Source organism: Bdellovibrio sp. (genome assembly GCF_036384735.1).
In the GTDB taxonomy this organism is placed as follows: domain Bacteria; phylum Bdellovibrionota; class Bdellovibrionia; order Bdellovibrionales; family Bdellovibrionaceae; genus Bdellovibrio.
The window spans coordinates 56,411-114,081 of sequence record NZ_DASVLT010000035.1 but is presented as its reverse complement, the minus strand read 5'-3'; the positions used below and the strand labels follow the sequence as shown (position 1 = coordinate 114,081).

At 44.3% G+C, this 57,671-nt stretch carries 51 protein-coding genes (2 of these 51 running past the window's edge); 18 read left to right on the top strand and 33 right to left on the bottom strand.

Annotation, left to right across the window (positions count from 1 at the left end):
* The 7 genes from hemW to lon form a co-directional block, all read left to right on the top strand.
* Positions 1 to 613: the 3' portion of a radical SAM family heme chaperone HemW gene (hemW, locus tag VF412_RS10010; RefSeq protein WP_331339099.1), read on the top strand. It extends 569 nt beyond the left edge of the window; 613 of the gene's 1,182 nt are visible here — the last part of the coding sequence; the start codon falls outside the window, past its left edge; the stop codon is at positions 611 to 613.
* Between the two features lie 87 nt (positions 614 to 700).
* On the top strand, positions 701 to 1,216 hold the full coding sequence (locus VF412_RS10005) for a nucleotide exchange factor GrpE (protein ID WP_331339098.1): 516 nt from the start codon (positions 701 to 703) through the stop codon (positions 1,214 to 1,216).
* 11 nt (positions 1,217 to 1,227) lie between these two features.
* Positions 1,228 to 2,241 (top strand): DnaJ C-terminal domain-containing protein, encoded by a 1,014-nt coding sequence (locus tag VF412_RS10000; RefSeq protein ID WP_331339097.1) that lies wholly within the window; start codon positions 1,228 to 1,230, stop codon positions 2,239 to 2,241.
* A complete protein-coding gene (locus VF412_RS09995) occupies positions 2,238 to 3,923 on the top strand; it encodes a penicillin-binding protein activator (RefSeq protein ID WP_331339096.1) in 1,686 nt (561 codons plus the stop codon). Before VF412_RS10000 ends, VF412_RS09995 begins: the two co-directional genes overlap by 4 nt.
* A gap of 138 nt (positions 3,924 to 4,061) precedes the next feature.
* Positions 4,062 to 4,433 (top strand): TraR/DksA family transcriptional regulator, encoded by a 372-nt coding sequence (locus tag VF412_RS09990; RefSeq protein ID WP_331339095.1) that lies wholly within the window; start codon positions 4,062 to 4,064, stop codon positions 4,431 to 4,433.
* A 142-nt stretch (positions 4,434 to 4,575) separates the two neighbouring features.
* Positions 4,576 to 4,947 (top strand): TraR/DksA family transcriptional regulator, encoded by a 372-nt coding sequence (locus VF412_RS09985; RefSeq protein ID WP_331339094.1) that lies wholly within the window; start codon positions 4,576 to 4,578, stop codon positions 4,945 to 4,947.
* Between the two features lie 141 nt (positions 4,948 to 5,088).
* The gene (gene lon, locus VF412_RS09980; protein ID WP_331339093.1) at positions 5,089 to 7,494 is read left to right on the top strand and encodes an endopeptidase La; all 2,406 of its coding nucleotides are present in this window, start codon (positions 5,089 to 5,091) and stop codon (positions 7,492 to 7,494) included.
* Between the two features lie 96 nt (positions 7,495 to 7,590).
* Here the strand turns inward: lon and VF412_RS09975 are convergent, their stop codons facing one another.
* The 4 genes from VF412_RS09975 to VF412_RS09960 all read right to left on the bottom strand — a co-directional run bounded on the left by VF412_RS09975 (position 7,591) and on the right by VF412_RS09960 (position 9,920).
* The gene (locus tag VF412_RS09975) at positions 7,591 to 8,025 is read right to left on the bottom strand and encodes a hypothetical protein (protein WP_331339092.1); all 435 of its coding nucleotides are present in this window, start codon (positions 8,023 to 8,025) and stop codon (positions 7,591 to 7,593) included.
* On the bottom strand, positions 8,015 to 8,782 hold the full coding sequence (locus tag VF412_RS09970) for an FAD:protein FMN transferase (RefSeq protein ID WP_331339091.1): 768 nt from the start codon (positions 8,780 to 8,782) through the stop codon (positions 8,015 to 8,017). The genes VF412_RS09975 and VF412_RS09970 overlap by 11 nt, the downstream gene beginning before the upstream one ends.
* Positions 8,757 to 9,290 (bottom strand): FMN-binding protein, encoded by a 534-nt coding sequence (locus VF412_RS09965; protein WP_331339090.1) that lies wholly within the window; start codon positions 9,288 to 9,290, stop codon positions 8,757 to 8,759. Before VF412_RS09965 ends, VF412_RS09970 begins: the two co-directional genes overlap by 26 nt.
* A 138-nt stretch (positions 9,291 to 9,428) precedes the next feature.
* A complete protein-coding gene (locus VF412_RS09960; RefSeq protein ID WP_331339089.1) occupies positions 9,429 to 9,920 on the bottom strand; it encodes a hypothetical protein in 492 nt (163 codons plus the stop codon).
* A gap of 288 nt (positions 9,921 to 10,208) precedes the next feature.
* Between VF412_RS09960 and VF412_RS09955 the strand changes: the two genes are divergently transcribed.
* The gene (locus tag VF412_RS09955) at positions 10,209 to 11,408 is read left to right on the top strand and encodes a patatin-like phospholipase family protein (protein ID WP_331339088.1); all 1,200 of its coding nucleotides are present in this window, start codon (positions 10,209 to 10,211) and stop codon (positions 11,406 to 11,408) included.
* 202 nt (positions 11,409 to 11,610) lie between these two features.
* Here the strand turns inward: VF412_RS09955 and VF412_RS09950 are convergent, their stop codons facing one another.
* The 7 genes from VF412_RS09950 to VF412_RS09920 are packed head-to-tail and all read right to left on the bottom strand — an operon-like array spanning position 11,611 to position 18,966.
* Positions 11,611 to 13,071, bottom strand: a complete 1,461-nt coding sequence (locus tag VF412_RS09950; RefSeq protein ID WP_331339087.1) for an NADH-quinone oxidoreductase subunit N — start codon at positions 13,069 to 13,071, stop codon at positions 11,611 to 11,613.
* Positions 13,071 to 14,630: an NADH-quinone oxidoreductase subunit M gene (locus VF412_RS09945; RefSeq protein ID WP_331339086.1), complete on the bottom strand. Its 1,560-nt coding sequence runs from the start codon at positions 14,628 to 14,630 to the stop codon at positions 13,071 to 13,073. Before VF412_RS09945 ends, VF412_RS09950 begins: the two co-directional genes overlap by 1 nt.
* Before the next feature lie 4 nt (positions 14,631 to 14,634).
* Entirely contained in the window at positions 14,635 to 16,566 is a 1,932-nt protein-coding gene (gene nuoL / locus VF412_RS09940; RefSeq protein ID WP_331339085.1) for an NADH-quinone oxidoreductase subunit L, read from the bottom strand.
* Positions 16,567 to 16,572: 6 nt separating this feature from the next.
* Positions 16,573 to 16,899, bottom strand: a complete 327-nt coding sequence (nuoK, locus tag VF412_RS09935) for an NADH-quinone oxidoreductase subunit NuoK (RefSeq protein ID WP_331339084.1) — start codon at positions 16,897 to 16,899, stop codon at positions 16,573 to 16,575.
* Positions 16,886 to 17,425, bottom strand: coding sequence for an NADH-quinone oxidoreductase subunit J (locus VF412_RS09930; RefSeq protein ID WP_331339083.1), 540 nt, complete (start codon positions 17,423 to 17,425; stop codon positions 16,886 to 16,888). Before VF412_RS09930 ends, nuoK begins: the two co-directional genes overlap by 14 nt.
* Before the next feature lie 11 nt (positions 17,426 to 17,436).
* Complete coding sequence (locus VF412_RS09925) at positions 17,437 to 18,594, bottom strand: complex I subunit 1 family protein (protein WP_331339082.1); 1,158 nt, start codon at positions 18,592 to 18,594, stop codon at positions 17,437 to 17,439.
* Between the two features lie 3 nt (positions 18,595 to 18,597).
* The gene (locus VF412_RS09920) at positions 18,598 to 18,966 is read right to left on the bottom strand and encodes an NADH-quinone oxidoreductase subunit A (RefSeq protein WP_331339081.1); all 369 of its coding nucleotides are present in this window, start codon (positions 18,964 to 18,966) and stop codon (positions 18,598 to 18,600) included.
* 120 nt (positions 18,967 to 19,086) lie between these two features.
* Here VF412_RS09920 and mfd point away from each other — a divergent pair, with 120 nt between their 5' ends.
* Positions 19,087 to 22,608: a transcription-repair coupling factor gene (mfd, locus tag VF412_RS09915; protein ID WP_331339080.1), complete on the top strand. Its 3,522-nt coding sequence runs from the start codon at positions 19,087 to 19,089 to the stop codon at positions 22,606 to 22,608.
* Between the two features lie 25 nt (positions 22,609 to 22,633).
* Here the strand turns inward: mfd and VF412_RS09910 are convergent, their stop codons facing one another.
* Complete coding sequence (locus VF412_RS09910; RefSeq protein ID WP_331339079.1) at positions 22,634 to 23,362, bottom strand: hypothetical protein; 729 nt, start codon at positions 23,360 to 23,362, stop codon at positions 22,634 to 22,636.
* 87 nt (positions 23,363 to 23,449) lie between these two features.
* Between VF412_RS09910 and VF412_RS09905 the strand changes: the two genes are divergently transcribed.
* Together VF412_RS09905 and VF412_RS09900 are read left to right on the top strand one after the other, a co-directional pair.
* Entirely contained in the window at positions 23,450 to 25,084 is a 1,635-nt protein-coding gene (locus VF412_RS09905) for a glycoside hydrolase family 3 protein (RefSeq protein WP_331339078.1), read from the top strand.
* Between the two features lie 3 nt (positions 25,085 to 25,087).
* Complete coding sequence (locus tag VF412_RS09900; RefSeq protein WP_331339077.1) at positions 25,088 to 26,938, top strand: protein O-mannosyl-transferase family; 1,851 nt, start codon at positions 25,088 to 25,090, stop codon at positions 26,936 to 26,938.
* Positions 26,939 to 26,944: 6 nt separating this feature from the next.
* Here VF412_RS09900 and VF412_RS09895 read toward each other — a convergent pair whose 3' ends face one another.
* The 3 genes from VF412_RS09895 to VF412_RS09885 are packed head-to-tail and all read right to left on the bottom strand — an operon-like array spanning position 26,945 to position 32,072.
* On the bottom strand, positions 26,945 to 28,537 hold the full coding sequence (locus VF412_RS09895) for a GIY-YIG nuclease family protein (RefSeq protein ID WP_331339076.1): 1,593 nt from the start codon (positions 28,535 to 28,537) through the stop codon (positions 26,945 to 26,947).
* Positions 28,534 to 30,987 (bottom strand): ATP-dependent DNA helicase, encoded by a 2,454-nt coding sequence (locus VF412_RS09890; RefSeq protein ID WP_331339075.1) that lies wholly within the window; start codon positions 30,985 to 30,987, stop codon positions 28,534 to 28,536. The genes VF412_RS09895 and VF412_RS09890 overlap by 4 nt, the downstream gene beginning before the upstream one ends.
* Before the next feature lie 2 nt (positions 30,988 to 30,989).
* Positions 30,990 to 32,072, bottom strand: coding sequence for a PA0069 family radical SAM protein (locus tag VF412_RS09885; RefSeq protein WP_331339074.1), 1,083 nt, complete (start codon positions 32,070 to 32,072; stop codon positions 30,990 to 30,992).
* Between the two features lie 168 nt (positions 32,073 to 32,240).
* Here VF412_RS09885 and VF412_RS09880 point away from each other — a divergent pair, with 168 nt between their 5' ends.
* Positions 32,241 to 32,693 (top strand): AgmX/PglI C-terminal domain-containing protein, encoded by a 453-nt coding sequence (locus VF412_RS09880; RefSeq protein WP_331339073.1) that lies wholly within the window; start codon positions 32,241 to 32,243, stop codon positions 32,691 to 32,693.
* 10 nt (positions 32,694 to 32,703) lie between these two features.
* Here the strand turns inward: VF412_RS09880 and atpC are convergent, their stop codons facing one another.
* The 10 genes from atpC to VF412_RS09830 form a co-directional block, all read right to left on the bottom strand.
* Positions 32,704 to 33,120 (bottom strand): ATP synthase F1 subunit epsilon, encoded by a 417-nt coding sequence (gene atpC, locus VF412_RS09875; RefSeq protein WP_331339072.1) that lies wholly within the window; start codon positions 33,118 to 33,120, stop codon positions 32,704 to 32,706.
* 78 nt (positions 33,121 to 33,198) lie between these two features.
* Positions 33,199 to 34,605 (bottom strand): F0F1 ATP synthase subunit beta, encoded by a 1,407-nt coding sequence (atpD, locus tag VF412_RS09870; RefSeq protein WP_331339071.1) that lies wholly within the window; start codon positions 34,603 to 34,605, stop codon positions 33,199 to 33,201.
* 11 nt (positions 34,606 to 34,616) lie between these two features.
* Positions 34,617 to 35,501 (bottom strand): ATP synthase F1 subunit gamma, encoded by an 885-nt coding sequence (gene atpG, locus VF412_RS09865; protein WP_331339070.1) that lies wholly within the window; start codon positions 35,499 to 35,501, stop codon positions 34,617 to 34,619.
* Between the two features lie 12 nt (positions 35,502 to 35,513).
* Positions 35,514 to 37,037: a F0F1 ATP synthase subunit alpha gene (atpA, locus tag VF412_RS09860; protein WP_331339069.1), complete on the bottom strand. Its 1,524-nt coding sequence runs from the start codon at positions 37,035 to 37,037 to the stop codon at positions 35,514 to 35,516.
* Between the two features lie 2 nt (positions 37,038 to 37,039).
* Positions 37,040 to 37,588, bottom strand: a complete 549-nt coding sequence (gene atpH / locus VF412_RS09855) for an ATP synthase F1 subunit delta (protein ID WP_331339068.1) — start codon at positions 37,586 to 37,588, stop codon at positions 37,040 to 37,042.
* The gene (locus VF412_RS09850) at positions 37,585 to 38,151 is read right to left on the bottom strand and encodes an ATP synthase F0 subunit B (RefSeq protein ID WP_331339067.1); all 567 of its coding nucleotides are present in this window, start codon (positions 38,149 to 38,151) and stop codon (positions 37,585 to 37,587) included. Before VF412_RS09850 ends, atpH begins: the two co-directional genes overlap by 4 nt.
* Positions 38,152 to 38,163: 12 nt before the next feature.
* Positions 38,164 to 38,598, bottom strand: a complete 435-nt coding sequence (locus tag VF412_RS09845; protein ID WP_331339066.1) for an ATP synthase F0 subunit B — start codon at positions 38,596 to 38,598, stop codon at positions 38,164 to 38,166.
* A 115-nt stretch (positions 38,599 to 38,713) separates the two neighbouring features.
* Positions 38,714 to 39,079, bottom strand: coding sequence for a polymer-forming cytoskeletal protein (locus VF412_RS09840; protein ID WP_331339065.1), 366 nt, complete (start codon positions 39,077 to 39,079; stop codon positions 38,714 to 38,716).
* Positions 39,070 to 40,074: a ParB/RepB/Spo0J family partition protein gene (locus VF412_RS09835; RefSeq protein ID WP_331339064.1), complete on the bottom strand. Its 1,005-nt coding sequence runs from the start codon at positions 40,072 to 40,074 to the stop codon at positions 39,070 to 39,072. The genes VF412_RS09840 and VF412_RS09835 overlap by 10 nt, the downstream gene beginning before the upstream one ends.
* A complete protein-coding gene (locus tag VF412_RS09830) occupies positions 40,067 to 40,900 on the bottom strand; it encodes an AAA family ATPase (RefSeq protein ID WP_331339063.1) in 834 nt (277 codons plus the stop codon). Before VF412_RS09830 ends, VF412_RS09835 begins: the two co-directional genes overlap by 8 nt.
* 127 nt (positions 40,901 to 41,027) lie before the next feature.
* On the opposite strand from VF412_RS09830, the gene VF412_RS09825 reads away from it, so the two are divergent.
* The gene (locus VF412_RS09825; RefSeq protein WP_331339062.1) at positions 41,028 to 41,552 is read left to right on the top strand and encodes a hypothetical protein; all 525 of its coding nucleotides are present in this window, start codon (positions 41,028 to 41,030) and stop codon (positions 41,550 to 41,552) included.
* A 40-nt stretch (positions 41,553 to 41,592) separates the two neighbouring features.
* Here VF412_RS09825 and rsmG read toward each other — a convergent pair whose 3' ends face one another.
* The 8 genes from rsmG to rpmH all read right to left on the bottom strand — a co-directional run bounded on the left by rsmG (position 41,593) and on the right by rpmH (position 48,582).
* Positions 41,593 to 42,258 carry a 16S rRNA (guanine(527)-N(7))-methyltransferase RsmG gene (gene rsmG / locus VF412_RS09820; protein ID WP_331339061.1) on the bottom strand — a complete coding sequence of 222 codons (666 nt, stop codon included), beginning with the start codon at positions 42,256 to 42,258 and terminating at the stop codon, positions 41,593 to 41,595.
* A complete protein-coding gene (gene mnmG / locus VF412_RS09815; protein WP_331339060.1) occupies positions 42,245 to 44,140 on the bottom strand; it encodes a tRNA uridine-5-carboxymethylaminomethyl(34) synthesis enzyme MnmG in 1,896 nt (631 codons plus the stop codon). Before mnmG ends, rsmG begins: the two co-directional genes overlap by 14 nt.
* 3 nt (positions 44,141 to 44,143) lie before the next feature.
* Entirely contained in the window at positions 44,144 to 45,574 is a 1,431-nt protein-coding gene (gene mnmE / locus VF412_RS09810; RefSeq protein ID WP_331339059.1) for a tRNA uridine-5-carboxymethylaminomethyl(34) synthesis GTPase MnmE, read from the bottom strand.
* Between the two features lie 17 nt (positions 45,575 to 45,591).
* Positions 45,592 to 46,152 (bottom strand): protein jag, encoded by a 561-nt coding sequence (locus VF412_RS09805; protein WP_331339058.1) that lies wholly within the window; start codon positions 46,150 to 46,152, stop codon positions 45,592 to 45,594.
* 78 nt (positions 46,153 to 46,230) lie between these two features.
* A complete protein-coding gene (gene yidC / locus VF412_RS09800; RefSeq protein WP_331339057.1) occupies positions 46,231 to 47,862 on the bottom strand; it encodes a membrane protein insertase YidC in 1,632 nt (543 codons plus the stop codon).
* Positions 47,840 to 48,115 carry a membrane protein insertion efficiency factor YidD gene (gene yidD, locus VF412_RS20085; RefSeq protein WP_414640835.1) on the bottom strand — a complete coding sequence of 92 codons (276 nt, stop codon included), beginning with the start codon at positions 48,113 to 48,115 and terminating at the stop codon, positions 47,840 to 47,842. The genes yidC and yidD overlap by 23 nt, the downstream gene beginning before the upstream one ends.
* Entirely contained in the window at positions 48,084 to 48,443 is a 360-nt protein-coding gene (rnpA, locus tag VF412_RS09795; protein WP_331339056.1) for a ribonuclease P protein component, read from the bottom strand. Before rnpA ends, yidD begins: the two co-directional genes overlap by 32 nt.
* Positions 48,433 to 48,582, bottom strand: a complete 150-nt coding sequence (gene rpmH / locus VF412_RS09790; RefSeq protein ID WP_331339055.1) for a 50S ribosomal protein L34 — start codon at positions 48,580 to 48,582, stop codon at positions 48,433 to 48,435. Before rpmH ends, rnpA begins: the two co-directional genes overlap by 11 nt.
* Before the next feature lie 198 nt (positions 48,583 to 48,780).
* On the opposite strand from rpmH, the gene dnaA reads away from it, so the two are divergent.
* The 5 genes from dnaA to gyrA form a co-directional block, all read left to right on the top strand.
* On the top strand, positions 48,781 to 50,199 hold the full coding sequence (gene dnaA, locus VF412_RS09785) for a chromosomal replication initiator protein DnaA (RefSeq protein WP_331339054.1): 1,419 nt from the start codon (positions 48,781 to 48,783) through the stop codon (positions 50,197 to 50,199).
* A 235-nt stretch (positions 50,200 to 50,434) separates the two neighbouring features.
* Positions 50,435 to 51,541, top strand: coding sequence for a DNA polymerase III subunit beta (dnaN, locus tag VF412_RS09780; RefSeq protein WP_331339053.1), 1,107 nt, complete (start codon positions 50,435 to 50,437; stop codon positions 51,539 to 51,541).
* Positions 51,541 to 52,665: a DNA replication/repair protein RecF gene (gene recF, locus VF412_RS09775; RefSeq protein ID WP_331339052.1), complete on the top strand. Its 1,125-nt coding sequence runs from the start codon at positions 51,541 to 51,543 to the stop codon at positions 52,663 to 52,665. The genes dnaN and recF overlap by 1 nt, the downstream gene beginning before the upstream one ends.
* 87 nt (positions 52,666 to 52,752) lie before the next feature.
* A complete protein-coding gene (gene gyrB, locus VF412_RS09770) occupies positions 52,753 to 55,173 on the top strand; it encodes a DNA topoisomerase (ATP-hydrolyzing) subunit B (protein ID WP_331339051.1) in 2,421 nt (806 codons plus the stop codon).
* Between the two features lie 26 nt (positions 55,174 to 55,199).
* Positions 55,200 to 57,671 carry the 5' portion of a DNA gyrase subunit A gene (gene gyrA, locus VF412_RS09765; protein WP_331339050.1) on the top strand. Its footprint extends 30 nt past the window's final position, so the window shows 2,472 of its 2,502 coding nt (coding positions 1-2,472); its start codon is at positions 55,200 to 55,202; the stop codon falls past the right edge of the window.

Here is a 57,671-nt window from a genome sequence, read left to right as displayed (position 1 = left end):
TTGCCTGACCGTGCCCGATGGACATCCATTATCAAAGGGTCGCGCCATTGATGACGAACAAGTGGATATGTTTGATTTCATTGCGGATCAACTGACGACCCACGGCTTTAAGCAGTACGAAATTTCTAACTTCGCAGTCCCTGGTTATGAATCACGACACAATATGCTTTATTGGATCGATGAACCTTATTGGAGTTTGGGCTTAAGCTCCCATTCGTATTCAAAAGAATCGAAATGGGGAACGCGTTACTGGAATATCAACTCGATCGGTGAATACAAAAAGCAAATTTTGGATCATCAAGGACGCGAATACACCTCGCCGACACTTCACTTGCCATCTGAACAAGTTGAAGAACTTGAAATGCATCAAGCGCTTACAGACTTTTGTCATACCTCGATGCGTCTTATGCAGGGCCTTAACGAAAAGGCTTTGCAGGAAAAGTTTCCAGCCGCTGTGTTTCATCAAGTCTCGAGCATCATGAACAACCTTATAGCACGTGGTTGGGTTCAACATGATGGGTCCAATTGGTCGCTAACAAAGGACGGCGTTGTTATCAGCAATAAGGTCTTCCAAGAACTCACTTTTCTGAAGGAAGATCTTAGCGAAGTCTAGTTCGCACATGCATCACACAGAGAGATCCCACTGACATTGACATTCTCTAATGAATACACAATGTTAATTATTGCGAAAGGATCTCTCATGGCAGACGAAAACAACTCTCAAAATTCCAATCCAGAAGCAGCAGGTGCTGCAAGTTCATCTGACATTCAGAAACTTCAAGAACAGGCAGAAAAGTATAAGAATGATTTTCTTTATCTGCGTGCGGAGTTTGAAAACTATAAACGTAACGCGATCAAAGAACGTTCTGAATTGTTAAAATATGGCGGCGAACGTTTTATCCGCGATCTATTAGAAGTGGTTGATAATTTTGAGCGCGCTCTTCAGGTGAATGTGACTCCGGAAAATATCGGCACCTTCAAACAAGGTATCGAATTGACTGCACAAGAATTAAAAGCGCTTCTGACCCGTCACGCGGTGACAGAGATTCCTTCTGAAGGCGCTCCATTCGATCCAGCTATTCACGAAGCACTTAGCAGTGAAGCCACTGACACGGTTGCCGCAGGACATGTGGCTCGTGTTTTCAAAAAGCCTTATAAGCTTCACGACAAAGTGATTCGTCCTGGACAAGTGGTTGTAGCAAAAAAACCAGAATAACGAGGCATTGATTGTCTAAAAAAGACTTCTATTCAGTTTTAGGAGTTTCTCGTTCCGCAACGGGAGATGAAATCAAGAAGGCATATCGCAAACTTGCGATGCAGTACCATCCTGACAAAAATCCCGGCGACAAAAAAGCGGAAGAGAAATTCAAAGAGCTCAGCGAAGCATACGAAGTACTCAGCGATGAGAAAAAGCGCCAGATGTATGATCAATTTGGTCACGCTGGCGCGCAAGCGGGTTACGGAGGGGCCGGAGCTGGAGGCTTTGGCGGCGGCGCCGGAGGCTTCGGTGGATTTGGCGGTTTTGGTAACGGCCAATCCGGAGGTCAGGGCGGCGATCCATTCCAAGATATTTTCGGCGATGTCTTTAGTGACATCTTCGGCGCTCGCGGCGGCGCAGGCGCAGGAGCGGGTCCACGTGCTCGTCGTCAAACAAAAGGAACAGACCTTCGTTATACGTTGAATATTTCATTCGAAGAATCTGCTCTGGGCACAGAAAAAGTAATCAGCTTCATGCGCCAACGTGGTGGTAAAGAAGAATCTGCGAAACTTTCTGTCAACGTCCCTGCTGGCGTTAAAGAAGGTCAGCGCTTAAAATTAGCCGGCGAGGGCGACTCTGGATCTACCGGTCCTGCCGGAGATTTATTCGTGATTATCAACGTGCAAGAGCATCCATTGTTCAAGCGCGCTGAAAATGATGTGAATTTAGATCTTCCTGTGACTTACACAGATGCGATTCTTGGCACCAACATCGAAGTTCCAACTTTGACAGGAAAAGCGATGATCCGCATTCCTCCCGGAACTCACTCGGGCCAGATCTTCCGCTTAAAGGGAAAAGGATTCCCTAAGCTTGGTGGATTTGGTTCAGGCGATATGCTTGTGCGTATTTTGGTGGACACTCCACCGACATTATCGGCGAGACAAAAGGAACTTGTAGAAGAGCTTGCAAAGTCTGGTGAGGCGACTCCTCTGGTGAAGGCTTTCCAAGATAAGGTCTCTCAGCTCATGAGGAATAGAAAATGATTTTCAGAAATAACTTTGCTCTGCTGACAACGGTTTCGTTGCTAGCTTCTTGTACGACAGTTGCGACGAAAAGACCTGAGTTGAAGCAGACCTCTGCTGCGGCAGCTCCCACAGCATCAACAAAGAAGTCTAAAAGAATGGCGGGTATGGGTACGAAGCCTCAAGCGACGACTCCAGCGGCGCAAGCCCCTGCGATTCCGGTGGCTCCTACGACTGTAGACCCCTTGGTGACTTTGAAAACCTTGGTGAATCAGTCTGTGTCTGCTCCGACGAAGCAAGAGCAAGATGCTTATCGCCAACGGGCTGTTGAAATCGTTGATAACAAGCTAAACGAAAAGCAACTTGAAGAAGTCGCTAATAACTCTGACTTCGGCTACGTACGTGGAAATGCCATGTATCAATTAGGTCAGAAGGCCATGGAAGCAAGAAATTCGGATCAGGCTAAAAAATATTTTTCTGGCGTAATTGATTATTTGCCCGGAAGTGACCTGGCTGCCCGTTCACAAGATATTCTTTCGCAATTAGAAGCCGTTCGTAACGTTGAATCTAAGACCATTGGTGTTGTGTTGCCGTTAAGCGGAAAAAACGCGCCAGTGGGTCAACGTGCGCTTCGTGGACTTGAAATGGGCTTGGGTCTTCATATTCCTGGCTCTTCATTTAAACTTGCAGTGATGGACAGTGAAGGCAATCCAGACTCGGCCCGTCGCGGTGTCGAGCGTTTGGTTAAAGAAGATAATGTCATCGCCGTGGTAGGAAGCTTGCTTTCTAAAACAGCTCCGGCTGTCGCCGCTAAATCCGATGAGTTAGGAGTTCCTTCCATCGCACTTTCGCAAAAAGGTGGTTTAACAGAGATCGGTCCTAATGTTTTCAGAAACTCGTTAACAAGTGAAATGCAAATTCGCTACTTGGTTCGCACAGCCATGGAAGATTATGGCATGAAAAAGTTTGCGATCCTCTACCCGAACGATCAGTATGGCGTGGAGTTTTCAAATATCTTCTGGGACGAAGTTCTAGCGCGCGGTGGACAAGTTACGGCCGTACAAACTTATTCTACAAAAGAAACAGATTTCCGCCTGGTCATTCAACGTCTTGTGGGAACATATTACGGTGAAGCTCGCCAGGATGAATTCAACGTTCGTTTAAAAGAGAAGCAAAAGACGGAAAAACGTTCTGCACGTAAAGACAATGTTGAAACAATTCTTCCTCCGATCACAGACTTTGATGGCATCTTTGTTCCCGACAGCGCGAAGGCCTTGGGCCAGATCGCAGCAATGTTGGCATTCAATGATGTGCGCGGTGTGAAATTGCTTGGAACAAACTTATGGAATACACCTGCGATTACCAAACGCGCTGGTAACTTCGTGAACAACTTGATGTTCGTCGACAGCATCGTTCCGAATGTTCAGGAGCAATCACGTTTTGCGACAGAATATAAGGCCTTGTATAACGAGAGCCCTTCTCTGATTGAAATTCAGGCCTATGACGCGGGCTTGATTTTGCGTCAGTTGATCGCCTCCGGCGCAGACAGTCGTCAGAGTCTTACAAAAAAGCTGACAGAATTGAATAAGTTCCCAGGAGCATTAGGGCCTCTAACAATGAGCCCAGACAGGGAAATTGAACGCCCTGTGACAGCTTTGACTGTAGAGAAAGGCGAGATCATTCCCCTTAAGATCCGCAAATAGTATCCATAAAATTAATTAATGACGATTTTTTAACCCCGCCATGGGGCGCCCTCGTCAAAGGAACACCAGCGAGCAGGTACTGGACTCTGGCAAGAAGCCGGAGCCAAAGCTCGCCAAATTCTAAAGAAGGGGGCCGTTATGAACAGTCATATTAACGAAACAATTTTGATGGAGTGTCGCAAGAAACTTCTTCTTCAAAAACAAGAAATCCTAAATCGTTTTAGAACGGCCCAACGCGAATACGTGCAAACAGAAAAATCCGGAGATGAAGCCGATCAGTCTGTTGCACACATCGCAGAACACTCTTTTTTGGTTTCACAAGAACGCATGAGAAATCAACTGCTCGAAGTCGAGATGGCCCTTGCGAGAATTGAACAAGGCACTTTCGGAATCTGTGAAGAAACTGAAGAAATGATTGAAACAGAACGTCTTCTTGCAATCCCTTGGACTCGCCTCAGCATCGAAGGTGCAGAACTTCGTGAAGCTGTAAGTCGCAAGTACGCACGCTAAAATCGGCCACCACGGCCGTTGCTAGCGTGCAGCATATGTCTGCTTAGTAATTCGTCACGCAGTGCTTTTTTGGTGACACAAAACTCATCCCCCGCAATAAGAAGCTTAATTTTTCGGGAAGATCATCATATCGGGGGGTGAGATGAACGCAACCGAACTGACTGCTACAGAATTGGAAACATTGAAAGAGTCTTTGCTATTTCAAAAGTCTTCCATCCTAAATAAATCCCATGAGTTCAAAGCGGAGCAATCCAATGTGTCTACTCATGGCGATGAAGCTGAAATCGCATCTCAAGATGTTAGCAATAATATCTCTATTCATTTACACGAAAGAGACCGTGTAGCGCTTTATTCTATCGAACGCGCACTAGGAAAGATTGCGGACGGTACTTATGGCCAGTGCGAAGCCTGCGGTGAAGTTATTGGGGCAAGACGTCTTCAAGCTCGACCTTTCACAGCCCTTTGTATTGAATGCATGGAAGAACAAGAGAGCCATTCTAATCTTTTCCAATAATCCAATGATAACACTCATTGGATGAGGTCTGCTGACATGGATGTCAGTCCAATTTTTTAGTTTTTATTCAAGCATTCGCTGTCTCACACCGAGAAGTCTCATACCAGAAACACAATTCCCGCATCAGAGCGGAGGAGCGGTATGAGTTTTGACGATAAAGTTCTAGAAATCCCACAGACACTTCCAATGTTACCTGTGAGAGACATCGTTGTTTTCCCTTATATGATCATCCCTTTGTTTGTAGGACGTGATTCATCGATCCGCTCGGTTGAAGAGGCTCTTTCAAAAAACCGCCTTATCTTCCTAGCATCGCAAAAAGATATCGCTGAGGAAAATCCAACTCCAGATTCTGTTTATACAGTGGGCACGATCGCTATGATCATGCGCATGAGAAAATTGTCTGATGGCCGTGTAAAAATCCTTATTCAAGGTGTGGCTAAAGGACGCGTAAAAAATTATTCTAAAACATCACCTTCATTTGAAGTGGCTGTTGAGAAGATCGAAGAGATCCCAACTCAAAAAACAGTTGTAGAAAATGAAGCACTGATCAGAACAGCGAAAGAGCACATCGAACGTATTATTGCTCTAGGTCGCCCTCTTTCACCAGACATCTTGTTGGTGTTGGATGATGTTTCTGATCCAGGTCGTATTGCTGATTTGATCGCATCAAATCTTGGCATCAAAGTTCAAGACGCTCAGAAAGTTCTTGAGACTCATGATGCTACTGAAAGACTAAAAATCGTGAACGAGATCTTGGCTGCAGAATTGGAAGTGATGCAAGCTCAGAACAAAACTCGTGGCGGCGCTAAAGAAGACATGTCGAAGTCTCAACGTGAATACTTCTTACGCGAACAAATGAAAGCTATAAAGAACGAGCTTGGTGAACAAGATTCGAAATCAGAAGAGATGGACGAATTGCGTGACAAACTAGTTAACGCAGGTATGCCTCCTCATGTTGAAACGGAAGCGTTGAAACAATTGGGTCGTTTGGAGCGTATGCATCCAGATGCTTCTGAAGCTACAATGGTTAGAACTTACCTCGACTGGATGGCTGACCTTCCGTGGAGTAAAAAATCTGAAGACCATATTGATCTTAAACGTGCCAAAGAAATTTTGGACGAAGATCACTATGAGTTGGAAAAAGCAAAAGATCGTATCATGGAGTTCTTGGCTGTACGTAAACTTAAGCCAAATCTTAAAGGTCCAATCTTGTGCTTCGGTGGTCCTCCAGGCGTTGGTAAAACTTCTTTGGGTAAATCTATCGCTCGTGCGATGGGCCGTGAATACTTCCGTATCGCTTTGGGCGGCGTGAAAGATGAAGCGGAAATCCGTGGTCACCGCCGTACGTATGTAGGTGCGATGCCAGGTAAAATTATCCAAGCTCTTCGCCAAGCGAAAACAAACAATCCAGTTATCGTACTCGATGAAGTAGATAAATTGGGTTCTGATTTCCGCGGCGACCCTTCAGCAGCAATGCTTGAGGTTTTGGATCCAGAACAAAATTCAACGTTCCGTGATAACTATTTGAACGTGGATTTCGATCTTTCAAACGTGTTGTTCATCGCAACTGCGAACGTGTTGGAGAATATCCCACCAGCATTGCGTGACCGTATGGAAATCTTGAACATCCCTGGTTACACAGAGAACGATAAACTTTTGATCACTAAAAAACATTTGATCAGAAGACAAATCGAAGCAAACGGTATCACTGAAGAGAACATCTCTTTCACTGATGAAGGTATCAAATACTTGATCGCAGGTTACACTCGCGAGGCAGGTCTTCGTAACCTAGAGCGTGAAGTAGGTTCTGTCTGCCGTAAAGTTGCTAAGATGGTGGTCATGGGTGAAAAGAATTTCGTAGAAGTAAATCCTACGACAGTTCCAGAGCTTCTTGGTCCTCCACGCTTCCAACGTGACGACAAAATCGCTGACTCTCAGGTTGGTGTTGTGCAAGGTCTTGCATGGACACAAGCTGGTGGCGAAGTGTTGACTGTTGAAGCTTTGAAAATGAAAGGTAAAGGACATCTTGCACTCACTGGCCAACTTGGCGACGTGATGAAAGAGTCTGCTCACGCAGCAATGTCATATGCGAAAGCCCACATGGAAGAACTCAATATTCCAGAGGATTTCTTCGAGAAGTATGACATCCATATCCACTTGCCAGCAGGCGCGATCCCTAAAGATGGTCCTTCTGCAGGTATCACTCTTACAACTGCGCTTGTAAGTTTGATGACTGGAACCCCTGTTCGTCACGATATCGCGATGACAGGTGAAGTGACTCTTCAAGGTCGCGTCCTTCCAGTCGGCGGTATCCGTGAGAAATGTTTGGCAGCTTTGAACCTTGGAATTACGAACATCATTATTCCAATGGCTTGTAAAAAGGACTTAGCGGATATTCCGAAAGTTTTCAGAGATAACATTAACTTCATCTTCGCGGAAAACTTGGATGAAGTGTTCGCAGTGGCGTTCGATAAAGATGCTGCAGGTCAGTCTAAAAAGACCGGTGCGAAGAAAACAGAAAAGAAAACAAAAAGTCTTGCAGCCTAGGCTGTAAGCAACATCGCCCCTCCCAAAGTGATGAATGAAAAGGACTGAGCAATCAGTCCTTTTCTGTTTTTCAGGGACGAAAAATTTTCAGAGAACTTAATGGCGTTTCTTATCACGTTTTTTCTTAGCTAGAAGATGCAATAGGAACGGAACGATCAAGCACAATCCAAGATATGCATGGATTTGTTCAACGGTGAATTTCATTTTCTCGTCCGTGAGATACATCAAGAACGGCACGGTGATCACAATCAAAAATATATAAATCGTTAGCGGCAGTCCACTTTTCTTTCCACGGCCCGCTTTCCATGACGGCACAACGTGCGCACGCAAAACATAACCAATCAACATCAAGACTGCTAAACTTAAAGTACCGTGGAAACGCAAAATCCAGATTTCAGAAGGACGCGGTTCTGGGCCCATGCCATTATCGACTTGGAAGAATGTTTTAAGAAGCCATTCTGTCGTGCCTGACAAATACAGAAAACCAATCAGAAAATAAATCGCACGTTTTAGATCTTTACTAAGCTTCATGGTTTTCAAATACCTCGAGGGGATCTCCGTCCGCCCCGAATATAATCACCTGTGCTTTGAAAGTGGAAGCACACTTTTGCACAATTTCTCTTTTTGCAAAAAGTCCCACCTTCGTCATTGCATCGGCAATCATGCACGTATCAGCAATAACTGAAACAGCATGCTGTACACTGAGGCCCTCTCGCAAAGGCTTCAGATAGATCGTAGATGATTTTTCATCCGTCATCGCCACTGTTGGTGATGAAGTCGCGATGGCATCTTTTAAAAGCATGAGGCTGCGCTCTAAAGGATGACTTGCCGAACCCAAACGAAGGCTGATTTTCTTTTCGGGACAATTGAAGAAGCGCAAGTCTCCACCCGCGTTCACCATACCCATCAATGCGGGCTGTTCCGCCAAAATAGTTTCCACCATTTGATCCACGATGTAACCCTTGGCGATACCACTTAAATCCCAAAATGCGGAGTCTTCGCGGTAAGGGCTGAACGCCCCTTCCGAAAGCAGCATAATTTCGTCTGCGGCCTCAAGAACCTCTGCCAAAGCTGGATGAAGTTCGAAAGTGTCGTCGTCAGATGTGTTGTTTAAAATTGAAATATCAGACTTCGGGTCATGAACGTTAAAGACTTTTTCCAGCTCGCTGGCTTTTTCGAAAGCCTTTGTGATAAGCGAGTCGAAGTTCCCTTCGGAAAAAAGAGTAACTTCAACAAAAGTCCCCATCAGGGGGCGAACTCTTTTAGAGGCGACCTTTAACTTGTTCATAAGTTTGTAAGATCCTTCTGACTCCGCCCGTGATGTGGGCTGAGGAAAGTGTGGCTCCGCTAAGGTTCTTGATATCTTTATCAAGCTTCAACGGAGCAGTTTTGTCTTTACCAACAAATTGTTTACGCCATTCTTCTCTGCGAACTTGATGGCCATATGATTCACGATACTCGAGAATCTCGATACCTTGAACCTTGCCCTCTTTGTTTATACCAATCGCGTAGGTGATGAATTCGTGTTTGCCCAAAGCTTGATCGATAAAAACGATGTTGCCGTCTTTTGACTTGAAGATAGTCATCGTTTTATTGCGAACATTTTCGCCACTGGCTGATTCGATTTTCTTGGCGTCTTCATCCGTCAAAGTCAGAGTTTCTTTTTTAAAAACGTCTGTCGGGAAAAAGATCTTCGTCGCCTGCTCATCAGACATATAAATTTCAGCGTGGGCTGTGATCGCAACGACCGGGCTCATTAAGGCCAAAACGGCTGCGATATTATTCTTTGAACTCATCAGTACACCTACTCGGCACGCAAGTGCCTTTGCCATTTGTTAACGGCAAAGTAGCCCTAAGTCATCGAGATGACAATGACTCTCAAATATACTGAGGCTTATAGAAAGTCAGTTGAAAATGGGTTTTATGCAGAAAAACTACTGTTTGAAACCCTTAAGACGGTCGTTTTCAGATTCTAGGACACGAACCAGGGTTTTTAGGTCAGCGACTTCGTCTTTGAGTTGAAGAATTTGCTCTTCCTTTTCCTGTAGGATCAGGGTGTAGGCTTTCTTCAACTCATTGAGAAGTTTGTTAGCGGCAGTGAGGATAGGCTCATCCTTGTTCACCTTCACGGTTTTATCAACCAGGTCCTGAGCCTTCGTTTCGTCTTTTGAAGAAGCCATGTCACTACCTTCTTTCATCATTCCTTGATGAGCACCCACCAAAGCGAGGTCGCTTTCTTGGGAGGGGCGATGTACTCTTTGATGGGTACCCATCGGTTCATCCATGATGAAGTACTTGCCGTCTTCAAATCGGAATTTGATGTCGTCGGCTTTGATTCGTCGGCGGAGTGTACTCACACTAATTTTGTATTTAGTGGAGTAGTCCGTTAGCGGTAACCAAGAACCATAAGATTCGACGTTCATCATAATCCCTTCACTTAAATTCGGTGGCGCCGAAGTCTAAGCAGCTCGCTTTTGGGTAAGGTGGTTACCTACTCAGCTTGCGTAATCAACGTTATCACAGGACTTCGGTCTGTCAAATTTAGTGTGAATAGTTATTCAAATTCAACTAAATTCAGGACCTTTAGCTGGGTATTCAACGCGTATCCACTAGACCAAGGCCTGATTAACCACGGCTTTCTGTGTTGTTTTGCCTGGTCAGGCGAAGAATTCTTTGCTCACGCCCTAGAGAAATCAGATACTTAAGTTACTGATATGCGTATTAAAGATAAAAAGAAAGTGGCCCTGGTTCTAAGTGGAGGAGGCATCAAAGCCGCCGCCTTTCACATCGGAGTCTGCCTGGCCCTCCAAGAAAAAGGATTCAAGTTTGCTGGCGGAACCAAAGAGATGGTGCGTCAGAATGCCGATCTTGATGATCCAAAGACCATCCGCTGTTACGTCGGTTCCAGCGCGGGGGCTTTCGTTGCCTCTATCTTGGGCGCTGGTTATCCAATCGAGTCGTTGATTAATGCCTTTCAAATTGGCTCGGGAACAACACCCTCTTTTGATAAGTCAGATCTACGATATCTAAAACCAATTTCTTACCGCGATATTTTCAACTTGAACTCAAGCGGTTTACTGAAGTTCTTGCCTCGCACTCTATTGGACAAAACTTTGGTCAGCGGCGGCATTGAATCTCTATTAAAGAACGGTTTGAAGCTAAATGGTCTGTTCTCTACCCGCGGAATCGAGGGCTACCTTCGTAAAGAGGTTCTTCTTGATAATGACTTCGCCCGTTTAGGTGTGGATTTGTTCATCGTGGGCACACAATTAAACCATACAAGGAAAGCTATCTTCGGGAATTTCCCTGAGTCTTTCAAAACTAGCAGCACGAAATATATCAATTACGCGACGATCAGCGATGCCGTCGCGGCATCGACCTCATTACCGCCGGTATTTGCTCCATACGGTATTACTAGGCCGGATGGCAAAGAGATCTTCTACTATGATGGCGAGATCCGCGACACCCTTTCAACCCATGTGGCCGTTGATAATGGAGCAGATTTAGTTATTTCGTCTTATTCAATTCAGCCCTATCACTATACTGAAGAAATGGGCTCGCTTCATAAGTACGGCATTCCTTTGATCTTGAACCAAGCTTTATATCAAGTGGTTCAGCAAAAGATTGCGAAGCACATTCAAAATCAAAACGATATTAAGAGCATCTACAACGCCGTCGATGGTTACTTAAAACAGGCCAACGCCCCGGATGAACAACGCGAAAAGCTTTTGCAGATCATCCGCGAAAAAGTAAACCACCGCCCTGAAGTGGACTACATCTACATCGCGCCTCGCCCACAAAACTACGAAATGTTCTTCGTCGACCATTTCAGCTTAAATCCCGAAATCCTAGCCCGCATCGTACGCATCGGCTTCAAATCCGGCATCAACGTCCTCCGCCAACACGACCTCTAGGGGTGCCTGCCGTTTTTTTGGGTCTACGTTGCGTCACTTGATAGAAGGGATGAAGCTCGTGAATTGAACTCTATGTCTGCCCGACATTCGGCCGACCTTCATAATTGACGCATGATGGACCCAAAAAAACGGCAGGCACCCTAAAAAATAAACCCCGGTTTTTACCGGGGTTTATTTTGTTGCTTCGATTTTTAGAGTTTAATTATAGAAGGCTTTTTTCTACTGCTGCGAACAATGGGCCTGACATGAAGCCCATGACTACGATCAGGAAGGCCATCACAACTACCGTTACAGTTGTTGCGTTCAAAGATCTTGGAGCAATCTCTGCATCACCATCGCGCATGTACATAACTACGATTGGACGTAGATAGTAGTAAACTGCGATCACAGAGTTCAACATACCCCAAATAGCCAACCACAAAAGTCCTTCACCGATAGCGGCGTTGAACATATAGAACTTACCGAAGAAGCCCAAAGTTGGTGGGATACCAGCCAAAGACAACAAGAACACCGTCAAGCAAAGAGCAAGAAGTGGTCTGCGTTTCGCCAAGCCAGCCAAGTCATCGATATTAACCATGTGGCTTTCAGATTTTTCAAGCATGCTTGCAATTGCAAACGCACCCAAAGTCATCAACGAGTAGCTTAGAAGATAGAAGATAACCCCTGAAGCACCGAAAGCTCCGTTATCACTTACACCCGCCGTGATCACACCTACTAGCACGTAACCAGAGTGAGCCACCGAAGAGTAAGCAATCATACGCTTGAAGTTGTTTTGCATGATCGCTGCTGTATTACCAACGATCATAGTGATCACTGCCAACCATTGAAGGATATCAAACAAATGGTCTGAACCTACCAACGATTTCGTTGCAATCACACGCAAGAAAGCTGCGAAAGAAACCGCTTTCACCGCCGTTGCCATGAACGCAGAATGCGGAGTCGGCGCACCTTGGTAAACATCCGGAGTCCAAGCATGGAACGGAGCAATTGAAACCTTGAAGCAGAAGCCCAAGATCACAAAAGAAATACCGAACAAGAACAAACGGCTGTTTTGAACTAGGTCCGCAGCGTTGTCCATGAATGCAAGAATGTTTGTTCCACCCGTTGAACCGAAGATGAAAGCAACGCCGTACAAGAACACTGCTGAAGCAAACGAACCAAGTACGAAATATTTCAATGCCGCTTCTTTAGAGATTTTCTCTTCGTGGCTCATCGCGATCATTAGATACAATGCCAAAGACATCATCTCTAGACCGATGAACACCATCAAAAGATCTACCGCTGCAACCAGGATCAACATACCAACTGCAGAAGACATTGCTAAGAAAATCAATTCAGAGAATTGCTTTCCCGTCGTCGCTGGATTTTCGTACATCATGATCATCGCCACACCAGCTGCGATCAAAGCAATCACGCTGATCCACTGAGTAACACCGTCGAAGATCAAACCGTTATTGAATGCAGTTTTACCTGCTCCACCGAATACCGCTAGAAGAGCGATCGAGATCACGATACCAAGCAAACCTTGAGTCAAAGTTGCGATTGGGTTTTGTTCACGATTCCCGCGCAATACCTTCACCGTTAGAGGGATCAAACTTGCAAGAAAAAGAGCGATCATCGGAGATACAAGAAGGATATCGCTAAGGCCAATAGTCATATTCATTAGTTACCCCCTTGTGCTTGCTGAGCTGTCGTAGCTGTCGCACCAGGTTCTGCAATCGTCAGGTTGTAGTTGTTCTTGTTGTTAACCAAGAAATCAATACTAGCCTTAGAGTAGTCCAAGAAGTTGTTCGGGAAGAGACCCATCCAGAACACCATAATTACCATCGGAACAAGAACAACGATCTCACGCACGTTCAAGTCATGAAGTGGATGATGCTCGTCTTTAACAAGCTCCCCTTGAGGGCCGAAGAAGACTCGTTTGAACATCCAAAGCATATAAACCGCACCAAGAACAACGCCAGAGACTGCGAAGTAAGCGAAGGCCGGTTGCGCTTTGAAAGTACCGAGAAGAATCATGAACTCGCCCACGAAACCATTTGTCATCGGCACCGCAATCGAAGAAAGCGTGATGATGAAGAAGAAAATCGTGAAGATTGGAAGAACTCCAGCCAAGCCGCCGTATTTAGAAATTTCACGGGAATGCGTTCTTTCGTAGATCATACCGATCAAGATGAACAAGGCACCCGTCGAGATACCGTGATTCAACATTTGGTACAAACCACCAGACATACCGTAAGCATTGAATGCAAACAGACCCAGCAAGATGTAACCCATGTGCGATACGGAAGAGTACGCTACCAGTTTCTTAACATCCGGTTGAACCATCGCTACAAGCGCGCCGTAAATGATGCCCACTGTACCGATAAGCATGAACAACCAGCCCCAGTATTCAGAAGCCTCTGGGAACAAAGGAATCACCCAGCGCATGAAACCGTAAGTACCCATTTTCAACATCACACCGGCTAGAATGACTGAGCCAGGAGTTGGTGCTTCAACGTGGGCGTCAGGCAACCAAGTGTGAACCGGGAATGCCGGAACTTTGATCGCGAATGCCAACGCAAATGCAAAGAACAACAAAGTTTGAAGGCTGAAGAAAGTTCCGCCTACGAACGGAATTTTCAATTTGTAGAAATCAAGAAGACTTGCGCTCATGTGGCCAGTCGCCTCTTGTGTCAGATACATCATATAGATGATTGCAACAAGCATCAGAACCGAACCCGCCATTGTGAAGATAAAGAACTTAACAGTAGCGTAGATTCTGCGAGCTCCACCCCAGATACCAACCATGAAATACATTGGTACTAGAGACAATTCCCAGAATGTATAGAAGAACACAGCGTCCATCGCCAAGAAAGTTCCAAGCATCGCGGTTTGTAGGATGAACATACAAACGTGGAAGCCTTTTACTCGCTCGCTGATAGATGTCCAGCTTGCTAGGATGATGATCGGAGTTAAGAACGTCGTCAAAAGAACCAACCACAACGAGATGCCGTCGATTCCTAGGAAGTACTGAATTCCGAAACGATCAATCCACATATACTTTTCAACAAGTTGCAGTTGTGCAGAACTTGGATCGAAGTGCTGGAAGATCACAAGGCTAAGAAGGAACTCGATCACTGAAAAACCGAGAGCCAATGGACGAATCGTTTTAGCGTTCGGCCATACAGCCACGATCAAAGCGAACAAAAGAGGTAGAAAAACAATTGTACTCAGGATCATACCGTTACCTCATGATCACAAAGGAAAGAACAACAACTACACCGATACCGATGTACATTGCGTATTGCTGCAAGTTACCTGTTTGAAGAGAGCGAGCCAAAGAACCCATGCCCTTCATCAAATCACCAATCCAATAAGTGCACTTATCGATGAAATTAACATCAATGTAGTACCAAAGATTCTTACTGCCGTTCACCAAAGGATTAATGATTCCGCCGAAGTAAGCCTCATCAACGAAGTATTTGTTGTATACCAAGTTGTAAACAGGCTTGATGCTTTCTGCGAACTTCTTCGGAGCTTCCGGCTTCTTCACATAGAATGTGTAAGCAACAAAAGCAGAGATCAAAGCCAAACCAACAGAAGTACCCATCAGTGCCCACTCTGTTGAAGCTTCCATGTGACCCATATTTGGAACTTCATGGATCAGTGGATGCAACCAGTGCTCCCAAATATTTGGAATTTCACCCAGGTTTTCACCGATCACGTGAGGAATGCCGATCCAACCACCAATCACTGACAACACTGCCAAAACGATCAATGGGATGGTCATGATCGCAGGAGATTCATGCGGATGAACATCAGAAGGAACTCTTGATTTGCCCCAGAAAGTGAGAGCCATCAAACGAGTCATATAGAATGCCGTTAAAGCCGCACCCAAAGCACCTGCCGCCCACAACCAAGGAGAGCCCAATGGTGAGTGGAAAGCTTGGGCCAAGATTTCATCTTTAGAGAAGAAACCGGCAAATGGAGGCATACCGATAATCGCAAGCCATCCCATCAAGAACGTAAAGTGAGTGATCGGAAGATATTTCTTCAAGCCACCCATCTTACGGATATCTTGTTCTTCGTGCATTGCATGGATCACTGAACCAGAACCCAAGAACATCAAAGCTTTAAAGAATGCGTGAGTCATCAAGTGGAACATCGCTGCTCCGAAAGCACCCACGCCGCAAGCTAGGAACATGTAACCAAGTTGAGATACCGTCGAGTACGCTAGAACCTTTTTGATATCCCATTGAGTCATACCGATAGTTGCTGCAAGAACCGCCGTCGCCGCACCGATGATAGCAATAACCATCATTGTATTAGGAGCAACGATAAACAAAGGATTCAAACGAACGATCATGTAAACACCGGCAGTAACCATCGTCGCCGCATGGATCAACGCTGATACTGGAGTTGGACCGGCCATCGCGTCTGGAAGCCAAACATACAATGGAATTTGCGCTGATTTACCAGTCGCACCGATGAACAACATCAAAGTTCCCAAAGTCACAGCACCCATCCAAGACGCTTCCGCAGTCGTCGGAGCAAGAGCATTGAGATCATGGAAATTCAAAGTTCCGAAAGTTGTGAACAGGATGAACATGCCAAGAAGGAAAGCTGCATCCCCGATACGATTCGTAACGAAGGCTTTCATACCCGCTGCCGCTTTTTCTGAATCCGTGAACCAGAAACCGATTAGCAAGTACGAGCAAAGACCCACACCTTCCCAACCAACGAACATCACAAGCAAGCTGTCACCAAGAACTAGCAACAACATATTGAAGATGAACAGATTCAAGTAAGAGAAGTATTTCGCTACACCCTTATCGTGGTGCATGTATCCGACAGAGAACAAGTGGATCAAAGTACCAACGCCTGTGATGATAAGAATCATAATAGCGCTGATTTGATCGACGACGAAACCTGCGTTGATTTTGAATTTATCAACCGCCATCCATTCAAAGAAGCTCACCGCGATACGACGAGTTTCTTCAGGCATAGAAATTAAATCTACAACCAAAAGAACAGAGCAGATGAAAGAGATCGCTACAGCCAAAGTCGCGATCGTTCCGGCTACGTTGCCAGAATGTTTTTTGTATCTTGCGCCGTTGATCAGGAAACCAACCAGCGGGCTAAGAATAACAATGGCCATCAAAACTGCATGATTCATTGCTGCTTACCCTTTCAAGTGTTCGAAGAAGCGAATGTTCACTTCGTTGAAACGTTTAAAGATTGATACCGCAAGGGCAAGACCCACGGCTGCTTCCGCTGCTGCGATAGTCATTACAAAAAACACCATGATGTGACCTTCAAGGTGGCCAAGATATTTACTGAAAGCCACGAAAGTCAGATTCACAGAGTTCAACATCAACTCGATCGACATCAAAAGAACGATAACGTTACGGCGAAGAAGAACCCCTGCCATACCCATTACGAACAAAATCGCTGCCAAAACCAAGTAGTGCGTAAGGCCGATATTATTGATGAAATCAGTGCTGTTCATGTGTACCGCCTTTACTGCGAGAAAGAGCCACTGCGCCCACTGCGATTACAAGAAGCAAAACGCCAAGAGCTTCGAAGCCAAAAATGTATTTCGTGAACAAGATGTGACCCAACGCTTTCGTTGTCTCCATGCCGGTTCCTACAGTCACAGGGTTGTCAGTTGTTTTTTCGCTCAACAAACCAACAGACATTGCGATGGCGCCAACGACAAGTCCCGCAAGCAAACCAACAGAGGCAATTTTAATAAGCCCCGTGAATCTGCCGCGTGTGAATGCTTGAAGGTCGTGTTTCAAGTCGAAAAGCATGATCACCATCGTGAAGAGAACCATCACGGCGCCCGCGTAAACGATCAACTGAACACCCGCAATGAAGTAGGCATTTAAAGTTACGAACAAAGCCGAGATACCAACCATCGTCATCGCAAGGCTCAACGCGGAATATATCGGATTGCTCAAAAGGATCACGCCCAGGCCTGAAACCAGGGTCACGATCGCTAAAAACCAAAATAGAAAAGAATCTGCTGTCACAGTCGGTCTCCTTACAATGACGCCAAATAAATCACGAACGCTGTTAGGATCGTGTTGAACAACGCCCATGGGAGCATTGTTTTCCAGCCCAAATCCATCAATTGGTCATAACGGAAACGAGGAAGAGTCCAACGTACCCAGATGAACAACCACAAGAAGCCAAAGAACTTAATGTTAAATACGATGAAGTGGATCAACGCTACTAGAACGCTTGCCCAATTTGCATTCGCAGTGACTGAAGAAGCCCATTGGTGAACTTGATCAACAGTCACCCAAGGAATTCCGTAGCCGCCGAAGAAGAAGATCGCCATCAAACCAGATGCAACCATCATGTGACCGTACTCGCCGATGAAGAACATGTTGAATTTGAAACCACCGTACTCAGTATGGAAGCCGGCAACTAGTTCCGCTTCGCCCTCTGCCAAGTCGAACGGCAAACGGTTTGATTCCGCGAAAGTAGAAGTGAAGAACAATAGTGCTCCAAGAGGTTGATAGAAGATACCCCAGTTTGGAAGCCAGCTCGCTGCGATCGTGTAACCCATGAATTGGAAGTGCAAAGAACCTTGTTGAGCTGCTGTCATCTCGCTCAAGTTGAAAGTTCCGTAAAGCATGATCACACCGACGATTGAAAGGCCCAAAGCCAATTCGTAAGAAATCGTTTGTGCAGAAGCACGAAGAGCACCCATGAGTGAATATTTATTTCCTGATCCCCAACCCGCCATCAACAATGTGTAGGCAGCTAGAGAAGAAACACCCAAGATGAATACGATACCAATACCGATATCATAACCTTGAACTAGGAAAGTGTAGGGACCCCAAGTTTGACCGAACAACTCGAACGTTCCAACTGTGAACGGAGTCGACATCGGAACCGCCATGAAAGCAATCGCACCAGGGATTAATGCGAATACTGGAGCTGCAAAATACAACAACGGTTTTGCTGTATCAGGAACGAAAGATTCTTTCGTCAAGAATTTCACCGCATCGGCCAACAACTGCATTAAACCCAAAGGTCCAACACGGTTCGGTCCAAGACGGTTTTGAATGAAAGCCGAACCACGACGCTCAACCCACACTAGGATTGGCACGAGTTGTACGATCATCAAAAAGATCAAAACGAGCTTAATCCCGTTTACTAAAATTTCGAATGCATCTTTACCCATGTTCATTGATTAATCCCATTCCAATGCTTTTGATTTTACTTCCCAGAACAAGCCGAAGATGAATACGGCCAAGAAGAAGATCATAGATCCAAAAACCACAGCACCTTGACCGGAAGCAATAAACTCGCGGAAAGAAGTGGCCCATGGATACATGAAAATGATCTCAATATCGAAGAGGATGAAAAGGATCGCAGTTAGGTAGAACTTAACTGAAACTTTCGTATCCTTTTTATCAAGAGAGGGAAGACCGCACTCGTACGGTTCATACTTGATCGGATGATAGTGAACTTTTCCGCCGGTTTTGATCGATAACCAAACAAGAAAGCTTCCAAAAAGCGCAATAAAAATGACGATGAAAATGACTCCACCGAGTGGCACGTAACCCTCCAAAGTTGTCGTTATTATTTGGATTTCAATTAGTTATATATGTGTCGTCTGTGAAAACCAAGAAATTAGAATAGAAACGAGGCGATAAGCATGGCAAGATAAGCCCACAAAATGAAAGCAGAAATGACTCATACAAGGCTCGAGTCGATTCTCGAAAGAGCCTTGGAAACATCACGCGGAAAAATTCAAGTCACGGGAGCGTCTTCACCGCTCGCGCTCGCTTACTTTTTGTCTCAAACTTACTCTAAAAAAATCAACAGCTTGCCGCATCTAGTTGTTGTTGGTAGTCACGCAGAGGCCCTCGAACTCAAGCAGTTGATTGAGTTCTTTGACCCACTTCGTCACGGCGTCATTCTGCCCGCTTTTGATGTTACGGCTTACTCAGGTCTTTATCCGAACACTCAAAGTGTCGCCGACAGAATCAATTTTCTAAGCAAAGCTCAAAGCGCCAAAGCCGGAGAAATCTTCATATCTTCTTCTGACGCGTTGATGCAAAAAACATTTCCTCCAAAAATTCTGAAAGAGTTTTCTCGCACTTTGAAATCCGGCGACGAACTTCCAGATGATATCGCCGAATATTTGAACTCTTTGGGGTATGTCCCGGCGCCGATGGTTGAAGACAAGGGGCAATACGCCTTGCGCGGCGGTATCGTTGATATTTTCCCTCCGACAGAACCGATGCCAGTGCGTTTGGATTTATTCGGCGATCAAGTTGAAACTCTTCGCCATTTCGACGTTTCTGATCAGCGCAGTGCGGATGAGATTCAGTCTTTTATGCTAACTCCTGCCCGTGAGGTTCTATTCCGTGATGAAGTTCACGAAAAACTTTTGCAGCGAGTGCGTGCTAGCATTGATGACCGCCCTGTTGAAAAAGCAGAAGCCGACGAAATGCTTCGTTCGCTTGTTTTGAAGAACTCTTTTCCTGGAATTGAATTCCTTCTTCCTTATTTCTACGGAGACCTTGCTTCGCCACTAGATCACTTTGCGGGACCCGTGAATGTTTTCTTCTTAGATCCAGTTGAAATCTCAAGATGTGCTGATGATTTATGGGCAGAGCTGAAAGCCGATTTTGTTTCAGGCGAACATCATGTGATTCGTCCGCAATTGGATGAACTATACACTTCATTTGATAAACTTTCGTTCCCGGAAAAATCTCGCACGCTTTATTTTTCATCTTTAGAATACTTCGATGAGGAAAACTCGGAAGACGCTCGTGTCGAGTATCGTACGGCTTTAACTCAAGATTTTACGAACTTAAGTTTGGCAAACACCGTTGGCAGCGAGGCCTGGCTTCAGGCGGCCACAAACAAACTTCACAAATGGCGCGAAGATGGTTATCGCATTTTTGTAGGGACAAAAAATCAATCTCACATTGATCGTCTTTCCGTTATTTTCGAAAAGTTAGATCTGAAAGCCCGTCGCTGTGAAGCCGACGAATACAAATGGGATTCATGGCTTCAAGAGCAAGACGCCAACAGGCACTTGATCCACATCATTCCTCGATATCTAGCGGACAGTCTTCGTTTAGATGAAGAGCAAGTGATCTTCTTACGCGATGAAGATTTTTACGGCAAAAAGCAACGCTCAAGCAGCTCTTCGGGCGCACAAGACTTCCAAAAGCAGGCCAAGCGTTTAGCTTTCGGCGATTTGAAACCGGGCGACCTTGTTGTTCATGTGAAGCACGGTATTGGCGTTTATGAAGGCCTTAAGATCATGAACATCGGCGGAGTCGAATCCGAGTTCATACAAGTCGGTTACAAAGATAAAGACAAATTGTATCTGCCTGTTTATCGCGTCGGTCAGTTACAGAAATTCTCGGGCTCCGGCGCCACTTCAGTTTTAGATAAATTAGGCGGAACTGCGTGGGAAAAAACCAAAGCGAAAGTTAAATCTCACGTTCGTGATATCGCGGCCGATCTTTTGACTTTGTATGCAAAGCGCGCAGAGATGCATCGTCCCCCGTTTGTTTTTAAGGAAGAGGAAATCACTCTGTTTGAAAATGGTTTCCCGTATGAAGAAACCGACGATCAAATTCGCGCGATCACCGATATCGAAAAAGATCTTCGTTCTACCAAACCTATGGACCGCCTTGTATGCGGCGATGTTGGTTTCGGTAAAACGGAGGTGGCTATGCGCGCGGCTTTCTTTGCGATTCAAGCAAGAAAGCAAGTGGCTGTCCTCGCACCAACAACTGTCTTAACTTTCCAGCACTTTGAAACATTTAAAAAGCGTTTTGAGGGATGGCCTGTTGATATTAGAGTGTTGAATCGCTTTGTGACTCCGGCAGAAACTAAGAAAACCATTCAAGATCTAAAGGACGGCAAAGTCGATTTGGTTGTGGGAACTCACAAGCTGTTGGGTTCAAGCATTGGCTATAAAGATTTGGGTCTTTTAATTATCGATGAAGAACAGAAATTCGGCGTCACTCACAAAGAGAAAATCAAAAAAATTCGCACAAGCGTCGACACTTTAACTTTATCAGCGACTCCGATTCCAAGGACGTTGAATATGGCCTTGGTGGGTATTCGCGATTTAAGTTTGATTAACACGGCACCAGTCGACCGCTTACCAACACGTACTTTTGTGACGAAGTTTGATCCTGAAACAATTCGCAAGGCAATTACCGCGGAAATTTCTCGTGGTGGTCAGGTTTACTTTATTCACAACCGCATCGAATCTATTTACGGCTTAGTGGATGAAATTCGTCAGATTGTTCCTGAAGCACGCATTCGCGTGGCTCACGGACAAATGGAAGAACACGAGCTTGAAAAAGCGATGCTTGCTTTCTTCCATCATGAAATCGATGTTCTAGTTTGTACTGCAATCGTCGAGTCAGGCATGGATGTGCCTCGCGCAAACACAATGTTCATCGATTCTGCTCACATGTTTGGTTTGTCGCAACTTTATCAATTGCGTGGCCGCGTAGGTCGATCGAAAACTCGTGCTTATTGTTATTTGATGATGCCGCGTGATCGCAAACTTGATAAAGAACAGCAAGAGCGTTTGAAGATTATTCAAGAAAACACGGCTCTTGGAAGTGGCATTAAGATCGCTCAATACGATCTTGAATTGCGTGGCTCGGGAAATATTTTAGGCGAAGAACAATCAGGTCACATCAACACCGTTGGTTACGAGCTTTACATGGATCTTTTAAACGAAGCTCTGGCCGAAGCAAAGGGCGAGGCCGTTGAAGACATGGAGCTTGATCCTGAAATCAATTTGAAGATCCCGGCCCTGATTCCAGACAACTATATCAAAGACATCCGTATTCGTCTTGGCTATTACAAGGCCTTGGCGGATATCACTTCAAACGAAGATTTGGATCGTATCGAAGAGGAATTGCGCGATCAATTCGGACCAATCCCGGAACAAACTGTGAACTTGATGGGCTTGATGTTGATTCGTCGTCAATGCAAGGAACTGGGCGTACGAGATATCAGTGCCGGCGTAAAATCAGTTTCATTGATCTTTACAGAGAAGACAAAATTGAAACCCGAAGCGGTGATTCAACTGGCTGTACGAGAGTCAAAAAAATATTCTGTGACTCCGGACAATCGCTTGAATATTAAGCTTGGTACAATCTCTTGGTCCGCAGTTCACGAGGAATTAAATCACCTGCTAACTCTCATCTAAACTTTTGCGATTTCTACGAGCGTTTTTAGAATTCGAATTTAAGTCCTGCTCCCCATAAGAAGTCCGTCGATGAATCAAATGCACTGCTGACCGTCGTGTACTGAGTACCATACACATTTAGATAGGTGTTTTCGATACCCCAATTGAACGTGGATTCTTTACTATTCCCATCCTCAAGCCAATTTAACTGAATCAAAAGACCTATTGTATAGTTGTATCCTATACCGACGGTCTTGTTGACAGATGCAGTCCCAGCATTATCCCTAAACATTAGCTGCCAGGCATTTACTCCGACGTAAGGGGCTACATAAGGCTCTGGCCATATAGTATCAATCACATATTTCAAGCCAAGACCATATTTAGTGATATCTAACGAGTGACTGGAGGCCCCACTTTGGCTACCGCCACCGGCATCGAGACCGATTGCGATTCCGCCGCCAGAGAAATTGTATTTCCAATCAAGACTGGCGTGAATAAAGGGAATAGAGCTGCTGCCGAAAATGGAATTCCACGACATACTGTCGTTAGCAGAAACAAAGTTTTTGAAGATCATGTTTTCGTAATCGATACCAAAATACCAAGTGTGACCCGCGCGACGCTCACGATATGGCGCTAATGTATTCTGCGGAATATCAACTTCAACCAATCCGTTTTGGCCATTGTCGCCCTGGCCTTCTGTCGCAGCAAAAGTTGGGTCTGCAAATAGCAGCATGAATATCGAAAAAAACACGATAAGACTTTGGTGCAATTTCATGACGTAACTCAAATCTCGTCTACTCCCACATCTCTCGAGTGGTACTCTAGTCCTATGTGGAAGTATATCAGGGAAATTTCTCGGATTTTGAGCATTACTGCGCTGGTTTGTATTTTTCCCGCCCTTGTTCCAGCTCAAGCCAAAACCCTTGATCAGATCATTGATGCAAAGATTGCTCAAATGACTCTTGATGAAAAGGTCGGTCAGCTTTTTATCATCGGCTTCCCGCAAACCAAAATGGATGTCGAACTCAATCAATTCATTTCCCAATACAAGCCTGGATCTTTGCTGCTCTTTAAAAGAAATGTTTTATCCGTTGAACAAATTCGGAAATTGAATTCAGAACTTTATCAGGCGGTCTATAAATCAACAAAGCTTCCGCCTCTTATTGCCATAGATCAAGAGGGCGGTGCTGTTTCAAGATTGCCTATCGATCCTGCTCCGCCGAATGCGTTGGCTATTGGCCAAACTCAGTCACCACTTCTTGCCGAAGAGATGGGGTATCAAACAGGCCTCTTCCTTCGCGAAGTGGGTTTTAATATGAATCTTGCGCCAGTACTAGATGTAGCAGACCCCTTTTCGGCAAGTTTTATCGGCGTACGTTCTTTCGGTGCCGATCCTGAAATGGTAAAAGAAATCGGCGTCGCATATTCAAAAGGCTTGATGAGATCCCGCGTGATTCCTACGGCAAAGCATTTTCCAGGCACTGGAAACTTGAAAGCAGATCCACACGCAATGATCGTCAAAAACTCTGCAAGCATTTCAGATTTAAAAAAGAAGGATCTTGTTCCCTTTGAAGGATATTCTTCTTTGGGTTCAAACATAGCCCTGATGTTATCGCATTCGATTTATCCGTCACTAGATCCTTCAAAAGAGCCCGCAAGTTTTTCCTCAAAGATATCCACAGAGCTTTTGCGCAAAGACTTAAAATATAAGGGCTTAGTGGTCACCGATGATTTGCAAATGAAGGGTTCTCGTCAACTTCTTCGTCCCGAACTTGCAGCTTTGAAAGCTATTAAAGCCGGTGCTGACGTCGTGATGTTAACGTGGTCTTTCGCAGATCAGGAAAAGGCCATTCGCACAGTTCGTGACGCCATCAAGAAGGGCGATATTTCTCAAGAAGAATTGAACGGCAAGCTTCATCGTATTCTTATGGCGAAAGCCTTTGCTAATGTTTACAGAAAAGATCCCTCGCTGCCCTCTTTTATTGCCGCCGGAACATTAAGCTCGAAAGAATATGCGAGTCTTGAAGAAAAAGTTCTTTCTCAAAATATCCAAAGCAATCTTATTCCTAAAAATCTTCCAGCTAAAGCTAACAAATCCCGCGCACCCGCTGCGGTCGGTCGCGTGTGCGCCTTATCGCCACACAAGGATTTTATTAAAAGTTTTACGTCTTCAACATCTTTAAAGGTTTCCACCTTTCATATTGCCGGAGATTCTGACTCTACCGAGGTTATGCAGTGGACAGAGGGTGCGCACTGCCCTCTTCTAGTTCTTGCGATCACTGGGGGAAAGACAGCGAAGCTTCTGCGCTCGCTGCCTTCTGATATCAAAAAGAAAACCATTGTGGTCAATCTGGGTTCACCGGGATTGGTTCCGAGGGAACGTCCTTATAAAAAAGTCATTCAGCTTTATTTCAACCACAAAGATTCCGGCAAAAAAGTGGCTGAACATCTCAATGAAATCCTGGGATTAAGTTCTTCCAGTGTCGCCATAAAATAATTTATGAAAATATTAAAAAACACTGCACTCTGGGCTTACGGCATTTTTATTACCTTGGGAATTTTGTTTTTTGTAACAGCTCCGCGAACAGTACAAACGGGCGACAGCGGAGAGTTTGCACTTGTGGCTTTAAAAGGACTTGTTCCACATCCATCCGGTTATCCTCTTTGGGTTTGGTTGAACCGCGCTTGGCTTCAGATTTTCAGAATTGATAACGTTTACTTCTCTCTTTCACTTTTTTCGATCATTGTCAGCCTTGTTGTATTGGCTGCTGTTTATAGGCTGTTTAAGAATAAACTATTGGGTTTATTCGTTGTGATCTCCATCGCGCTGGGCATGTACTTCTGGCGCTACACGATTACTCCGGAAGTTTTCTCGCTGCATCTTTTGATCTGTTCACTTATGATGTTGTTTGCCTTCAAAGAAGAAGACACAGTCGTCAAATCTTCATCTGTTTTTGCGGTTCCCTTTCTTTTTTTCCTAGGGGCTGCGAACCATCTGACAATTATTTTCATGTTGCCGTTGCTACTGTGGTTTTTCTGGAAGCATCGCGCACGCCCTGCATTCTATCTCGGCGCCATCTTAGGTTTGATTGTCTGCGCGGGTCTTTATGCTTCCCTTCTTTTGCTTGACACGAAGAATCTGTACTCTTGGGGTGATTTGCAAGGTATCGAAGATGTCTTCAGTCATTTCATGCGATCTGATTATGGCACCACTCGTCTAATGAAGACGGACAAGGATGTCGGCGTTCTGCCTATCTACGCTTATTTTTTTAGGCAACTTTTAAAAAGCAGCTGGCCTTTGTTCGTCATTCTCGCTGCCGTGATTTGGCGAAAGCAGCGTCGCTTTCAAGTAAAGACAATTTATTGGCCTGTTTTTGCCTGCTTTTTTCTATATTTATTTTTCTTTATGGGAACAGGGCAAGGGGCTCCTACAGGATTCTATTCTGAAATACTTCAGCGTTTTTTCTTAATGCCCATTTTTCTTCTCGCCGTCTTTATCGGCAAATGGTGCGATACCAACGTTCATCCAAAGCAATACGAGCGCTACTTACGCGCATTGGTATTGTTGCTTCTGGCTTGCCTTATAGAGATCAATTTTTCCACCGCAAATTTATCAAGAAATGCAGTTATTGAAGATTTCGCAGTGAATGTTTTGAATACCGTTCATGGCAAGAAGCCCCTTCTTTTCATGCATGGTGACACCGAGCTTGCAGCGACCCGCTTCGTTCAACAATTCCATCGCATCAATCCTGATGTTCCTGTCGTCGCCGAAACTCTGATGAGTTATTCTTGGCTCAACGGGCGTATGAAAAAGATCTATCCTGACTTTAAAGTTGATGCCGAGGGAATTCATAGGAAAAATTCCTTTGCACCCATCCAGGACATTGTTGGGCCGAATGCAGATAACTTCGATATCTATTCCACTTGGGATTTTTATCGTCCAACAATCGCACACATTACTTATTTTCCCTCTGCACGTTTGGTAAAAAACGGTATGGGCGCTGATTTTCAAAAAGATGGATATATTCCAAAATTCAGAACAGATATTCGCTCTGTGCCCGCCTCAGACCGTGAGTTCAATCCCTATCGGTCGATATATGCAAATTATGGTTTTTATTTCCTAGAGGCCGCCGCTGCACAATTTCAAAACAAGAATGCAGAAGTCAGTCTTAGCATGTTAGAAAAAGCATACGATATGATTCCATACTGTGTTCCCGCTCTAGAGGCTATCTGCCAGGTAAAGAGATCGCAAAAGTTGAGCGACCCTCGATGCGCCGCTTTGCCCGATAAGATTAAAGACACATATTCTTATTTCCCAAGCAGAGATGGTTTTTATTATTCCACCAAATAGGTCACCCTAGAGCACCTGGATTTTCACAGAGCCTTTGTGGTTTTGAATCTTCGTAAGCTCCATGAGCAGGACACTCATGCGATCGTATGTATCGATATCTAGGCCATTCCACAATTGGATCTTTTTAACCCGCTCGGAATTTTCGTCGTTCGAGATAAGGCCTTTGCGCACTTTGAGTTTATAATTTTTTTCAGAATCGCCTTCGATAATTTTAAAATCGATGTCCGAATTCAACATGCGCGTCAGCTCCTTTGCTCGCATATAAGAGCGACCTGCGCGCATTATATGACGTTCGAACTTATCAGCGATATCTTCGGCCGTTAGAGCTTCCATTTCTTCGGTTTCGTTTTCGACACAGGTTTCATTCGACTCTGAAGATTCAGTCGCTTCAGTGGGACCTTCATCAGAAGCGATTTCATTTTCAAGGACATAGTTGCGATTCCACCAAATACCTAAAGCTAGTGAATTGCGAACTGATTTAAACGTATCTTCTGCAAAGTTATTTCTAAAGCAAAACAGCTCATAGCCTTCCTTCACCAATGCCGCGTCAATCGGTTCAAAGAAAATATTGTCATGAAATTGTCCTGCGATCAGACATTGGCTTAAGTTACGAATGGAATCGAAAACCATGGCACTCGAGAAGGGTCCCACACAGAACTCATCATTCTGTTCAAAGCTTAGGTCCGTCATCTCACGATTAAAGAAAACGATCCCACGATGACCTGTCTTTAGGCTGATATTGTAGCGCGGATCAAGACGTTTGATTTCGTCTGTCTCTAGTAAGGCGGCTTCAAGAGGGCTTCCAACCACCGTCACGTGTAAATCGTATACTTGCGTGAGCATTTCAAGCTTGCGCGGATCACGATTTTTTTGACCACGGAAATAGCTATTCACACGATCCTTTAAAGAAGTGGCTTTCCCTACGTAAAGGATTTCATTCCACTTGCTAACCATGCGGTAAACGCCTGGTTCATCAGGAAGACTTAAACGTTTTTCTTTCGACAAAGGATACTCATACTTCGTACGGGCCACCTTCGGAGTCGCCTGCATCCAAGCAAGTAATTGATCGTATGTTTTAATTCCTTGGTTCGCCAGCGCTTCTATCAAGCCTTTCCATATCGTCCGTGTTGCCTCGACTTGCATCGCCGATCTTTTTAAATCTTGAGAGGGAAATCCGAAATATCCAGCAAGTCCCTTAATTCCGCGGGACGGCAAGTTCGGTAAAAGTCTTTTTGCGATCTCATGAGTGCATAAGATATTCAGATCATTTTCTTTTTGCAGCTGTTGAAAGGCATCTGCCAAAAACGGCTTTTCAAATTGCGCAAAATGAATCACGCATGGAAGACTCTTAAACCTTTCTTCAATGCGCGTAAATGCCACCTCTAAGGGAATAGCCGCTTCCATGTCCTCTTGAAAAATACCCGTGATCATCTGAATGCGATAAGGAATTTTCTTTTCGTCAGGAAGTTGGATGAGGAAGTTTTCGATTTCACCTTCTTGACCCGCCCAAGCCATTTCAAGAATGTGCGCTCCACTTTCAGGTTTTGTACCCGTGGTTTGAAGATCTAGAAAGAAAAGGGGCATGCTTTTTAAATTCATTTAACCTCTGCCTCACTTTCCTCGGTAAGAGTTTCAATATCTTTCGACTCGGACTTTTTGTTGATGGAAGTCCAAAAGTCAGAAATATCAGACAAAATTTTCTGTGACACAAGTTCTTGCGGCGATTCCTCGAACCATCCCTGAGGCATTGTCTCAGAATATGTGTTTTCCAAAAAACGGGAGTCCATCAAGACAATCACTCCCTTGTCGTTTTCCGAGCGAATCACTCGACCTGCCGACTGGATTGTCTTTGCCATCGCAGGATACACATAGGTGTAGTTGAAGGCCGTGTCCTTGTCGTGTCTCTTTTCATGGTATTGACGAATCTGCTCTCGCTCGAAATCAAATGTTGGCAACGCAGGGCCAATGACGAATGCGCCAATCAACATATCCCCAGGGAAATCCACACCTTCGGAAAACACTCCGCCTTGAACCGCCAGCAACAACGTCGGGTGATCGCTGTTTTTCATCTGAGATAAAATATATTCAACGCTCGAGGCTTTCATCTCACGATTCTGCACAAGGCGTTGATAATGGGTGTCCTTTAGATGCTTTTCTACATCCTTCATGAAGTCGAAACTAGGGAATAGCGCTATATAGTTCCCTGTTTTCAAACTCATAATTTTCTCGATCGCCTCTGCAATTCTAGGCGAACTGGAAGAACGATCCCGATACTTCGTTGAAATTTGTGGAATCAATAGAATCTTGCGGTGCTCGTGAGGAAACGGCGACACGAATTCGAGACATTTCGTCTCTTCCTCTGTAAATCCCAATTGTTTAACGGCGTAGCTGAATGGTTTCAACGTTGCAGAGAAAGCCACAACATTTTTAAATGATTTATAGACTTCATTCAAGTGTGCCGAAGCATCACAACATGTAACCTTGATAATTTCATTTTCTTCGCCGAATAATTTCTGGCGTTGATAGGTTTGAAAAAATTCATCGCCGCGAAGTTCAAGAGCTTGAGTAAAATCACTCCACGTATTCGCCAATCGCAAGATGCCATCTTGCTGCTGAATCTCTGCATCCGAGTCCAAATACTCGGATAGAAAATCGCGAATACGCTTATCTAGATCCATCACAGGCTCAAAATCAATAACGATGTTGCGGGGCTCGCCACGATACTCTTCAATGACCTCTTGAGCTTCTTTACATAAAGCCAGCGCGCGCTTTGAAAATTTCTTGTCGACATTTTTAAGCGAACTTTCCATCTGACGAAGCTCGCGCGTAGACAGCGACGGAGAAAAATAGTCCTGAGCTCGCGAAGGAAGATTGTGGGCTTCATCAATGACAAGATTTGCCCTTTCAGAAGGCTCTAGCAACGGTTCGGACAGACGACCCAGCAGGCTTCTTAATGAGAAAACATAATTGTAATCGGCAATCACAACATCGGCGCGCTCGATCGCCTCTACGGAAAGCTCAAAGGGACAGACTTGAAACTCTTCACCCAGCTGTCGAAGTTTCTTCTTACTTAAAGAACGTAGCTTGGAAACTTTATTGATCAAATCGTTTTCCGCCACTTTCTTATAGTAATCTTTGGCGTATTCGCAATATTGCGGATTACACAAGGGTTCGGCCTTAAAGCACATTTTGCTTTTTGCGGTGATCGTAAGCGGACGAATATTCGCGCCCAACTCCTGCATACGATCCACAGCCTCTTCTGCAACTTGGTGTTGAGAGTTCTTGGGCGTCACATAGATCACCTTCTGACCACGCGCCATTGAATCTTTCAAAGAGGGATAAAGAACCCCAACGGTCTTACCCAAACCCGTCGGAGCTTGAATGACTAAGGATTTTTCTTCATCAAATCCCTGCTCGATACTTTCGATCAGCTCGGTCTGCCCAGGGCGCGGCGAAGAAAATGGAAACTTTAAATCTTCGGAAATCTCTAAGCGTTTCTTAAATAGTTTTTCGCGAATCTTAGTTTCTTCCACCAGCTCTGCCAGGCGAAGCGCCAGCCACGATTCATACTCTTCAATATCTAGTTCGAAAAAGATTTCGCTCTGCTTAAAATTACGCGATGACACAAGCAGCATTTTTAAATCGGGCACTTCGCCCGTTTGCTTATAGTGAATGTAACCGTATGTTTTCAACTGCCAAACATAGGGATGGTTCTCACCAACGGTGAGCTTTCGTTCTAAAGACTCGATATCAAAGGCCGACTTGATTTCTTCGATCACGCAGTCGTAGCCTTCAGTGACTCCATCAGCGCGACCAGAAATCACGAACAAGTAGCTTTCGCGCTGAAACTCCAACGACATCTTCTTTTCCGCTGTATAGTTTGGAACTTCGCGAATTCTTTTCCTTTGAATGGCTTGGTGAATCTCCTGCCCGAGTTGTGGAGTTTGTCCATACCCTGAGTGAAGCTCGATGCTTCCCACGCGAGGACACGGTACCGCAAACTGGCGAATGTCGATTTGAATTTTCCGAACAGAAGATTTCTTCGCCATAATTAATCAATATCAAAACTAAGTTGGTTTGTTGGCCTCTTGAAAGAATCTGCGCTAACGCGGAAGTCTTTCAAGTTCAGACCATACTTGCGAGTATAAATATCAAAAACTTGCTTCAGTTGCTCAGCCCGCGGCCCTTCGCCACGCATGCGACTGCCAAAGTTTGCATCATTCATCTTGCCACCACGAATGTCTTTCACCGCATTGATGACTTTATCTCTTCTAAGTGGGCGATGAACTTCAAGCCACTCTTCAAACAGCGGAGCCACAGACAAAGGTAGTCGCATCACTGTGTAGCCAGCAGATGTTGCACCCGCCTCGCTAGCCGCCTTCAAAATCGCAGGCATTTCGTGATCTGTTAATCCCAAAATTGTCGGCGCCACATTCACACCGACAGGAATTCCAGCCTTCGTCAATTCTTCGATGGCTTTCAATCTCGCAGCGGGCCTCGAAGTGCGCGGCTCCAGGACTTCGATCAAATCGTTATCTAAACTTGTGATCGAGATCATCACTCCGATGCCTTGGTAGGCCGCCATCTCTTGCAAAACATCGATGTCTCGAGTGACTAATGCATTTTTCGTGATGATGTATCCAGGGTTTTTAAATTTCGCTAGGACTTGCAGGCATCCGCGAGTCAGCTGCATTCGCCGCTCAAGCGGCTGATAACAATCCGTCACACCACTCATGACAATCACTTCGGGCTGCCATGATTTTTTCATCAAGGCTTCTTCCAAAAGTTGTGGCGCATCGTACTTCACCATAATCTTGGATTCAAAATCGAGACCCGCCGACATTCCTAAATACTCGTGTGTAGGACGGGCATAACAATAAATGCAGCCATGCTCACAGCCGCGATAGGGATTCACTGAATAAGTAAATCCAATATCCGGCGAATCATTCTTAGTCAGCACCGTGCGGGAACTGTCCTTAATGATTTGCGTTTGCAGACGAGGTTTCCCGTCTTCATCTATCAGGTAGTTATCGAAATCCTGCGGCTCGGCTTCGTACTGGAGGGAATCAAATCGATTTGGAATATTACTACTAGCGCCTCGGCCCCGGATGTCTTTACGAAATTCACGGGTCATACACCCGCGAGTATCGCACAATCCCCCAAGGTACGCCGTACCTTTTTGATTTGCGGTGCAGAATGTGAGGCCACACAACTATCGATGAATCCGGGACTTTCCTCTTAATAAAATTCGCCTGAAATTACATCACTTGCGAAGTCCACAGCCTCTTGTTTTAATTTTCCTATGACTAGTGGTTGGAAATTTCCATTGTTCTCTATTGTATCGATCTTTCTTGCAGCCTGCGCCCATACGCCAGAGCAGCCTCCGGCTCGCGTCACAAATTACCGTGAGGACATTCGCCAAACCGTTCGTGATAATTTGAAAGAGTTTGCCCATTGCTATAATACGCATTTAGATGATTTAAAAAAGACAGGCACAACTGATGGCAAAATTGTGCTTCATTGGTTCACAGATACGTCAGGCAAGGTGATCGTGGCTGACGTCAAGTCTGACAACATTAAAAACGAATCGCTTAATGATTGCCTTTTGGAGGCGTTAAAACAGATTCAATTTCCGAAAGACCCGAGCCACGAAAACACTGTGACCGAGATAACCTATCCATTCACCTTCCAAAAAGAAGATCCGAAAAAACAAAAGGCCCAGGGAACACCTGAGCCTTCGATTGAAACAAAATAGAACTTTGAAATTACTTTTTAGGCGCGCCTTCAGCAATTTCAAGTTTCGCGCGAGCACGAGCCCAATCACGTTGGATATCCGCGAACTCAGTTTCAGAGATCACATCGTTCATCACGTGTTTCTCTGACTGAGTAAGGAAGTCTTTCGTAGCTTGAACATCGATCTCTTCTGGAAGTTCCGCGATATTCGCAAGAACATTCACGCCCGCAGGACTTACTTGGCAGTAACCCCAGCTGATAACAGCTTGGTTCTGTCTTTCTTGTCCTTTAAGTCTCCATTTCATAACACCAGTACCTAGTGTAGTGATTAGAGGAGCGTGACCAGGCAAAATGTTAAGTTCGCCTTTGAAGCCAGGAACAGTCACTTCTTCAACCTCTTGGTCAACAAGAAGACGACGCTCTGGAGTCACGATAGTAAGTTTAAACATAAATCACCTTTTCATCGCTCTAGCGAAAGTGGCCGAAGCCACTCTTACGCTGCTAAATCCAAAGTTAATCTTGGCAGATTAACCCTGAAGTTTTTTAGCTTTTTCGATAACGTCTTCGATAGTACCAACAAGGTAGAACGCTTGTTCAGGAAGAGCATCGTGTTTACCGTCAAGGATCTCACGGAAACCTTTAACAGTGTCTTTGATATCAACGTATTTACCAGAAAGACCAGTGAACTGCTCAGCAACGAAGAACGGCTGAGACAAGAAGCGTTGGATCTTACGAGAACGAGATACAACCAATTTATCCGCTTCAGACAATTCGTCCATACCCAAGATAGCGATGATATCTTGAAGTTCACGGTAACGTTGCAACAATGCTTGAACGTCACGAGCGCATTTGTAGTGCTCTTCACCGATAACAGTTGGATCCAAAAGACGTGAAGTAGACGTCAATGGGTGAACCGCTGGGAAGATGGCCATAGCTGCGATATCACGGTCAAGATTTGTAGTCGCATCCAAGTGAGTAAATGTAGTAGCTGGAGCTGGATCCGTATAGTCATCGGCTGGTACGTATACCGCTTGAACTGACGTGATCGAACCTTTTTTAGTTGATGTGATACGCTCTTGAAGAGCACCCATCTCAGTCGCCAATGTTGGTTGGTAACCTACCGCTGAAGGGATACGACCCAACAACGCAGAAACTTCGGCACCCGCTTGAGTAAAGCGGAAGATGTTATCAACGAAGAAAAGAACGTCTTGGTTTTCAACGTCACGGAAGTATTCAGCAACTGTCAAACCAGTCAAAGCAACACGAGCACGCGCGCCTGGTGGTTCATTCATTTGACCGAAAACTAGAGAAGTCTTAGCCAATACGCCAGATTGTTTCATCTCTTGCCACAAGTCATTACCTTCACGAGTACGTTCACCAACGCCTGCGAACACAGAGAAGCCACCGTGCTCAGTAGCGATGTTACGGATAAGTTCTTGGATAAGAACTGTTTTACCTACACCGGCACCACCGAACAAACCGATTTTACCACCCTTAGCGTATGGAGCTAGCAAGTCTACGACTTTGATACCAGTCATCAACATTGCAGCAGCAGTTGCTTGGTCTTCGAACTTAGGAGCAGTTCTGTGAATGCCCCAGTGTTCTTTCGCGTTTACTGGACCTTGCTCGTCGATTGGTTCACCAACTACGTTGATGATACGACCCAAAGATTCACGGCCTACTGGCGCTGTGATTTGAGTGCCCAATGCTTTAACTTTTTCACCACGAACCAAACCTTCAGACTGGTCCATCGCAATAGTTCTAACAACGCCGTCACCCAAGTGCTGAGCAACTTCAAGAACTAGGTTGAATTCAGAGTCAGAGATAAATTTATTTGTTACACGAAGAGCAGAGTTGATTGCTGGCAAATCGCCACCTTCGAACTCTACGTCCACTACGGGACCCAATACTTGTTTTACTTTACCGAATGCCATTATTCAGCTCCCTATTTAAGCGCTTCTGCGCCCGATACGATTTCAGTCAATTCTGTAGTAATTTTTTCTTGTCTCAATTTGTTGTATGTAAGAGTGAGCTTGTTGATCATCTCTTTCGCGTTGTTTGTCGCGTTTTCCATCGCACTCATACGAGCGCCATGTTCACCCGCTACGGACTCGGACATACATCTGTAAACTTGAAGATCGAAGTGCTTATCAAGAAGTTCCTTAATGATAACTTCAGGAGCCGGTTCGAAAATCATGTCGACAGCAAAATCAGTAGCACTCTCGTTTTCCGTGTTGAACGTTGTCTGGCCCATATCGATAGGCAAGATTGTCTCAGCCACTACCACTTGAGAGATTGCTGATTTGAATTCATTGTGAATGATACGAACTTCGTCATAATGACCCTCTAGGTAGTCATTCATCACGCGATTCGCAACTTTCGCAGCTAATTCGTAAGAGATGTCTTTATCAAGCTTTGTGATGTAATCCACTGGCTTGATGCCTCTTCTTGCGAAGTAGTCATGGCCACGACGGCCGATGAACAAGAAATCGATCTTTTCGAGCTTGTCTACGTTCTCTTTGTAATAAGCTTCGGTAAATTTGTTGATATTGCTGTTGAAGGCGCCGCAAAGCCCGCGATCAGAAGTAATAACCACAAGCAAAACATTCTTTACTTGGTCTTTCTTCTCCATCAACGGATGCGACACTTTGTTTGTAACAGCGATATCCGCAATCACCTTACGCAAAGTCAGAGCATAAGGACGCATATTAACGATGTTATTCTGCGCCTTTCTCAACTTCGCAGCAGACACGAGCTTCATAGCTTTCGTGATCTGCTGGGTGTTTTTAGTGGACTCAATTCGAGCCCGGATATCCTTCAAGCTTGCCATTTAAGCACCAAATTACTTGTTAGAAGGTTGGAAGATAGCTTTGAACTCTTCAAGAGCCGCCAACAACGCTTTTTTAGTATCGTCGCCGATCGCTTTCTTCTCAGAGATAGTTTTCAAAATATCAGAGTGCTTGTTTTTCAAGAACTCGATCATCTCAACTTCGTATCTCTTAGCGTCTGTTTCAGGATAGTTATCGATGAATGCATTTGAAGCAGCGAAGATCATTACGATTTGCTCTTCAACTTTTACCGGTTGGTATTGTGGTTGTTTCAAAACTTCCACAAGACGACGACCACGAGACAACTGTTGTTGAGTCGCTTTATCCAAGTCAGAAGCGAAAGCCGCAAATGCTTCCATCGCACGGAACTGAGCAAGTTCAAGTTTCATAGAACCTGCAACTTGTTTCATCGCTTTAATCTGAGCCGCACCACCTACGCGTGATACTGATTTACCTACAGAGATCGCTGGACGGATACCTTTGTAGAACAAGTCTGATTCAAGGAAAATCTGACCGTCAGTGATAGAGATAACGTTTGTAGGGATGTAAGCAGAGATATCACCCGCTTGAGTCTCGATGATTGGCAATGCAGTCAATGAACCGCCGCCTTTATCCGCAGACAACTTAGAAGCACGCTCAAGAAGACGGCTGTGGCAATAGAAGACGTCGCCTGGATATGCTTCACGTCCTGGAGGACGACGAAGAAGAAGAGACAATTGACGGTAAGCTTGAGCTTGTTTCGTCAAGTCATCGTAAACGATCAAAGCATGTCTGCCAGTATCGCGGAAGTATTCAGCCATTGCTGTACCAGAGTATGCAGCAAGGTATTGAAGTGGAGCTGGATCAGATGCATTCGCTGCGATGATAGTCGTGTACTCAAGAGCACCCGCCGCACGCAATTTTTCTACAACTAGAGCAACAGTCGATTGTTTTTGACCGATAGCTACGTAGAAGCACTGAACGTTTTGACCTTTTTGGTTGATGATAGTGTCAACCGCGATAGTCGTTTTACCAGTTTGACGGTCACCGATGATCAACTCACGTTGACCACGACCGATTGGTACTAGAGCGTCGATAGCTTTGATACCTGTTTGAAGTGGTTCTTCAACTGGGTGACGGTAAACGATACCAGGAGCCTTAGTTTCAACGATACGAGAGTGAGGAGTATTTATTGGGCCGCGACCATCAATTGGGTTGCCAAGAGCGTCTACAACACGACCAAGAAGCGCTTCACCTACTGGTACTGATACGATTTTTTTTGTTCTTTTAACAGTGTCGCCTTCTTTGATTTGACGATCTTCACCGAATAGAACGGTACCAACGTGACCTTCTTCAAGGTTCAAAACCATTCCGTATACTTCACCTGGGAACTCTACAAGTTCACCGGCCATTGCGTTTTCAAGACCGTAGATACGGGCAACGCCGTCCCCGATAGAAAGAACGCTACCTGTTTCACTTACTTCAATCTGCTTATTGTACTGATTGATTTGCTCTTTGAGAACGCGACTGATCTCGTCGGCACGGATTTGTGTTTCCATTTTTAGTTGGCTCTCCTGTTTAATTCTTCATTTAATTTAGTCAAATGCGTTTCGATGCTGTCATCGAATGTCCAGCCACCCACTTGGGCGACAACGCCGCCAAGAAGTTTAGGATCTTGTTGGTAAGTAAGAACGATTTTCTTGTTCAAAGCTTTTGAAACCTTTTGTTCTAATTCCTTCTGTGCATCAGCCGCCAAAGGCTGTGCAGAACGAACTGTTCCACGAGTCACGCCTTCTTCAACGTCCAAGTATGACTGGAACGCAAGAGCGATCTCAGGAAGAAATTGAATTCTGTTTTTTTCCGCAAGCAACACAAGCGTGTTGAATACTTCTTCAGAAAGACCCTTGCCTTGAAAAGCAGATTTCACAGCGCTTACTTTTTGAGTAGAGCTGATCATTGGGTTTTCAAAGTAAGCAGAAATAGTGCTGTCCTTTTGGAAAGCCTCTGAAACGCCTTGCAATTCAGCGAATGCTTTCGCGTGAATGCCCTTCTGTTTTACAACGGAAAGAAGCGCTTTCGCATATCTTCTAGATACTTCATTTACTTTCATCGGTTTGTTACCTCGATGTGATTGATGAACTCTTTTTGGAGCTTCTGTTGATCAGAAGAACCGATGTCTTTAGTCAATACGATACGAGCTGCTTCAACAGAGTCGTTCAGCAATTGAGAACGAAGGTCTCTTTGTGCGCGTTGTACCTCAAGCTTCGCAGTCAACTCTGCCTCTTCTTTGATACGCTTAGAAACTTGTGCCGCTTCTTCTGTGATTTGTTTTTTCAAATCTTCAGCGTGATCTTTCGCTTTTTTTAATTGCTCTTGGCGAGTGTTGTCCAGGTTGGCAATTTTGTTTTTGATATCTACGAATTCTTTTTCAGCTTGTTCGCGTGCGAAAGCAGATTTTTGAGCTGCTTCTAGGTAAGCTGTTTTTCTTCCTGCGAAGAATGCAACAATTCCGTCTTTAGTGAAGTAAATAAGACCACCAACCAAGATCACAACGTTGATCACTTGATAGATAACTGTCTTAGGAACTTCGACGTCGTGATGACCGCCACCATGCTCAGCTGCAAGAGCTAAAGCTGGCGCGAGTAGAATGAGAAGGTTTACGATAACTTTCATTTTTTGACTCTCTTATTTGCCTAACAATTTAGATGTGATCGCCAATGCTACAGCTTGAGTTTGTGATTTCAAATCACGAGCTGCCGTCTCGACTGCCGCAGAAATTTTCGCTCTGTTTTCAGAAACTAATTTCGTAGCTTCATCACGAGATTTAGAAACGGTTGTTTCATATTGCTTGTTAGCTTCTGCTTTAGAAGCGTCGATGATGGATTTCGTTTCTTGGTTAAGTTCACGAAGTTTGGTTTCGTACTGAGTTTGAAGCTCGATGGACTTTGCTTGGTATTCCAAAGCTAAGTCTTCGCCACCCTTAGTTTTTCTTTCTCTTTCTTCAAGAGCGTGGGCATAAGGTGTAAAGACAACCTTCGTTAAAAAGAGCAATGCAATCGCAAAAAAGATGAATTGGATCGCTGCAGTTGAATTGATGCCTAATTGTCCAAAAATGTCCATTTGATTGAAATCCCTACTGATTTTTTGAGCTTCGGAGTTAACATTTCGAACTTGAAAAGGTCAAGGTCAATTTCTACCTGACAATACAGACACTTAACAGATGGGATGATGCTGCCTAAGACTTAGGCATATAGGACGCGCCCTCAAAAACAACACCCTCGTCGATTCGTAAACTAGGTGATGTAACCGTGCCTTTAAAAACGGCTGGCGGGTGCATGATAACTCTGCGGCGTGCAAAGAGATTTCCCTCTACACGTCCACTTATAATGATAGTATCAGCTTCGATTTGGGCCGCGACCGCAGCCCCTTCGTTGACGATAATAGTATCTTTAGTAAAGATTTCCCCTTTGAAGTCTCCGCCAATTTGTACGGTGCCTTCGAAGCTGAGCTTTCCTTCGAAATGTGTACCCTGATCAAGGATCGCCGTCACATGACCAGAAAGTACGTCTTCTTGTAAAGCTTCGGGAGTTACTATTGCCATCCTTCTTTTAGCCTATCTACCAAGTTGGTTAATTCATCATCGGAATAGAAGTGAATGCTAATTTTACCTTTTGAATTGGAATAATCAATATTCACTTTCGTGCCCATGATTTTTTGAAGCTCTTCGCCAAGACCATCAATAAGTCTTTGCGTCACGTTAGAGTCGAAGCTCGCAGGAGCCTCCTCTTCAACGTTCCCCTTAACGATGGCTTGAACCATCTTTTCAAGTTTACGAACGGCAACTTTCTCTTTGATTACTTTTTTCGCAAGTTCAGTTTGTTTCTTTTGATCCGGGAGGGACAATAATACTTTTGCGTGACCTACAGAAAGCTCATTTTTAGAGATCATCTCTTTAACTTCTGCTGGCAACGACAACAAACGAACCGCATTCGCTACAGTCGCACGATCACGTCCAACTTTTTCAGCGACTTGCTGTTGAGATAATTTGAACTCTGTGATGAGGCGCGAGTAACCTTCTGCCTCTTCAATTGCATTCAAATCTTCACGTTGAATATTCTCAACAATGGCTAATTCGAGGGCTTCTTTGTCTGTGAAACTCTTAAGGATAACTGGAACTTCATGAAGACCCGCCAGTTGCGAAGCTCTCCAACGGCGTTCGCCGGCAACGATTTCGAGTTTTCCAGAAGTCGTCCTGCGCGCAACGATTGGCTGAAGAATTCCGTTCTCTTTAATCGACTGAGCAAGCTCCAGAAGCGGCTCTTTTTCAAAAGTACGACGTGGCTGATATTGGCCTGAAGAAAGTTTATCAATCGCAACTTTCCAAATCTTGCTCTCAGGGTCTACGGGAGGGGCGACGGGTTGAGGCGCAGATGTTGGTGCAGTTACAGGGGCTGACGCCGCTGTTGCCCCAGCCGGAGCAGTTGTAGATGCTGGGCGAGCTGGAATATCACTTGGAGCTGGGCCCCCAAGCAGAGATCCCAATCCACGACCCAGGCCTTTCTTTTTGTTTGAGGATTCGACAGCGAAATCAGACATTTACTTCCCCTTCGTATGCATTTTGTTCAGTCGCTTGAGGCGCTGGCGCAGAAGCTTTTACCTCAGAACGAGCGATAACTTCGCGAGCAAGTTCAAGATAGCGAATGGCACCAATAGATTTGCTGTCGTATTCAAGGATGGATTGACCATGGCTTGGTGCTTCGCTCAAACGAACATTTCTTGGAATGATGGCGTTGAAAACTTTCTCGCCAAAATGATTTTTAATTTCAGTCACAACCTGGTGGCTCAAGTTGTTGCGCATATCAAACATAGTCAAAACGATGCCTTCGATATGCAATTGAGGATTCAAATTCTTTTTGATTAATCCCGCCGTGTTCAATAGCTGACTAAGTCCTTCAAGCGCATAGTATTCACATTGAAGAGGCACAAGAAAGCTATCAGCCGCATTTAATGCATTCAAAGTGAGTAGGCCCAAAGATGGTGGGCAATCAATCAACACGAAATCATATTGATCAGCCACTGTTGCGATAGCTTGTTTTAAGCGATACTCACGCTGCGGCATATCAACAAGTTCAATCTCTGCACCGACAAGGTCAGGATTGGCGGTAGATATCTTCAAATTTGGATTCGAAGTATTTTGAGTAGCCTCTTGAATTGTTTTTTCGCCAATAAGGACGTGATATGAGTTAGCGTCTTGGCTATCATAACGTTTGATGCCTAGTCCACTAGATGCATTACCCTGTGGATCCATATCCACCAAGAGTACTCGCTTACCCAGAGTTGCCAGCGCAGATGAAAGGTTGACCGACGTCGTTGTCTTGCCTACTCCACCCTTTTGGTTCGCTATGCAGATAGTTTTTGCCATGATTCCTCCTTGATGTAGAAAAAATCCTCCTTTTCAGAAAAAGTGGCAAGAATAAAGACTAGTTTTTCGCACCTCATCTTAGGATTTTCTTCATTTTTGCCGATGTTCCACGTGGAACAACCACATTATGAGAATAATCGCAGCAATCATCATCATTTTCTCGCTCACAGCATGTAGTAAACCGGATCCAAACCCCGAGTTGAAAGATCCTATATATGCAGATCTTCAAGCGCAGCTCGGAGCCACAACTGCATCACTTGAAGCGGAGAAGAAAAAGCTCGAGGGATTTCAAAAAGATCTTGAAGGCGTGATCCCTCAATCCGGGCAAATCAAATATGCGCAAAAGCGCGTCTTTGAATCACAAGCGGCCGTCAATAAGTTCGAACAAGAGAAAGATTATCTCACACTAAAAATCGAACAACGCAAAAAGAGCGCTATCATTTCGTATCGTAGGGCATATGCTAAAAAAGAACCGTGGCCCGATCCAAAAGAATTCGAATCCTATCAAGCCGAGCAAAAACTTCGTAAAGCCAAGCGCGAGTGGGACGTTAAAGCCCGCATGAAAGATGCAGGAGTATCTTTCGCCGGTGGTGGCGCTGAAAAAGTGAAAGAGGGCGGCGAAAGCGGCGAGAAAGCCGAGAAAAAAGAGTAATAGGAATGTTCCACGTGGAACATTCCTACTTTTAATGAATTTATTGGATCTTTTCTGTGCGAACAACGGCGAACTTGACTGCGCCGACTGGGAGTTTGTACTCCCCCATAAGTGCCGGAGTCCAAATCGAACAAAGCTGACTTGGAATTTCTCCCACTTCAATTCCCCACTCTTCACTCTTCAAATGATAGAAATGACCGCCTTTAACCATACATTTGCGCGTCACCAGAATTGACTTCGAGATCGACGCGAATCCGCGGCACATGGCAAACTTCACAGAATTCTCTGGGAGGGATTCCACGTTTTTATTCTCGACCGTCACATTCTTAAGGTTCAAAGTCGCAGCGATATGTTTCAGGAACTCGCACTTGCGTTGATCTGTGTCGACAAGTACCACTTTCACGCTCGGGTAAAGAATCGCAAAAACGATCCCCGGGAACCCGTTACCGCTCCCAAAGTCATAGATCTGATCCATTTGCGGATCAGCGCCATGAATAATTTTAGATGCTAGGATTGAATCAGCAAAATGAAGCGCATCCGCCACAAACAATGTTTTTGCTGAAATCAGATTCACAGTGCGATTGAATTTAATAAGTTCATCGTGATAGGTCTTAAGTCGGGTCTTAACTTCCGGACTTAGATCTGGAAACCATTCATCTACACGCCAGTAGATTTGTGGTGCTTCCTGCTGGCTATTGTTCTCCATCCAGACTCATCTCCTTAATCTTTTTATGACCTTTTAGATGAATCATTATAGCCTGAATCGCGGATGGATTAACACCACTTATACGTTGAGCTTGACCTAAGGTGCGTGGCTTAACGCGTTGCAGCTTATCCTTCTCTTCATTCGATAGACCACGAATTTCCGAGTACGCAAGCCCCTCGGGAAGCACCAGCTCTTCCAGGCGCTTAGACTGTTGGATCAAATCCATCTGTCTCTTTACGTAACCCGAATATTTTACTTCGATCTCGACCGGTTCTGAGACGTTTGGATCTGGATCAACCTCGAAATTCAGCATCTCAAGATGAGAACAAGAAACCTCGGGGCGACGCAGCAACTCTTCGAAAGACAACGACTTTGTCATTTCAGGAGTCGGAATTTTCGCAAGTAATTCCTGAACATCTTTTGTCGGATAGATTTTCGTAGTCTTCAATTTATCGTGGAAAGCATGACGACGTTCGCGAAGACCCGCAAGAATGTCCAAAGACTCTTGAGAAACTAAACCAATACGCGCAGCGATCACACCTAATCTATCGATAGTATTATCTTCCCTAAGAACCAATCGATGTTCTGCACGAGAAGTGAACATGCGATATGGTTCACGCGTCCCCTTCGTCACAAGATCATCAACAAGCACACCCATATAGGCTTCATCGCGAGCTAAAATAAATTCTTCGCGACCTAAAATCGAGTGAGCCGCATTCACTCCAGCAATTAAGCCTTGAGCTGCAGCTTCTTCATAACCAGAAGTTCCGTTAATTTGACCAGCCAAGAATAGCTGACGAATCGTTCTTGTTTCCAAGCGGTGCCAAATTTGAGTTGGCTCAATATAATCGTACTCGACAGCATATCCGTAGCGGACAACTTTTACGTCTTCCAAACCGGGGATTGTACGAAGGAATTGATCTTGAGTTTCTTCAGGCAAACTTGTCGAAATACCCTGAAGGTAAATCAAATCGGTATTCAAACCTTCTGGTTCCAAGAAAGTTTGATGACTCGTGCGATCTGCAAAACGAGTCACTTTATCTTCAATCGAAGGACAATAACGGGGTCCTACTCCCTCGATAATCCCCGTGAACATAGGTGATTTATCCAAATTACCGCGAATAATATCGTGAGTAAGTTCCGTTGTACGAGTCAGATAGCAAAGAACTTGTGGAAGTTTTAATTTGCCAGAGGATTTGAAACTAAACGGATATACTTTCTCATCACCAGCTTGAGGAATCGTTTTCGACCAATCAATACTGTCTTTATGAAGACGTGCCGGAGTCCCCGTTTTCAAACGCTTCACTTCAAAACCGAATTGCGCCAATTGATCAGACAAACCGATCGAAGGTTGATCGCCTACGCGGCCACCCGCCTCTTGACGAAGACCGATATGCATCACGCCGTTCATAAAGGTACCCGTTGTGATGACCGTCGCTTTTGCGAAAATTTCTGAACCGTCTTGAAGAACAACGCCAACCGCGATGTCACCTTCCAAAATAAGACGTTTTACCTCGCCTTGAAGCACTTCAAGATTCGGTTGAGTGAATAACGCGTTTTTTTGGAAAGCGGCATACAAATGCTTATCGTTTTGAACACGAGTTCCGCGAACCGCAGGACCTTTCGAAGAGTTAAGACGTTTGTACTGAATAGTAGTTTCGTCAGCAGCGATACCCATTTGACCGCCAAGCACGTCGATTTCACGAACCATGTGACCTTTTGCCAAACCACCGATAGAAGGATTGCAACTCATGTAACCGATGCGATCTACGTTTGTAGTTACCATCAAAGTTTGCAAACCCAAACGCGCTGAAGCCAAGCATGCTTCAATACCTGCGTGGCCCGCACCAACTACGATCACATCAAATTTTTTGTTAGTCATAAATTACTTCCCGATACAAAACTCTTTAAAGACACGATCCATGATTTGATCATCGAATCGCTTTCCTAAAGTTTCGTGAATCGCGATGAGGGATTCCTTTAATTCTAAAGCTAAGAACTCAGAACCCATTCCCTGATCCACAACGGCCTGCGATCTTTGTGTATTTTCAAGAGCTCGCTGAAGGTTTTCATAGTGGCGGGCATTGGAAACAAGAACCGTGTTTTCCATCTGCAAATCCGCGAATTCCTTCACAAGTTCTTTCAAAACATCAGAACGCACCTTTTTATCAAGAGCACTGACAAAGAACACCCTTCTTGTGAAGAAGGCTTCAGGATCGTGAATCTTTTGGAAAAATTTACTGTTTTTAATAGCTTTTTCGACGGTTTCTAGGGGTTTTTGCCCCCCTATTCGGTCGGTTTTATTAGCTAAAATGAAGGTTTTTTGAGGATCTAGAGACTCTAATATCTGAAGTTCTTCAGAAGAAAGGCCCTTTTCCACGTCGAAAACAAAGAACACCACATCAGATTCATTCTGCGCTTCATAGCTTCTTTGAATACCAATGCGCTCGACCAAGTCCGTCGCTTCATCACGAAGACCGGCTGTATCGACGAATGTAAACTTCATTCCTTCAAAAGAAGTATCCCCATGAATCACATCGCGAGTTGTGCCCGGAATATCCGTAACGATGGCTCTTTCGTCTTCTAAAAAAAGATTCAGTAGGCTGGATTTGCCTACATTCGGAAGACCCGTAAGAACAATTCTAAAACCATCTTTTAAAAGACGGCCGACTCTGAAAGTCCCGACGAGTTCTTTCAAGGTCGCTTCGATTTTTTTAAGACGTTGAATCACGATCGTATTATCGACCACGTCAATGCCTTCTGTGGAAAAATCAATGCTTGCTTCTGCATGAGCCAAGATCCAAGTCATATCATCTTCGATTTGCTCAAGCTTGTGCGACAAAGAACCTTTTAACTGTCTAAGAGCTAACTTTGCAGCCTGCTGACTTTGCGATTCGATCAAAGAAAGAACGCTTTCTGCCTGAACTAGATCCAACTTTCCGTTCATGAACGCACGATAAGTGAATTCACCACGGTCTGCCGCACGAGCGCCCAATTGGATTAACTGATTTAAGATTGTTTGGCAGATGAGTGGACTTCCGTGACAGGAAATTTCGATCACTTCTTCACCGGTAAAGGATTTACCGTTTTTGAAGTAGGTTACCAAAACCTCGTCAATCTCAACGCCATTCACCGTCGACAAATTGCCGAAATAAACGCGATGAGATTCAGGATGTTCAGGTAAAAAGGAGGCGACCTTTGAAACGATCGCTAATGTAACAGGGCCACTAACTCTGATGACAGAGATTCCGCCCACTCCGTGAGGAGTGGAGACCGCACAGATAGTATCTTTGTCACGATCTCCTCGGAATGACATGTGGCCCTTTCTGACAATTACTCGTGGTGAGCTTCTTCAGCGCCACCAGCAGATTGGCTTCCGCCTTTTGCAGGATAGATTTTGATTTTTTTGTAAAGACCGTCACCCAATGAGCGGCTTTTGATACGAGGATCTTTCGCCAAGTATTGGTGAACAACTTTGCGATCTTTTGGTGGCAATGCTCTGTAGTACACAGATTTACCTTGCTCGATGCAGATTTGTTTCAAGTTCTCTGCACGTTCGATCAAAGCATTTGCAGACTCATCACGGTAACCACCGCAGTCTACTGTTACATTTGTTTTGTCGTCTGGGAAATTGTGTTGGATCACGCGTTTCAACAACAATTGGAATGCATCAAGCATCTGACCTTTTTTGTCTTTCAAAAGTTCTTCATCTCCGCCAGAGAACTGCACAGACAAGATGCCTGAACCGTCTTCTTCTTTCTCGGAAGTGATTTCAAAAGAAAGATCGAACTGAGCTTTCTCGATGATCCCCTCTAGAGTCTTTTGAACAAGTGCTTCAACTTCGCTGTTCGCACCTTTGCTTTTTCCACCGAAAAGCTTACTGAAAAAACCCATTATACCCCCTAAATAAAATAATAAATAAATTTACGAGGCGCCGTCACAGCACCTCAGATTGTGCGCCTGAAGCGCGTACTAGGCCTTCGCTACTTTCTTTTTAGTCGTAGGAGCCGTACCCTTTACATCTCTCATAATGAAATACTGTTGGATGATACCGAATAAAGTACTCACAACCATGTAAAGTGTTAACCCCGCAGGCAATTGCAACATGAATACAGAGAACGCAAGCGGCAAGAACATCATGATTTTCGCTTGAGTAGGATCCATTGTTGATGGAGTTAATTTTTGTTGGATGAACATAAATACAGCCATCAAAACTGGAAGAACATAGAACGGATCATGCGCACTTAAATCGTGAATCCATCCGATAAATGGAGAGTTATAAAGCTCTACAGAATTACCGATTACACGATACAAAGCAAAGAACACCGGAATTTGAATAACCATTGGAAGACAGCCACCCATTGGGTTTGCTCCGTGTTGTTTCATCACGGCCATCATCTCTTGATTCAAACGCATTGGATCATCTTTATATTTCTCACGAAGATTGGCGATAACAGGCTGAACCTTTTGCATCGCTTTCATGGACTTCGCAGACATCAAATTGAATGGAAGAACACAAAGACGAACAAGAAGAGTTAGCATAATGATCGCGAAACCCCAGTTGCCAATAAAGCCGTGGAAAGCCTTCATCACGTACAACAAAGGACGAGAAATCGCGCCAAAGAAACCGAAATCAATAACACCCGCTAGTTCTGGATCCACCGCTTTCAAAGAATCGATGGATTTAGGACCTGCGTAGAAGATTTGACTAAAAGTCATTTCGTTCGCCAATTGAACTGGCACATAAGTCACTTCAGCAAGCGCCGTTTTATTAGCGACATCAGAAGTAACCTTGGCATTCGGCGCCAATTGTGATTTATCCAAAGATAGAGCTGTGAAGTATTGTGACCCAATAGAAACAAGCGGCGCATTTTCAAAAGACTTATCTAAGTTTTCTTTCGCACCAGAGAAATTCACAGTATCTGTTTTACCAGAGTGACCAATAAAGAAATCTTGGTGTGAATAGGATGGGAACAAGAAAGATTTTTTTCCTGCTGCAGTTGATTTTTCCGGAAGCAACAGTGAGAAACCTTTTTTAATTTGGTCAGTTGGATTCGTGATTGAAATCGTGTTTTTGAAAGAAGAGTTTGCGATATCAAATTGCAAATCTCTTTTAATAGTCATGGCTCCGATTTGGGCTGTTCCAACAAAATGACCAGGTGTTTGTTCTGTCACATTAAAATCAATCGGTCTTTCAGAACCCACCAAACGCATTGCGAACAAGGCGTATTGATCAGAAACACCCAATTTGATTTTATTCTTTTCTTTATCTTCATAGTTATTCACGGTGAAGTCTTTAAGACCCATACCGTGGTTTGTTACCGAGAAAGAAACTTTGTCATTCGAGAATGGGAATAGTTGATCGGCAACTTGTGAAACTGTTTCAGACTTAGTTTCCACCGGACTTGGTGAAGTTGCAGGAGCAGCTGTTGGATTTGCAGCATTGGTCGCTGTTTGTGTCTGCTCTGTTTTAGGTTTGTTATAGTTGGGATATTTCTTATTCAGATATTGCTGCCAACCGAAATAAACAACTGCAACGGCCGCAATAGCTATTAATGTTTTCGGATCAAAGATAGACTTATTATCGTTCTGTTGTTGCTGCATGAAGCTTCCCCCCAGGGAGCGGAACCGGATCATAACCATAAGGTCCACCGGGTCTGCATTTACAAACTCTTTTGCCGATTAACCAAAGAGCTTTATGTGTATGATGTATTTTGATTGCATCGAGTGCATAAGCTGAGCAACTCGGTTCAAAGCGACAGGCACCACCCAGATGAGTAGTCCCAATTGATCTGTAAGCCGCAACGAAAAACCAAAGGAGTCCCCTAAAGGCCCTTTCGTACAGCTTGTAAACCACGGTCCATAGCTTTAACAAATTCCCCGTGTGCGAGGCCTTTGTAGAAGTTTTCTTCCATGGGTTTAAAGATAATGTTGATGTCAGCTTCAAGCGTGTTCCCAGCTTTAAGCGACTCTCTGAAATACTCACGACTCCAACGTTTCAATTTGTTTCGAACAATAGCAGAGCCGACTTTACGACTTGCCGTTACTCCAAAACGCAACTGACCTACTGAGTTCTTCTGATAATTCAGAAGCAACCATTTAGTAGGCCAGTGTCTTTTCCCGGATTGTTTGAGAGCGAGAAATTCAGAACTGCGCTTAATTATTAATGGAGAACTATTTTCCACTAGTAGAAACAGTAAGACGTTTTCTACCTTTTGCGCGACGGCGATTTAGAACTTCTTGACCAGCTTTAGTAGCCATTCTTGCACGGAAACCGTGTGTAGTTTTACGACGTTTATTTGAAGGTTGGTATGTACGTTTCATGACTCTTCTCCCGAAGTTCTTTATGAAGGTTTTTTTACGACGCTATTTGACGTCAATTACATCTATATATGTATGCCACAAAGTTGTTATCAACTAGATACGTGGGGCACTAATTAATCACAATGCAGCATCAAGGTCAACTGTTGAAAACTTCAGCTCCCCTTGTTAAGAGGTCCCTGCTTCTGAGGGGATGTGCGCGTGGAGTTGAACTCTTCTTTCTGGAATTTGATTAAGACGAAGATGAAGAGCCGGAACGATAACAATAAGTTATTGGATACTTGGCTTGATCCTATCGAATATATCTCGACAGCGGGTTCTGTCGAGCGTCCCAAATTGATACTCGGCGTACCCAATGCCCTTCATCAATACTTCGTTATTGAGAACCTACAGGATAAAATTTACACAGAGATTTCCGACACTTATGGTCATCCGTTCGAAGTTGAGTTTAGTATTACGGGACACAAAGTAAATACACATATTGAGACCTACAATACTCCTGTAGAGGAATCTTCAGGTGGATCAGAAGTTTTGCAAGCTCAGCTATCCAGAACCCAGGGTATTCAGACTACTCAACCAAGGTCCAATGAAGGTTCGCTGAATACGGACCTTACTTTTTCGACTTTCGTCGTAGGTAAGAACTCTGAATTTGCGCACGCAGCTTGTTTTAACGTGGCTAGGAACCCAGGGGCCGACGACTACAACCCTCTCTATATATATGGACCGGTTGGTATGGGTAAAACCCACTTATTGCACGCGACTGGAAACCATATTCGGGAGCAATTTCAGCAACTTAGAATTACATATATTTCGGCTGAACGCTTTATGAATGAATGTATCTCGGCGATTCGTCGTCACGAGATGGATAAGTTCAGACAAAAATACCGCGAAAACTCAGACATCCTATTAGTGGATGACGTGCAGTTCATTGCACGGGGTGAGGCTGTTCAAGAAGAGTTCTTTCACACGGTGAACAGTTTCATCGATAACCGTAAGCAGGTTATCCTGGCTAGTGATCGTATGCCGAAGGATATTCACGGCCTCGAAGACCGCAGTCGTACACGCCTTGAGCGCGGTTTGATCGTGGATATTACAATGCCAGATCTAGAGACCCGTATCGCGATCCTTCGTTATAAAGCAGAGAAATTCAATGTGCGTCTTCCAGAGGATGTCGTGAATTACATCGCGCGTATTTCCAAACGTTCGATCAGAGAACTCGAAGGCAACTTGAAAAAGGTGAAAATGTTCTCTGAGCTTCAAGGTTTGCCGATTGATGGTGAGCTTGTGAAGCGCATTCTTTCCCATCATGAAACTCAATCCACCATTTCGGTGGAAGAAATCATGAAGCTTGTTGCGGACCACTATAAAGTGCGCGTTTTGGATCTAAAATCATCTACTCGCGCGAAGCCAATTGTCGTTCCACGTCAAATTGCGATGCATTTGATTAAGAAGTTTTTGGATAAATCTTTGGTGGATATCGGTAAAGCTTTTGGCGGAAAAGATCACACAACTGTGATGAATGCCCTTGAAAGGGTTAAAAATCTACAGGCAACGGATCAAGATATCGCTAAAGATATCGAAGATTTAGAGACAAGAATCCACAATATCACAGGGGTGTGAATGTGGACTGTGGATAGACCTGTGGAAGAGTTTGGGGCTAAAAATGTGGATCCGAGTTACCCCCAAATTTGAAGAACTTCATGGTCACTTGTGCAGAGGCTTTATCCACAACTGTTTTTTAGTGTTTACACGCATTTAGAGGATTTGTTAGGTTTTCCACGCCCCTACTACTACTACTAGTTATTTATATTATAAGTAATAGTTAATAAGAGAGGCATTAAAAGAGGGACTTGTTATGAAAATTGAAATTGATAAGAGAGATCTATTAAGCCTTATCGGAAAAACTCAAAATATCGTTGAGAAGCGCAATACAATGCCAATCCTCATCAATGTTTTGCTTGAGGCAGATCAAAACTTACTGAAAGTTTTCGCAACAGATTTGGAAGTAAGTCTTACGGACCAAATCAAAGCGCAAGTTCATCAACCAGGTAAAGTTGCTGTATCAGCAAAAAGTCTTTTCGAAATCGCAAAAGAACTTTCTGAAGGTCCAATCACTTTAATTAAAAAAGAAAATAATTGGTTGGAAATCAAACAAGGGAAATACACATCAAAGATTGTTGGTATATCTGCTGAAGAATATCCAATCTTCCCTACTTACAATTCTCAAGCTTTCATCAAGATTGATGCACAAGTTTTGAAAGAGATGATTGATAAAACAATTTACTCTGTATCGAATGATGAAACTCGTTACCACTTGAATGGTGTGTTCTTTGAATTGAATCCACAAGCCGGTTTCAAAATGGTAGCGACAGATGGTCACCGTATGAGTTTGGTATCTAAGTCATCTTCAGACATTAAAGTTTCTGCTACTCAAGGTGTAATCATCCCTCGTAAAGGTCTTCATGAAATCAAAAAGATTTTGGAAGGCATCGAAGGCTCTGTGGAAATCGCTGTGGAAGGCTCGCAATTCGTATTGAAACATTCATCAACAATCTTGATGATTCGTTTGATCGAAGGAAAGTACCCGAATTATCAACAGTTTATTCCACAGAAACTTCCGCAAAAAGTTATGATCAACAAGGAAGCTTTCTTAACTTCATTGAAACGTGTGTCTTTGCTGGCGAATCAAAAATCAAAAGCAGTTCACTTGATTTTGAATAACGGCAAGATGGAAATCTCTTCGAACAATCCAGAGTTGGGGGATGCGAAAGAAGAAATCGAAGTTGAATATTCAGGCGGAGAAATCAAAATCGGTTTCAATGCAAAATACATCACTGACATTCTAGCAAGCATCAACAACGACAAGATCGATTTCGAACTGAACGATCACCTATCGCCGGGTTTGATGAGACCGCATAACGATGCGTCTTACACTTGCGTAGTAATGCCTATGAGAATCTGATGATTTTTGAACGACTACGTCTTGTTAATTTTAGGAATTACCGAGACGTAGTTCTGTCTTTCTCTCCGAGAGTGAATGTTTTCCTCGGCGAAAATGGACAAGGTAAAACGAATCTGCTTGAAGCGATGTACATGATCTCTCAAGGTGATTCCTTCCGTTACTCTGACAATTCCACACTGATCAACTCGAATAACCAAGAAGCACTTATTCAAGCTTTGATTAGTCAGAACGATCTTCACTACAAATTGAAAATGGGTCTGTCGAAAAGTCGTAAGGTTCTAACGTTGAACGAAAAACGTGTGAACTCTGCCGACGTTAGAAGAATTTTTGCGAGTGTCGTGTTTAGTCCCGAAAGTCTATCTTCGATCAAAGAAGGTGCGGATCATCGCCGCGAACTCGTGGATGAATTACTGATTACGTTTGACCGAAAAAACGTAAATTTGATCGCCGATTATCGAAAAGCTCTGAAAACGCGCAATAAGATCCTTAAAAACTTTTTAGAAGGCTTGCAGGACAAAACGGTCACTGAGAACCTTTTGGAGTCTTTAAACCCCCAATTTGTGCGTTTAGGGGCCGATTTAACCTACGCCCGCATTACTGCGCTCGCTGGCTTATCCAAAGATTTTAATAATGCCATGCAATACATTTCTGGAAATTCCGCTGTGGATATCTCGGTGGAATATGTGATTTCGGATCAGAATGCGGTGAACTTTTCCCGAGAAGAAGTCCAATTTGCCCTCGAAAAACGCATCAAAGAATTGCATGATGCAGAGCTCTCAAGTGGAACCAGTCTAGTAGGGCCACACAAGCATGACATCGTCTTCCTATATGGTGGAAAAGACTCAAGATTTTTTTGTAGCCAAGGGCAGCAAAGAGCCATCATTCTTTCTTTCAAAATGGCCCAAATTGTGTATCATAGAAAGGCTCACGGCACCTATCCTGTGCTGATGTTAGATGATGTTTTATCCGAACTCGATAAAGCCAAAAGAGAAGCGCTGATTACGTTCTTACACGAGATCAATACGCAAATTTTTGTGACGACTACGGATTTCACATTGCCCGACTCATTCAGCCTCGACCAGGTTTCTGTTGTGCGCATCAAGGATGGTCACATTCTTGATTAAGTAACTTCAGTTTCTAAACTGAGGTGAATGAACGAATGCGACTCCGTCGACAGCGTCGAAGGGTATGCAAAACAATGAGGGGTTACAGTGTCAGTAGAAGAACAAAAATCCTACTCGGCCGATTCGATCCAAGTCCTAGAGGGACTCGAAGCGGTTCGTAAGCGTCCTGGTATGTACATCGGTGATACCGCGTTTAAAGGTTATCACCATCTTGTGTATGAAATTGTGGATAACTCGGTAGACGAACATCTTGCAGGTTATTGCAAAACTATCAAAGTCTCTATCAATGCAGATGAATCAATCACAGTCGAAGATGACGGCCGTGGTATTCCGGTTGCTACACAAAAACAAACAGGCAAATCAGCCCTAGAACTTGTTATGACAGTTCTTCACGCCGGCGGTAAATTCGACGGTGGTGGTTATAAAGTTTCCGGTGGTCTACACGGCGTGGGTGCTTCCGTTGTGAATGCGCTTTCAACTCGTGTGAGCGTTGAAGTTCAACGTGACGGTCATTTCTGGAGACAAAGTTACGAGCGCGGTAAAATTCTTGCGCCAATTCAACAAGGTGAACCAACTACAAAAACTGGAACGAAAACTACTTTCAAACCAGATCGTGATATCTTCAAAGACGAAACTTTGACTTACGATTTTAACACTCTTGCGAATCGTTTCCGTGAACTTGCGTTCTTGAATGCGGGTCTTCATATTTCTTTGTCGGACGAGCGCACAGGTAAGAAACAAGATTTCCAATACGCTGAAGGTGTTGCGGAATTTGTTAAATACATGAATCAGTCTAAGAAAGCTCTTCATAACGAAGTGGTTTATTTTAAGGGCGAGAAAGACGATGTTGAAGTAGAAATTGCGATGCAGTGGAATGATTCATATTCTGAATCTATCTTCACATATTGCAATAACATCAACACTCACGAAGGTGGTACTCACCTAGTTGGTTTCCGTGCGGCTTTGACTCGTACAACGAATGCTTACGCGACTGAAAAAAATCTTTTGAAAGATTTGAAAACAAACCTTGAGGGTGAAGACATCCGTGAAGGTTTGGCAGCAGTTATCTCTGTAAAAGTTCGTGAACCGCAATTCGAGGGTCAGACAAAAACAAAACTTGGTAATGCTGAAGTAAAAGGTATCGTCGAGTCTTTGGTGAATGAAAAATTAGCTGACTGGATGGATCGAAATCCTTCGGTTTCTAAAAACGTGATTATGAAGTGCGTGGAATCAGCGCGTGCTCGTGAAGCTGCTCGTAAGGCGCGTGATTTAACTCGTCGTAAGACAGCTCTTGATGGTGGATCGTTGCCAGGTAAAATGGCGGACTGCCAAGAACGTGATCCTGCACTTTGCGAATTATATCTGGTCGAGGGTGACTCTGCCGGTGGTTCTGCGAAACAAGGACGCGATCGTCGTACCCAAGCGATTTTGCCTTTGAAAGGTAAAATCCTAAACGTTGAAAAAGCGCGCTTTGATAAGATCATCTCTTCCGAAGAGATCAAAGTTATCATCTCTGCTCTTGGTACTGGTATCGGTAAAGACAACGTGAACGTGGATAAAATCCGCTATCACAAAATCATTATCATGACCGATGCCGACGTCGATGGATCGCATATCATGACTTTGCTTTTGACGTTCTTCTATCGCCAAATGCCATTGGTACTTGAGCGTGGTTATGTGTACATCGCACAACCGCCTTTGTATCGTGCGAAAAAAGGTAAAGAAGAAACTTACCTGAAAGATGAAGCTGCATTGACAGAGTTCTTATTGAGCTCGGGCCTTAACAACTTCAAAATCAAGGGAAAAGAAAATTTGGGCGAACCAGAACTTCGCCAATTAATTTTGAACATTCAAAAACTGAACAACCTTCTTCGTGTTTCTTCAAAAAAATACGACAGAGACGTTTTGTACTTCCTACTTTCTAAAGTTGCTGATTTTGAAAAGACCTTCGCTGACGAAGGTAAAATGAAGGCAGCTCTTGAGGATCTTGGTGCTTGGATTAATTCAGATCCAAAACTTGGCATCACAGAATACAAAGGCGAAGTTAAAAAAGACGAGCTTACCGGCCAAGCTTACGCTGACATCTACACTGTTCGCTATGCAGATCGCATGACGACGAAGTTTGGTTTGGATAACTTGCGCTCTTCAGAAATTATTGAGCTTCGTAAAATCTGGGCCGCGATTCAAAGTGTAAGTACATTGCCTTTAACGATCCTTGAAGGTGAAACGGAAGTTGAGTTTGAAAACTACAACGACTTCTATGCTCATGTGATGGAATCTACGAAAAAAGGAATGTACATCCAACGTTACAAAGGATTGGGAGAGATGAATCCTGAGCAGTTGTGGGAAACTACGCTGAACAAGGAAAACAGAACTCTTCTGCAAGTGACAATCGATGATGCTGTTGCTGCAGACGAGACATTCTCGATCTTAATGGGTGAGATGGTAGAGCCTCGTCGTCAATTTATTCACGACAATGCCCTTCTCGCTGAAAGCTTGGACGTTTAATTTTTAGTTTTTAAGTTGGTGTATGTATGGAAAATAATAATCAAGAAAAGGGTGTGACCCGCGTAGACGTCAGTAAGGAAATGCGTGATGCATACCTTCAATACTCGATGTCCGTTATCGTTGGTCGTGCTCTTCCAGATGTTCGTGACGGTCTTAAACCTGTTCACCGTCGCGTTTTGTTTGCACAAAGTGAAATGAACAACCGTCCTGGTAGACCGTATCTGAAGTCTGCCCGTGTAGTCGGCGACGTAATCGGTAAATACCATCCACATGGTGACTCTGCGGTTTACGAAACTATGGTTCGTATGGCCCAGGATTTCTCTTTGAGATATCCACTTGAGGATGGTCAAGGTAACTTCGGTTCTATCGATGGTGATAGCGCGGCAGCTATGCGTTACACCGAGATCCGCATGACTCATCTTGCAGAAGAGTTACTGAACGACATCGAAAAAGAGACCGTTGCATTCGGTCCCAACTACGATGACTCTTTGCAAATTCCATTGGTGTTGCCTGCGAAATTCCCAAATCTTTTGGTGAATGGTTCTTCGGGTATCGCGGTTGGTATGGCGACAAATATTCCGCCACACAATTTGGGTGAAGTGATCGATGGCTGTGTGCACTTGATCAATAATCCACAATGTACTCTTGAAGACTTGATGGTTCACATTAAAGGTCCGGATTTCCCGTCTTATGGTATCATTGCGGGTCGTGAAGGTATCCTTCAAGCTTATAAAAAAGGTCGCGGCATCATCACGTTGAAAGCTGTTGCGGAAATTGTTCCGCAGAAAGACCGTGAAGAGATCATCGTTACCGAGATCCCTTACCAAGTTAATAAAGCGAAACTTATCGAAAGCGTTGCGGACCTGGTTCGTGACAAACAAATTGAAGGTATCTCTGATATCCGTGACGAGTCTTCTCGTGAAGGTATGCGCATCGTGATTCAATTAAAACGCGGCGAAAACGCTAGCGTGATCTTGAATCGCCTGTACAAATTCACGCAAATGCAAGTTTCAGTTGGTATCATCATGCTTGCGCTTGATGCGAAAAACCAACCGGTAACTTTCGACTTGAAAGGCATGCTTGAAGCGTTCGTTGATCACCGTCGTGACGTTGTTACGAAACGCTGTATCTTCGAATTGAAAAAAGCTCAAGAGCGTGCGCACATTTTGGAGGGTTTGAAAAAAGCTCTCGATCACATCGAAGAAGTTATTAAAACGATCCGTGCTTCTAAAGAGGCAGTGGCTGCTCGTGAAGCCTTGATGAAGAATTTCGAATTCTCTGAAAAGCAAGCGGTAGCGATTCTGGAAATGCGTTTGCAACGTTTGACAGGTTTAGAGCGTGATAAAATCATCGCTGAACTTGCAGAGTTGATGAAACAAATCGATTGGTTGAAATTCGTTCTTTCTGATGTTCGCGAAATTTACAAAATTATCGTAGGCGAACTTGAAGATATCAAAAAACGCTATGCAGATGGCCGTCGTACTCAAATCCAAGGTTCTTTGGATGACATCGAAGACGAAGATTTGATTGCGGACGAAGACATGGTTGTTACTGTGACAAACACAGGTCTTATCAAACGCATGCCAACAGCTGAATACCGCGTGCAAAAACGTGGCGGTAAAGGTTTGAAAGGCATGGAAACGAAAGAAGAAGACTATGTCACAGACTTGTTTTCTGCCTCAACGAAAACGATGCTTCTTGTCTTCACTGACAAAGGTAAAGTCTACTGGTGTAAAGTTCATAAACTTCCACTAGGTTCTAGAACTTCTAAAGGTAAATCACTGGCGAACGTTGTTCAGCTTGCCAGCGGAGAAAATGTTCGCGCGATTCTCCCAGTAGATCAGTTCGACGAAAATAGATTTGTTGTGATGTTGACTGAAAAAGGTGTGATCAAGAAAACATCTTTGGATGCATTCGCGAATCCTCGTACAGCAGGTATCATCGCTTTGACGACGGATCTTGATGACGGCGTTATTGACGTTAAAATCTCAGACGGACAAAGCGATATTTTCATCGCAACCAAAGAAGGTATGTCGATTCGTTTCAACGAAAACGACGTCCGTGGTATGGGGCGTACAGCTCGCGGCGTGAAGGCAATCACTCTTGCAAAAGACGATATTGTTGTAGCGATGGAAGTTCTAGAAAAGAACACTCCTGATACAATCTTAATGGTGACTTCTAAAGGCTACGGTAAGCGTTCAGAGACTAGCGAATACCGCATTCAATCTCGTGGCGGTGTTGGTATCATCACTCAAAAAACAACTGATAAAGTTGGCGTAGTTATCGGAACGAAAAAAGTTTCTGATAAGCATGAGTTGATTTTGTCGACAGATAAAGGACAAGTGATCCGTATGAAAGTAACGGATATCTCTGTTCTAGGCCGTAACACACAAGGTGTTCGTTTGATTAATATCGATGAAAAAGAAGAAACTGTAACAGGTGTAGCTGTCGTTGAAGACGATCATTCGGACGAAACGCCAGCAGGAACTCCTGCCGCA

Excerpts from the sequence above, each read along its gene's own strand:
- VF412_RS10005 (WP_331339098.1), top strand. The coding sequence starts at position 701 with ATGGCAGACGAAAACAACTCTCAAAATTCCAATCCAGAAGCAGCAGGT.
- VF412_RS09995 (WP_331339096.1), top strand. The coding sequence starts at position 2,238 with ATGATTTTCAGAAATAACTTTGCTCTGCTGACAACGGTTTCGTTGCTA.
- VF412_RS09990 (WP_331339095.1), top strand. The coding sequence starts at position 4,062 with ATGAACAGTCATATTAACGAAACAATTTTGATGGAGTGTCGCAAGAAA.
- VF412_RS09985 (WP_331339094.1), top strand. The coding sequence starts at position 4,576 with ATGAACGCAACCGAACTGACTGCTACAGAATTGGAAACATTGAAAGAG.
- lon (WP_331339093.1), top strand. The coding sequence starts at position 5,089 with ATGAGTTTTGACGATAAAGTTCTAGAAATCCCACAGACACTTCCAATG.
- VF412_RS09975 (WP_331339092.1), bottom strand. The coding sequence starts at position 8,025 with ATGAAGCTTAGTAAAGATCTAAAACGTGCGATTTATTTTCTGATTGGT.
- VF412_RS09970 (WP_331339091.1), bottom strand. The coding sequence starts at position 8,782 with ATGAACAAGTTAAAGGTCGCCTCTAAAAGAGTTCGCCCCCTGATGGGG.
- VF412_RS09965 (WP_331339090.1), bottom strand. The coding sequence starts at position 9,290 with ATGAGTTCAAAGAATAATATCGCAGCCGTTTTGGCCTTAATGAGCCCG.
- VF412_RS09960 (WP_331339089.1), bottom strand. The coding sequence starts at position 9,920 with ATGATGAACGTCGAATCTTATGGTTCTTGGTTACCGCTAACGGACTAC.
- VF412_RS09955 (WP_331339088.1), top strand. The coding sequence starts at position 10,209 with ATGCGTATTAAAGATAAAAAGAAAGTGGCCCTGGTTCTAAGTGGAGGA.
- VF412_RS09950 (WP_331339087.1), bottom strand. The coding sequence starts at position 13,071 with ATGAATATGACTATTGGCCTTAGCGATATCCTTCTTGTATCTCCGATG.
- VF412_RS09945 (WP_331339086.1), bottom strand. The coding sequence starts at position 14,630 with ATGATCCTGAGTACAATTGTTTTTCTACCTCTTTTGTTCGCTTTGATC.
- nuoL (WP_331339085.1), bottom strand. The coding sequence starts at position 16,566 with ATGAATCATGCAGTTTTGATGGCCATTGTTATTCTTAGCCCGCTGGTT.
- nuoK (WP_331339084.1), bottom strand. The coding sequence starts at position 16,899 with ATGAACAGCACTGATTTCATCAATAATATCGGCCTTACGCACTACTTG.
- VF412_RS09925 (WP_331339082.1), bottom strand. The coding sequence starts at position 18,594 with ATGAACATGGGTAAAGATGCATTCGAAATTTTAGTAAACGGGATTAAG.
- mfd (WP_331339080.1), top strand. The coding sequence starts at position 19,087 with ATGAAAGCAGAAATGACTCATACAAGGCTCGAGTCGATTCTCGAAAGA.
- VF412_RS09910 (WP_331339079.1), bottom strand. The coding sequence starts at position 23,362 with ATGAAATTGCACCAAAGTCTTATCGTGTTTTTTTCGATATTCATGCTG.
- VF412_RS09900 (WP_331339077.1), top strand. The coding sequence starts at position 25,088 with ATGAAAATATTAAAAAACACTGCACTCTGGGCTTACGGCATTTTTATT.
- VF412_RS09895 (WP_331339076.1), bottom strand. The coding sequence starts at position 28,537 with ATGAATTTAAAAAGCATGCCCCTTTTCTTTCTAGATCTTCAAACCACG.
- VF412_RS09890 (WP_331339075.1), bottom strand. The coding sequence starts at position 30,987 with ATGGCGAAGAAATCTTCTGTTCGGAAAATTCAAATCGACATTCGCCAG.
- VF412_RS09885 (WP_331339074.1), bottom strand. The coding sequence starts at position 32,072 with ATGACCCGTGAATTTCGTAAAGACATCCGGGGCCGAGGCGCTAGTAGT.
- VF412_RS09880 (WP_331339073.1), top strand. The coding sequence starts at position 32,241 with ATGACTAGTGGTTGGAAATTTCCATTGTTCTCTATTGTATCGATCTTT.
- atpC (WP_331339072.1), bottom strand. The coding sequence starts at position 33,120 with ATGTTTAAACTTACTATCGTGACTCCAGAGCGTCGTCTTCTTGTTGAC.
- atpD (WP_331339071.1), bottom strand. The coding sequence starts at position 34,605 with ATGGCATTCGGTAAAGTAAAACAAGTATTGGGTCCCGTAGTGGACGTA.
- atpG (WP_331339070.1), bottom strand. The coding sequence starts at position 35,501 with ATGGCAAGCTTGAAGGATATCCGGGCTCGAATTGAGTCCACTAAAAAC.
- atpA (WP_331339069.1), bottom strand. The coding sequence starts at position 37,037 with ATGGAAACACAAATCCGTGCCGACGAGATCAGTCGCGTTCTCAAAGAG.
- atpH (WP_331339068.1), bottom strand. The coding sequence starts at position 37,588 with ATGAAAGTAAATGAAGTATCTAGAAGATATGCGAAAGCGCTTCTTTCC.
- VF412_RS09850 (WP_331339067.1), bottom strand. The coding sequence starts at position 38,151 with ATGAAAGTTATCGTAAACCTTCTCATTCTACTCGCGCCAGCTTTAGCT.
- VF412_RS09845 (WP_331339066.1), bottom strand. The coding sequence starts at position 38,598 with ATGGACATTTTTGGACAATTAGGCATCAATTCAACTGCAGCGATCCAA.
- VF412_RS09840 (WP_331339065.1), bottom strand. The coding sequence starts at position 39,079 with ATGGCAATAGTAACTCCCGAAGCTTTACAAGAAGACGTACTTTCTGGT.
- VF412_RS09835 (WP_331339064.1), bottom strand. The coding sequence starts at position 40,074 with ATGTCTGATTTCGCTGTCGAATCCTCAAACAAAAAGAAAGGCCTGGGT.
- VF412_RS09830 (WP_331339063.1), bottom strand. The coding sequence starts at position 40,900 with ATGGCAAAAACTATCTGCATAGCGAACCAAAAGGGTGGAGTAGGCAAG.
- VF412_RS09825 (WP_331339062.1), top strand. The coding sequence starts at position 41,028 with ATGAGAATAATCGCAGCAATCATCATCATTTTCTCGCTCACAGCATGT.
- rsmG (WP_331339061.1), bottom strand. The coding sequence starts at position 42,258 with ATGGAGAACAATAGCCAGCAGGAAGCACCACAAATCTACTGGCGTGTA.
- mnmG (WP_331339060.1), bottom strand. The coding sequence starts at position 44,140 with ATGACTAACAAAAAATTTGATGTGATCGTAGTTGGTGCGGGCCACGCA.
- mnmE (WP_331339059.1), bottom strand. The coding sequence starts at position 45,574 with ATGTCATTCCGAGGAGATCGTGACAAAGATACTATCTGTGCGGTCTCC.
- VF412_RS09805 (WP_331339058.1), bottom strand. The coding sequence starts at position 46,152 with ATGGGTTTTTTCAGTAAGCTTTTCGGTGGAAAAAGCAAAGGTGCGAAC.
- yidC (WP_331339057.1), bottom strand. The coding sequence starts at position 47,862 with ATGCAGCAACAACAGAACGATAATAAGTCTATCTTTGATCCGAAAACA.
- rpmH (WP_331339055.1), bottom strand. The coding sequence starts at position 48,582 with ATGAAACGTACATACCAACCTTCAAATAAACGTCGTAAAACTACACAC.
- dnaN (WP_331339053.1), top strand. The coding sequence starts at position 50,435 with ATGAAAATTGAAATTGATAAGAGAGATCTATTAAGCCTTATCGGAAAA.
- recF (WP_331339052.1), top strand. The coding sequence starts at position 51,541 with ATGATTTTTGAACGACTACGTCTTGTTAATTTTAGGAATTACCGAGAC.